This is a genomic window from Brachybacterium sp. AOP43-C2-M15, from assembly GCF_052446295.1.
In the GTDB taxonomy this organism is placed as follows: Bacteria; Actinomycetota; Actinomycetes; order Actinomycetales; family Dermabacteraceae; genus Brachybacterium.
The window spans coordinates 1-55,767 of the sequence record NZ_JBQSWB010000010.1 but is presented as its reverse complement, the minus strand read 5'-3'; the positions used below and the strand labels follow the sequence as shown (position 1 = coordinate 55,767).

General features: G+C 72.8%; 53 protein-coding genes (1 of these 53 only partly in view). 32 read left to right on the top strand and 21 right to left on the bottom strand.

Translation table 11 applies throughout. The features are described 5' to 3' along the window. Nucleotides 1-477: the 5' portion of a mismatch-specific DNA-glycosylase gene (locus tag ACT3SP_RS12375; protein WP_444587598.1), read on the bottom strand. Its footprint begins 174 nt before the window's first position; only the first 477 of its 651 coding nucleotides appear in the window; the start codon lies at nucleotides 475-477; its stop codon lies beyond the left edge, outside the window. 45 nt (nucleotides 478-522) lie between these two features. On the opposite strand from ACT3SP_RS12375, the gene ACT3SP_RS12370 reads away from it, so the two are divergent. After that, nucleotides 523-1,125: a thymidine kinase gene (locus tag ACT3SP_RS12370; protein WP_444587597.1), complete on the top strand. Its 603-nt coding sequence runs from the start codon at nucleotides 523-525 to the stop codon at nucleotides 1,123-1,125. Here the strand turns inward: ACT3SP_RS12370 and ACT3SP_RS12365 are convergent. Next, entirely contained in the window at nucleotides 1,118-1,585 is a 468-nt protein-coding gene (locus tag ACT3SP_RS12365; protein WP_444587596.1) for a hypothetical protein, read from the bottom strand. The genes ACT3SP_RS12370 and ACT3SP_RS12365 overlap by 8 nt on opposite strands. A gap of 180 nt (nucleotides 1,586-1,765) precedes the next feature. Here ACT3SP_RS12365 and ACT3SP_RS12360 point away from each other — a divergent pair, with 180 nt between their 5' ends. Then, on the top strand, nucleotides 1,766-5,002 hold the full coding sequence (locus tag ACT3SP_RS12360) for a GH92 family glycosyl hydrolase (protein WP_444587595.1): 3,237 nt from the start codon (nucleotides 1,766-1,768) through the stop codon (nucleotides 5,000-5,002). On the opposite strand, the gene ACT3SP_RS12355 is transcribed toward ACT3SP_RS12360, so the two are convergent. From ACT3SP_RS12355 to ACT3SP_RS12340, 4 genes are all read right to left on the bottom strand, one after another. Then, nucleotides 4,936-5,796, bottom strand: a complete 861-nt coding sequence (locus ACT3SP_RS12355; RefSeq protein ID WP_444587594.1) for a YwaF family protein — start codon at nucleotides 5,794-5,796, stop codon at nucleotides 4,936-4,938. The genes ACT3SP_RS12360 and ACT3SP_RS12355 overlap by 67 nt on opposite strands. Nucleotides 5,797-5,914: 118 nt before the next feature. After that, nucleotides 5,915-8,017, bottom strand: a complete 2,103-nt coding sequence (locus ACT3SP_RS12350; protein ID WP_444587593.1) for a PTS fructose transporter subunit IIABC — start codon at nucleotides 8,015-8,017, stop codon at nucleotides 5,915-5,917. A gap of 58 nt (nucleotides 8,018-8,075) precedes the next feature. Further along, the gene (locus tag ACT3SP_RS12345) at nucleotides 8,076-9,032 is read right to left on the bottom strand and encodes a 1-phosphofructokinase family hexose kinase (protein WP_444587592.1); all 957 of its coding nucleotides are present in this window, start codon (nucleotides 9,030-9,032) and stop codon (nucleotides 8,076-8,078) included. After that, nucleotides 9,029-9,790, bottom strand: coding sequence for a DeoR/GlpR family DNA-binding transcription regulator (locus tag ACT3SP_RS12340; RefSeq protein WP_444587591.1), 762 nt, complete (start codon nucleotides 9,788-9,790; stop codon nucleotides 9,029-9,031). The genes ACT3SP_RS12345 and ACT3SP_RS12340 overlap by 4 nt, the downstream gene beginning before the upstream one ends. A 351-nt stretch (nucleotides 9,791-10,141) precedes the next feature. On the opposite strand from ACT3SP_RS12340, the gene ACT3SP_RS12335 reads away from it, so the two are divergent. Further along, entirely contained in the window at nucleotides 10,142-10,663 is a 522-nt protein-coding gene (locus ACT3SP_RS12335) for a phosphoribosyltransferase (RefSeq protein ID WP_444587590.1), read from the top strand. 12 nt (nucleotides 10,664-10,675) lie between these two features. Here ACT3SP_RS12335 and ACT3SP_RS12330 read toward each other — a convergent pair whose 3' ends face one another. Together ACT3SP_RS12330 and ACT3SP_RS12325 are read right to left on the bottom strand one after the other, a co-directional pair. Next, nucleotides 10,676-12,247 carry a glycoside hydrolase family 10 protein gene (locus ACT3SP_RS12330; RefSeq protein ID WP_444587589.1) on the bottom strand — a complete coding sequence of 524 codons (1,572 nt, stop codon included), beginning with the start codon at nucleotides 12,245-12,247 and terminating at the stop codon, nucleotides 10,676-10,678. A gap of 128 nt (nucleotides 12,248-12,375) precedes the next feature. Continuing rightward, nucleotides 12,376-13,389 carry a DUF808 domain-containing protein gene (locus ACT3SP_RS12325; protein ID WP_444587588.1) on the bottom strand — a complete coding sequence of 338 codons (1,014 nt, stop codon included), beginning with the start codon at nucleotides 13,387-13,389 and terminating at the stop codon, nucleotides 12,376-12,378. A 184-nt stretch (nucleotides 13,390-13,573) separates the two neighbouring features. Here ACT3SP_RS12325 and ACT3SP_RS12320 point away from each other — a divergent pair, with 184 nt between their 5' ends. Both ACT3SP_RS12320 and ACT3SP_RS12315 read left to right on the top strand, forming a co-directional pair. After that, on the top strand, nucleotides 13,574-14,221 hold the full coding sequence (locus ACT3SP_RS12320) for an SDR family oxidoreductase (protein ID WP_444587587.1): 648 nt from the start codon (nucleotides 13,574-13,576) through the stop codon (nucleotides 14,219-14,221). A 199-nt stretch (nucleotides 14,222-14,420) separates the two neighbouring features. After that, nucleotides 14,421-15,578: an MFS transporter gene (locus ACT3SP_RS12315; RefSeq protein ID WP_444587586.1), complete on the top strand. Its 1,158-nt coding sequence runs from the start codon at nucleotides 14,421-14,423 to the stop codon at nucleotides 15,576-15,578. Nucleotides 15,579-15,684: 106 nt separating this feature from the next. Here the strand turns inward: ACT3SP_RS12315 and ACT3SP_RS12310 are convergent, their stop codons facing one another. Beyond that, complete coding sequence (locus ACT3SP_RS12310; protein WP_444587585.1) at nucleotides 15,685-15,996, bottom strand: acylphosphatase; 312 nt, start codon at nucleotides 15,994-15,996, stop codon at nucleotides 15,685-15,687. A gap of 98 nt (nucleotides 15,997-16,094) precedes the next feature. On the opposite strand from ACT3SP_RS12310, the gene ACT3SP_RS12305 reads away from it, so the two are divergent. Next, entirely contained in the window at nucleotides 16,095-16,988 is an 894-nt protein-coding gene (locus tag ACT3SP_RS12305; protein ID WP_444587584.1) for a GNAT family N-acetyltransferase, read from the top strand. Between the two features lie 34 nt (nucleotides 16,989-17,022). Here ACT3SP_RS12305 and ACT3SP_RS12300 read toward each other — a convergent pair whose 3' ends face one another. Continuing rightward, nucleotides 17,023-19,494, bottom strand: a complete 2,472-nt coding sequence (locus ACT3SP_RS12300) for a phosphoketolase family protein (RefSeq protein WP_444587583.1) — start codon at nucleotides 19,492-19,494, stop codon at nucleotides 17,023-17,025. A 334-nt stretch (nucleotides 19,495-19,828) separates the two neighbouring features. On the opposite strand from ACT3SP_RS12300, the gene ACT3SP_RS12295 reads away from it, so the two are divergent. Further along, nucleotides 19,829-20,545: a PepSY domain-containing protein gene (locus ACT3SP_RS12295; RefSeq protein ID WP_444587582.1), complete on the top strand. Its 717-nt coding sequence runs from the start codon at nucleotides 19,829-19,831 to the stop codon at nucleotides 20,543-20,545. A gap of 22 nt (nucleotides 20,546-20,567) precedes the next feature. Here the strand turns inward: ACT3SP_RS12295 and ACT3SP_RS12290 are convergent, their stop codons facing one another. Continuing rightward, nucleotides 20,568-21,740, bottom strand: a complete 1,173-nt coding sequence (locus ACT3SP_RS12290) for an amidohydrolase (RefSeq protein WP_444587581.1) — start codon at nucleotides 21,738-21,740, stop codon at nucleotides 20,568-20,570. A gap of 71 nt (nucleotides 21,741-21,811) precedes the next feature. Next, nucleotides 21,812-21,943, bottom strand: a complete 132-nt coding sequence (locus ACT3SP_RS12285; protein WP_444587580.1) for a hypothetical protein — start codon at nucleotides 21,941-21,943, stop codon at nucleotides 21,812-21,814. Nucleotides 21,944-21,950: 7 nt separating this feature from the next. Between ACT3SP_RS12285 and ACT3SP_RS12280 the strand changes: the two genes are divergently transcribed. The 4 genes from ACT3SP_RS12280 (at nucleotide 21,951) to ACT3SP_RS12265 (ending at nucleotide 24,866) form a co-directional block, all read left to right on the top strand. Then, nucleotides 21,951-22,826 carry a polyphosphate kinase 2 family protein gene (locus ACT3SP_RS12280; protein WP_444587579.1) on the top strand — a complete coding sequence of 292 codons (876 nt, stop codon included), beginning with the start codon at nucleotides 21,951-21,953 and terminating at the stop codon, nucleotides 22,824-22,826. Nucleotides 22,827-22,920: 94 nt separating this feature from the next. Further along, nucleotides 22,921-23,418 carry a thiol peroxidase gene (gene tpx, locus ACT3SP_RS12275; RefSeq protein ID WP_444587578.1) on the top strand — a complete coding sequence of 166 codons (498 nt, stop codon included), beginning with the start codon at nucleotides 22,921-22,923 and terminating at the stop codon, nucleotides 23,416-23,418. A 117-nt stretch (nucleotides 23,419-23,535) separates the two neighbouring features. Further along, nucleotides 23,536-23,913, top strand: a complete 378-nt coding sequence (locus ACT3SP_RS12270) for a DUF488 domain-containing protein (protein ID WP_444587577.1) — start codon at nucleotides 23,536-23,538, stop codon at nucleotides 23,911-23,913. Between the two features lie 113 nt (nucleotides 23,914-24,026). Continuing rightward, entirely contained in the window at nucleotides 24,027-24,866 is an 840-nt protein-coding gene (locus ACT3SP_RS12265) for a sulfite exporter TauE/SafE family protein (RefSeq protein ID WP_444587576.1), read from the top strand. Nucleotides 24,867-24,891: 25 nt separating this feature from the next. Here ACT3SP_RS12265 and ACT3SP_RS12260 read toward each other — a convergent pair whose 3' ends face one another. From ACT3SP_RS12260 to zupT, 4 genes are all read right to left on the bottom strand, one after another. Continuing rightward, a complete protein-coding gene (locus ACT3SP_RS12260; RefSeq protein ID WP_444587575.1) occupies nucleotides 24,892-25,680 on the bottom strand; it encodes an alpha/beta fold hydrolase in 789 nt (262 codons plus the stop codon). A 176-nt stretch (nucleotides 25,681-25,856) separates the two neighbouring features. Then, nucleotides 25,857-28,097, bottom strand: a complete 2,241-nt coding sequence (locus ACT3SP_RS12255; protein WP_444587574.1) for an NADP-dependent isocitrate dehydrogenase — start codon at nucleotides 28,095-28,097, stop codon at nucleotides 25,857-25,859. Between the two features lie 145 nt (nucleotides 28,098-28,242). Beyond that, nucleotides 28,243-29,406: a hypothetical protein gene (locus ACT3SP_RS12250; protein WP_444587573.1), complete on the bottom strand. Its 1,164-nt coding sequence runs from the start codon at nucleotides 29,404-29,406 to the stop codon at nucleotides 28,243-28,245. Between the two features lie 169 nt (nucleotides 29,407-29,575). Further along, entirely contained in the window at nucleotides 29,576-30,406 is an 831-nt protein-coding gene (zupT, locus tag ACT3SP_RS12245; protein ID WP_444587572.1) for a zinc transporter ZupT, read from the bottom strand. A 102-nt stretch (nucleotides 30,407-30,508) separates the two neighbouring features. On the opposite strand from zupT, the gene hisD reads away from it, so the two are divergent. The 7 genes from hisD (at nucleotide 30,509) to ACT3SP_RS12210 (ending at nucleotide 39,525) form a co-directional block, all read left to right on the top strand. Continuing rightward, nucleotides 30,509-31,846: a histidinol dehydrogenase gene (gene hisD / locus ACT3SP_RS12240; protein WP_444587571.1), complete on the top strand. Its 1,338-nt coding sequence runs from the start codon at nucleotides 30,509-30,511 to the stop codon at nucleotides 31,844-31,846. 53 nt (nucleotides 31,847-31,899) lie between these two features. After that, entirely contained in the window at nucleotides 31,900-32,544 is a 645-nt protein-coding gene (locus ACT3SP_RS12235; protein ID WP_444587570.1) for a hypothetical protein, read from the top strand. Nucleotides 32,545-32,869: 325 nt separating this feature from the next. Continuing rightward, on the top strand, nucleotides 32,870-34,153 hold the full coding sequence (locus ACT3SP_RS12230) for a sugar ABC transporter substrate-binding protein (RefSeq protein ID WP_444587569.1): 1,284 nt from the start codon (nucleotides 32,870-32,872) through the stop codon (nucleotides 34,151-34,153). A 1-nt stretch (nucleotide 34,154) separates the two neighbouring features. After that, the gene (locus tag ACT3SP_RS12225) at nucleotides 34,155-35,105 is read left to right on the top strand and encodes a carbohydrate ABC transporter permease (RefSeq protein ID WP_444587568.1); all 951 of its coding nucleotides are present in this window, start codon (nucleotides 34,155-34,157) and stop codon (nucleotides 35,103-35,105) included. Beyond that, nucleotides 35,105-35,923 (top strand): carbohydrate ABC transporter permease, encoded by an 819-nt coding sequence (locus ACT3SP_RS12220; protein WP_444587567.1) that lies wholly within the window; start codon nucleotides 35,105-35,107, stop codon nucleotides 35,921-35,923. The genes ACT3SP_RS12225 and ACT3SP_RS12220 overlap by 1 nt, the downstream gene beginning before the upstream one ends. Nucleotides 35,924-36,038: 115 nt before the next feature. After that, complete coding sequence (locus ACT3SP_RS12215) at nucleotides 36,039-37,661, top strand: glucoamylase family protein (protein ID WP_444587566.1); 1,623 nt, start codon at nucleotides 36,039-36,041, stop codon at nucleotides 37,659-37,661. Then, nucleotides 37,648-39,525: a glycoside hydrolase family 3 protein gene (locus tag ACT3SP_RS12210; RefSeq protein ID WP_444587565.1), complete on the top strand. Its 1,878-nt coding sequence runs from the start codon at nucleotides 37,648-37,650 to the stop codon at nucleotides 39,523-39,525. Before ACT3SP_RS12215 ends, ACT3SP_RS12210 begins: the two co-directional genes overlap by 14 nt. Nucleotides 39,526-39,603: 78 nt before the next feature. Here the strand turns inward: ACT3SP_RS12210 and ACT3SP_RS12205 are convergent, their stop codons facing one another. After that, entirely contained in the window at nucleotides 39,604-40,044 is a 441-nt protein-coding gene (locus ACT3SP_RS12205) for a DUF3054 domain-containing protein (RefSeq protein WP_444587564.1), read from the bottom strand. Between the two features lie 151 nt (nucleotides 40,045-40,195). On the opposite strand from ACT3SP_RS12205, the gene ACT3SP_RS12200 reads away from it, so the two are divergent. The 7 genes from ACT3SP_RS12200 to ACT3SP_RS12170 all read left to right on the top strand — a co-directional run bounded on the left by ACT3SP_RS12200 (nucleotide 40,196) and on the right by ACT3SP_RS12170 (nucleotide 45,161). Beyond that, nucleotides 40,196-41,329: a histidinol-phosphate transaminase gene (locus tag ACT3SP_RS12200; RefSeq protein WP_444587563.1), complete on the top strand. Its 1,134-nt coding sequence runs from the start codon at nucleotides 40,196-40,198 to the stop codon at nucleotides 41,327-41,329. After that, nucleotides 41,326-41,946, top strand: coding sequence for an imidazoleglycerol-phosphate dehydratase HisB (hisB, locus tag ACT3SP_RS12195; RefSeq protein WP_444587562.1), 621 nt, complete (start codon nucleotides 41,326-41,328; stop codon nucleotides 41,944-41,946). The genes ACT3SP_RS12200 and hisB overlap by 4 nt, the downstream gene beginning before the upstream one ends. Beyond that, the gene (locus ACT3SP_RS12190) at nucleotides 41,943-42,602 is read left to right on the top strand and encodes a hypothetical protein (RefSeq protein WP_444587561.1); all 660 of its coding nucleotides are present in this window, start codon (nucleotides 41,943-41,945) and stop codon (nucleotides 42,600-42,602) included. Before hisB ends, ACT3SP_RS12190 begins: the two co-directional genes overlap by 4 nt. Before the next feature lie 35 nt (nucleotides 42,603-42,637). Next, nucleotides 42,638-43,342: an imidazole glycerol phosphate synthase subunit HisH gene (gene hisH, locus ACT3SP_RS12185; protein ID WP_444587712.1), complete on the top strand. Its 705-nt coding sequence runs from the start codon at nucleotides 42,638-42,640 to the stop codon at nucleotides 43,340-43,342. Continuing rightward, the gene (locus ACT3SP_RS12180; protein ID WP_444587560.1) at nucleotides 43,339-43,497 is read left to right on the top strand and encodes a hypothetical protein; all 159 of its coding nucleotides are present in this window, start codon (nucleotides 43,339-43,341) and stop codon (nucleotides 43,495-43,497) included. Before hisH ends, ACT3SP_RS12180 begins: the two co-directional genes overlap by 4 nt. Before the next feature lie 81 nt (nucleotides 43,498-43,578). After that, entirely contained in the window at nucleotides 43,579-44,313 is a 735-nt protein-coding gene (gene priA, locus ACT3SP_RS12175; RefSeq protein ID WP_444587559.1) for a bifunctional 1-(5-phosphoribosyl)-5-((5-phosphoribosylamino)methylideneamino)imidazole-4-carboxamide isomerase/phosphoribosylanthranilate isomerase PriA, read from the top strand. Continuing rightward, nucleotides 44,310-45,161 carry an SseB family protein gene (locus ACT3SP_RS12170; protein ID WP_444587558.1) on the top strand — a complete coding sequence of 284 codons (852 nt, stop codon included), beginning with the start codon at nucleotides 44,310-44,312 and terminating at the stop codon, nucleotides 45,159-45,161. Before priA ends, ACT3SP_RS12170 begins: the two co-directional genes overlap by 4 nt. A 139-nt stretch (nucleotides 45,162-45,300) precedes the next feature. On the opposite strand, the gene ACT3SP_RS12165 is transcribed toward ACT3SP_RS12170, so the two are convergent. Further along, the gene (locus ACT3SP_RS12165) at nucleotides 45,301-45,618 is read right to left on the bottom strand and encodes a DUF1844 domain-containing protein (RefSeq protein ID WP_444587711.1); all 318 of its coding nucleotides are present in this window, start codon (nucleotides 45,616-45,618) and stop codon (nucleotides 45,301-45,303) included. A gap of 239 nt (nucleotides 45,619-45,857) precedes the next feature. Then, complete coding sequence (locus tag ACT3SP_RS12160; protein ID WP_444587557.1) at nucleotides 45,858-46,736, bottom strand: DUF4352 domain-containing protein; 879 nt, start codon at nucleotides 46,734-46,736, stop codon at nucleotides 45,858-45,860. Nucleotides 46,737-47,033: 297 nt separating this feature from the next. Here ACT3SP_RS12160 and infC point away from each other — a divergent pair, with 297 nt between their 5' ends. From infC to ACT3SP_RS12125, 7 genes are all read left to right on the top strand, one after another. Then, nucleotides 47,034-47,660: a translation initiation factor IF-3 gene (infC, locus tag ACT3SP_RS12155; protein ID WP_444587710.1), complete on the top strand. Its 627-nt coding sequence runs from the start codon at nucleotides 47,034-47,036 to the stop codon at nucleotides 47,658-47,660. Between the two features lie 25 nt (nucleotides 47,661-47,685). Then, a complete protein-coding gene (rpmI, locus tag ACT3SP_RS12150; protein WP_444587556.1) occupies nucleotides 47,686-47,880 on the top strand; it encodes a 50S ribosomal protein L35 in 195 nt (64 codons plus the stop codon). Between the two features lie 58 nt (nucleotides 47,881-47,938). Continuing rightward, entirely contained in the window at nucleotides 47,939-48,319 is a 381-nt protein-coding gene (gene rplT / locus ACT3SP_RS12145) for a 50S ribosomal protein L20 (protein ID WP_096798794.1), read from the top strand. 19 nt (nucleotides 48,320-48,338) lie between these two features. Then, nucleotides 48,339-49,253: a TrmH family RNA methyltransferase gene (locus ACT3SP_RS12140; protein WP_444587555.1), complete on the top strand. Its 915-nt coding sequence runs from the start codon at nucleotides 48,339-48,341 to the stop codon at nucleotides 49,251-49,253. Continuing rightward, nucleotides 49,250-51,394, top strand: a complete 2,145-nt coding sequence (locus tag ACT3SP_RS12135) for a cytochrome c oxidase assembly protein (protein WP_444587554.1) — start codon at nucleotides 49,250-49,252, stop codon at nucleotides 51,392-51,394. The genes ACT3SP_RS12140 and ACT3SP_RS12135 overlap by 4 nt, the downstream gene beginning before the upstream one ends. Nucleotides 51,395-51,499: 105 nt before the next feature. Then, nucleotides 51,500-52,333 (top strand): methyltransferase, encoded by an 834-nt coding sequence (locus ACT3SP_RS12130; protein ID WP_444587553.1) that lies wholly within the window; start codon nucleotides 51,500-51,502, stop codon nucleotides 52,331-52,333. A 233-nt stretch (nucleotides 52,334-52,566) separates the two neighbouring features. Beyond that, nucleotides 52,567-53,268, top strand: a complete 702-nt coding sequence (locus tag ACT3SP_RS12125) for a MerR family transcriptional regulator (protein ID WP_444587552.1) — start codon at nucleotides 52,567-52,569, stop codon at nucleotides 53,266-53,268. Between the two features lie 8 nt (nucleotides 53,269-53,276). Here ACT3SP_RS12125 and ACT3SP_RS12120 read toward each other — a convergent pair whose 3' ends face one another. Both ACT3SP_RS12120 and ACT3SP_RS12115 read right to left on the bottom strand, forming a co-directional pair. Further along, the gene (locus ACT3SP_RS12120) at nucleotides 53,277-55,148 is read right to left on the bottom strand and encodes a S9 family peptidase (RefSeq protein ID WP_444587551.1); all 1,872 of its coding nucleotides are present in this window, start codon (nucleotides 55,146-55,148) and stop codon (nucleotides 53,277-53,279) included. Next, nucleotides 55,148-55,767 (bottom strand): DUF3159 domain-containing protein (locus tag ACT3SP_RS12115; RefSeq protein WP_444587550.1); only part of this gene is annotated, 620 nt, incomplete at its 5' end. The genes ACT3SP_RS12115 and ACT3SP_RS12120, both read right to left, overlap by 1 nt.

Genomic DNA, 55,767 nt, shown 5'->3' with positions numbered 1-55,767 from the left:
CCGGGGCTGCGCATAGGCGGTGCGGAACGCGGTGATCCCGGCGATCGCGACCGCCCGTGGCCGCAGAGCGTCCAGCCGGGGGACCAGGTCAGCGCCGCCGCGTCGGAGCTCCTCGCGTCCCAGCTCGTCGGCGCGCGCGGTGGCGCGACCTATCAGATTGGTGATGCCGATGCCGCGGCGGTGGAGGTCCTCCTCGTCCTCGGGATCCAGGCCCCGTGAGGCGTCGACCGGGCGCGAGGTCAGGCCCGCCCGGTGCAGAGAGGGCCAGAAGCGGTTCCCGGGACGGGCGAAGGGGGCGTTGACCGCCGCGGTCCACAGGCCCGGGTTGATCCCCACGATGAGCAGCCGCAGCGACGCGCCGTGCTCCGGGCCGGGCAGCACGTCGTCGATCGCGTCCGGATCGGGGGTCGCGAAGGCGGCGAGATCCTGCCGGGTGGGCTTCCGGCCGGCCAGCGGGGAGGGGCGCCGAGTGCTCATCCCGGCACTGTACCGACGGGCCCACGGCGCGCGTAGCCTGAGCCCATGCGCGCCATGGAGGCAGGACGACTGCACGTGATCGCCGGCCCGATGTTCGCCGGCAAGAGCGAGGAGCTCCTGCGCCGGGTCCACCGCGCCCGGCTGGCGGGCCTGCACGTCGAGGTCGTCGGCCACGCGCTGGACGATCGCGGCGGCGCGGACCGCCTGAGCACTCACGTCGGGCGCAGCGCCCCGGCGCGGATGCTCCAGGTCGCGCAGGAGCTGCTGCCCCTGGCCGATGCGGAGCACCCGGACATCCTCGCGATCGACGAGGCCCAGTTCTTCGGCCCCGACCTGGTGCCGATCCTGGAGCGCCTGCTGGACGCCGGGATCCAGCTCGAGGTCGCCGGGCTCTGCCTCACCTACGACGGCGGGCCGTTCGAGCCGCTGCCCACCCTGATGGCGATGGCCGAGGAGGTCGTGAAGCTGACGGCGGTGTGCACCGTCTGCGGCGCAGACGCCGCCTTCCACGTCCGCCTCGTCGAGGACGGCTCCGACGCGCTGCGCGCGACCGCGGCACAGGTGGGTGGGGTGGAGTCCTATCAGGCGCGGTGCCGCAGCCACCGGATCGACGCGGCACCCGCGCCCGGGCAGGAGCCGATCAGGTGATCGGCTCCGTGCCCTCCGAGACGACCTCGATGCCGTCGAGGTCCCACTGCCCGTCGATGCGGCGCACGTAGTAGCGCATCTGCACCTCGACCGACTCCCCGCCGTCCGAGTAGCTCTCGGTGACCTCGAAGATCGCGTATCCCTGACGGTTGATGCGGTCGTCGACCTCGTAGTCGATCCCGCGGACACCGCCCACCTGCTCCTCGAAGACGGGGCAGCTCGAGAGCCCGGTCGCGTCGCGGAAGTCCTCCGTGGTGGAGTCCATGAACAGCTCGCAGTCCGTGGTCGCCAGCGAGGTGTAGAAGTCCTCGAGCGTCGACTGCGGATCGCCGCGCGTGAGCAGCTGGAATGCGATGATCGCCGCGAGAACGGCCACCACGAGCAGCCCGGCGGCGGCCGCTCCTCCCAGCAGCAGCCAGTGCCAGAGCGGCCGGCCGGTCCGCCCCGAGGGCGCGGGCATCGGGCGCCCCTGCGGTGCCTGTGCGTGGACCATGTGTTCCCCCGGGACTCCGTGCGAGCTCTGAGGGCAGTATCCCGCATGCCCCGTCCCCGGGGCGCGGGGAGGGCTCCGCCGCCTCCGCGCCGGGTGTCGGGGCTCGCCTCGCACGGCGCGGGCACCTCAGTCGCTAGCCTGGCGCGCATGATCGCCTCAGCAGACCAGGGCCCGTTCGGATCGCCGACCAGCAGGGACGGCGCCGGGTTCCTCGCGCCGTCGGCCGTGCGCTACGAGGGCGCCGCCGGCGAGCGGGACGAGACGCCGCTGCCGGTGCTTCCGGGCGTGGAGGAGGTGCGCGGCCGCACCATCGCCGAGCACGAGGTGCTGCGCTGGTTCGTGCACCCGGTGCTGGACGCGGCGCAGACCTGGGGCGCGACCCACGTCGCCCTCGACCTCGTGCTCGAGGACGGCAGCCGCCTGTCCGACCACTCGCCGCGCGACCAGTACGGGACCGAGGCCACCGCGCGCGGGCTCGGCGAGGGCAGGATCCTGCTCGCCGCGCAGTGGAACGACGTGCAGGTGGATCTCTCCGCCGTCGTGGGCCGCACCATCTCCGAGGTGCTGGTGGTGCTGGAGGCGCCGGAGGATCCCGAGGCAGGTCTCCTCGACGCGGCCGACGGCGAGGACCCCGGCGAGGACGCGCAGGCGCGGCTCAGCGGCTGGATCGACGGGCCGTACCTGGGGCCGCCGCCCGCCGACCCGCCGCTCGCGGACCCGGTCGCCTGGGTCGACACCCGGCGCGGCACCAACGCCTCCGGCGACTTCTCGCGCGGGAACACCCTGCCGCTGACCGCGCTGCCGAACGGCTTCGCGCTGTTCACCCCCGCGACCGACGCCCGCACCCGACGGTGGGTGTACGAGTACCACCGCGCGAACGGGGAGGACAACCGGCCGCGCCTTCAGGGCATGGCGCTGTCCCATCAGCCGAGCCCCTGGATGGGGGACCGCCACCAGTTCATGATGATGCCGCTGCTGGGCCGGGATCCCGATGCCACTCCGGCGGCGCGGTCCCGCGGCTTCGACCACGCCGCCGAGACCGCCGGGCCGGACCTGTACGAGGTCGCACTCGACGGCGGCATCGGTCTGCGGCTCGCTCCGACCGACCACGGAGCGGTCTGCGAGATCGCGCTGCCCCCGCAGGCCGAGGGCCGCCATCTGCTGCTCGAGGGCGTCGACGACCATGCCCGGCTCGACGCCGCCGGCGCCGTGTTCGACGGGCAGGTGCGCGCCTGGATCGACTCCGGCCCCGAGCAGGGGTACGGCCTCGCCGACGGGGCGACCCGCATGTACCTGCTGGCCGAGGTCGAGCCGGCACCGATCTCCGTCCGCGCCGCGCGCGGCGAGTCGGGCGGCAGCGTGCTCACCTTCGCGCCCGGCACCGAACGGGTGACGGTGCGCCTGGCGACCAGCCTGCTGGGGACCGAGCAGGCACGGCGCACCTTCGACCAGGAGCTCGCGGGCCGCGACATCGAGCAGGTGCGCGAGGCCGCTCACGCCGCGTGGGCCGAGAGGCTGCAGGTGATCGAGGCGCCCGACGCCACTCCTGCCCAGCGCCGCACCCTGTACGGGAACCTCTACCGCCTGAACCTGTATCCCAGCTCCCACTGGGAGAACGCGGGCACCTGCGAGCGGCCCGAGCCCGTGCACGCGAGCCCGGTGCTCCCGGTGCGCGGCGCCGCCACCGACACCCGCACCAACGCCCAGGTGATCCCGGGGAAGCTCCATGTCAACCACGGCTTCTGGGACACCTACCGCACCGCCTGGCCGGCGTACGCGCTGCTGTACCCGCAGCTCGCCGCCGAGCTCGCCGACGGCTTCGTCCAGCAGCACCGCGAGGGCGGCTGGATCGCCCGCTGGTCCTCGCCCGGGTACGCGGACCTGATGACCGGCACCAGCAGCGACATCGCCTTCGCCGATCTGCAGGTCAAGGGCGTGCCGCTGCCCGATCCGCACGCCGCCTACGAGTCGGGGCTGCGCAACGCGACCGTCGCCCCGGTGTCTCCTCAGGTGGGTCGCAAGGGCAACGAGCGCGCGGTCTTCACCGGCTACGTCGACACGGACACCCGAGAGTCCGTGTCCTGGGCCCTCGAGGCGCACATCAACGACGCCGGGCTCGCCGCGCAGGCCCTGCTGCTCGCCGACCGCGCCGAGGAGGAGGGGGAGGCGGACGCCGCCGCCCGACTGCGCGAGGAGTCGCACTACCTGCGCGCCCGCAGCCTGAACTATGCGCTGCTGTTCGATCCGGAGATCGAGTTCTTCCAGGGGCGCCGGCCGGACGGCTCCTTCGCGCTCGGCCCCGAGGAGTACGACCCGCGCGTCTGGGGCGGGGACTACACCGAGACCGACGGCTGGAACTTCGCCTTCCACGTCCCGCACGACGGCGAGGGACTGGCCGCCCTGTACGGCGGGCGGGACATGCTGCGCGGCCGGCTGGAGGAGTTCTTCGCGACCCCCGAGCGGGCCGATCTGCCGGGCACCTACCGCACGGTGATCCACGAGATGGTCGAGGCGCGGGAGGTGCGGATGGGCCAGTTCGGCATGTCCAACCAGCCCTCGCACCACATCCCCTTCCTGTTCCATCACACCGGCGCGCCGGAGGAGGCCTCGCGGATCGTGCGCGAGGTGCACCGGCGCCTGTTCGTCGGTGAGCGGATCGGCCAGGGCTATCCGGGGGACGAGGACAACGGCGAGATGAGCGCCTGGTGGCTGCTCACGGCGCTGGGCCTGTACCCGCTCCAGCTGGGCACCGGCCGGTACCACCTGGTGGCGCCGCTGTTCCCGCGGGCGACCGTCCACCCCCTCGGCGGGGAGGCCTTCACCGTGACCACCGAGTCGTCCTCCCCGGAGGATGCCTGCATCGTCGCGATGACCGTCGAGGGCGAGGAGCACCGTGGGGCCTGGATCGACCACGCGGCCCTGCGCGGACGCCTCCACCTCACCCTCGCGGCGGAGCCCGCCGACTGGGGCGAGGTCCCGCCCTCGCTCAGCGCCCCGGGGGAGCGCCCGCAGCCGCTGCGGGACCTGTTCGCGACCACGGCGGAGAACCCGCTGCTGGATGACGACTCCCGCACCGAGCAGGCCTTCGACTCCGCGAGCGCGGTCATCGACCTGCCGGTGCTCGGCGAGCCGCTGCAGGCTCGCTTCCTCACCCTGACCTCCTCCGCCGAGAGCGACGGGGACCCGATCGCCTGGCGTCTCGAGGGATCGACCGACGGACGGGACTGGGAGCTGCTCGACGCCCGCAGCGCCCAGCAGTTCCGCTGGCGCCGCCAGACCAGGCCCTTCGAGATCGGCGCTCCGCGGCCCTGCACGCATCACCGGCTCGTGGTCACGACATCCCAGGGTCCGCTGCGACTCGCGGAGATCGAGCTGCTCGCCTGAGCCTCGGCGGGGCGGCGCACCAGGCCGCCCCGCCCGCTGAGCGGGGTGCCCGCGCGGCGGTCCCGCAGCACCCACGGCAGGGTCATCAGCGACCACACCACCGCGATCAGCACCGCCTCCAGCAGCAGGTACTGCGGCCACGGGCCCAGCAGGTCCAGGATCGAAGGGCCGGCGGGAGCGCGGTTGAGGTAGCCGTAGTTCGCGCCGGTCAGGGCGTTGCCGGTCACCGCGATCAGCGCCCACCCCACGGTCACCGCGAGGGCGACGGCGCAGCCGCGCCAGGTGGGCCGGTATCCGAGTCCCCACACCAGCACCACCGGGGCGAGCACTCCCGCGCCGTGCGCGATCCAGTACTGCGCGAACTCCAGCGGGATCCACACGAAGTAGTTCACGTCGGGGGTGAGCACGGACTGCAGGTTCAGGGTCAGTCCCCAGAAGTAGGCGACGACGATCGCCCAGCGCGCCTGCAGGATCAGGGCGATCGGGACGATGAAGCGCAGCGCGTCGGAGTAGTGCAGGGGCAGCGACTCGTGGAGGTTCCAGGCCCACGGCATGAACCCCCACAGCGTCCAGAGCGCGGAGTTCACCAGCAGCACCCAGCCGACGAGCCGCAGCGCGCGGTCCACCCGCTCCACAGCGCTGCGCCGCGCCCGACGGACCAGCAGGACCGCGACGAGCACGAGCAGGGCGAGCACGGCCAGGTGCGTGCCGCCGTAGGCGGGCATGTGCCCCAGCGAACCCTCCGCCACCAGCTCGTGCGGGAACGCGGTCGCGCGCACGGAGTCCCCCGCCATCACCCGCACCTCCGCCCACCCGCTCCCGCGACACGGCCGAGCATAGGCGAGCGCCCCGCCGGAGCGGGGCGCTCGCCGCGAGCTGCGCGATCAGGGCCGGGGCCTCGGCGGCGCCGGATCAGGCGGCGGCGGAGCTGCGTCGCAGACCGAGCTCCTTGAGCCCTGTCACCAGCGCCGCGGAGATCAGCGTCCCCACCAGGATCGCGAGCACGAAGCCCCACACCGGGGAGATCGCGAAGGCGACGAAGATGCCGCCGTGCGGGGCCTGGGAGCCGACGCCGAGGGCCATCACCAGCGCCCCGGTGACGGCGCCGCCGGCCATCGAGGAGGGGATCACGCGCAGCGGATCGGCGGCGGCGAAGGGGATCGCGCCCTCGGAGATGAAGGCCGCGCCGAGCAGCCAGGCGGTGGTGCCGTTCTCCCGCTCGACGGGGGAGTAGAGCTTCCGTCGCACCACGGTGGACAGCGCCATCGCGAGCGGCGGCACCATGCCGGCGGCCATCACGGCGGCCATGATCTGGAACGCGGCCTCGGTGCCCTGGGACAGTCCCGCCGTGGCGAAGAGGTACGCGGCCTTGTTGACCGGTCCGCCCAGGTCGAAGCACATCATCAGCCCGATGATCACGCCGAGCAGGATCGCCGACGAGCCGGACATCCCCGTCAGACCGTCCTGCAGCGCGGTCATCAGCGAGGCCAGGGGACGGCCCAGGAACACGAGCATGAGCCCGCCGACCACGAGGGTGGTCACCAGCGGGATGATCACCACCGGCATCAGACCGGCGAGCCAGCGCGGCGGGGTGAGGGTCGTGAACCACAGCGCCACCAGACCGGCCAGCAGGCCGGTGATCAGACCGCCGAGGAAGCCGGCGCCGACGGCGACGGACACGGCACCGCCGATGAAGCCGGGGGCGATGCCGGGCCGGCCGGCGAGGCCGAAGGCGATGTAGCCCGAGAGCGCGGCGACCAGGAAGCCCATGCCGAGGTTGCCGAGGGTGAACAGCACGGCGCCGAGGTAGAGCGCGAGTCCCGCCTTCTCCGTCTGCATCTCCCCGGTCGGACCCTCGTAGGTCAGGTGGTCGGGCAGCGAGCCGAGGGAGAAGGCGGTCGCGACGTCCTCGGCGACGAAGGCGACGTCGAAGCCCGCGATGAGGAAGCCGAGCGCCATCAGCAGACCGCCGGCGGCGACGAAGGGGATCATGTAGGACACGCCGGTCATGACGGCGCCCTGGATCCGGCGCGGCCAGGACTGCCTGCTGCCGGAGTCGGCACCCGCGTCCGAGGACTCGCCGGAGGTCGGGACGCGGCGGGCCGCGGGGTCCGCGGCCGCGGAGACGGCCTCGTCGATCATCTGCGGACCGTGGGAGATGGCGCGCTTGACCGGGTGCTCCACGAGCGGGAGCCCGGCGAAGCGCTCGCGCCCGGAGATGTTCACGTCGGCGGCGACGATGAGTGCGCTCGCCGCGGCGATCTGCTCCTGGGTGAACGGGGTGATGCCGCCGGAGCCCTGGGTCTCCACGTGCAGCTCGATCCCCTTGTCCTTCGCAGCGTTCTCGAGCGACTCGGCGGCCATGTAGGTGTGGGCGATGCCGGTGGGGCAGGAGGTGATCGCCAGCAGCACGGGGGTCCCGTCCTCGGACGTCGAGGTCCCGGCGGCCGCGGCCCCGGCGGCCGCGGTGCTCGCGGTCGCCCCCGCGGCGGCGGCCCCGTCGCCGGAGGCGCCCTCCGGCGCGGCGGGTTCGCCGCTCGCGGGGGCCGCGGCCTTCTCGGGTTCCGGCTCGACGACGCCCATCACCAGGTCCGAGACCTCCTCCGGCGTCGTCGCCGCGCGCAGGTCCGCGAGGAACTCGGGTCGGATCAGGGCGCGGGAGAGCTGGGCGAGGAGCTGGAGGTGCTGGTCGTCGGTGCCGGCGGGCGCGGCGATCCCGATGACGAGGTCCGCAGGGCCGTCGGCGGAGCCGAAGTCGACGGGCTCGGCCAGCCGCAGGAAGCCCAGCGCCGCCTCGTGGACCGCGTCGGTGCGGCAGTGGGGGATCGCGAAGCCGCCCGGCATGCCGGTGGCGAAGGATTCCTCGCGCTTCAGCAGCCCGGCTTCCAGGCCGTCGCGCTCGGCCCGGCCGGTGGCGGAGATGAGATCCGCCATCAGACCGATCACGGCGTGCTTGTCCCCGGGAGGCGTCACCTCCAGGCGGACCAGATCGGGGGTCATCAGGGGTCCGGACATGGGGTTCTCCTTCGAACGGTCCCGCGCACGGCGGGACGGGGGTGGTGGGAGCGGGAGGTCAGAGGCGGACCACGGCGGACGGATCCGGTCGCACCTGGTCGGGACGGGGGATGGTGGTGCCGGGGAGGCCCACGGCGGCGGTCCCGTAGGCGAGGGCGCGCGCGAGCCGCTGCCCGGGCCGCTCCTCGAGGGCGAGGGCGATGAGGTAGCCGGCGGTCGCGGAGTCCCCGGCGCCGACGGTGGAGACGACCGGGCCGGCGGGGGAGGGGCCGTACCAGACGGTGTCGTCGGTGACGAGGAGTCCGCCGGCCCCGCCGAGCGTCACCAGGACGGTGCCCACTCCGCGGTGGTGGAGGTCCAGCGCGGCCTCGCGCACCCCGTCGAGCTGTCCGGCCCCGGCCTGGTGCTCGAGGGTCTCGCCGTCGGCCCCGACGATCTGCCCGAGCTCCTCCGCATTGGGCTTGAGGAAGTCCGGGGCGCTGCCCGGCAGGGCCGCGGCGAGGGCTGCGAGCGGGGAGTCCGAGGTGTCGACGCCGACGCGGGCACCGCGCTCGTGCAGCGCGTCGACCAGGCGCACGTACTCGTCCACGGGCAGGCCGGGTGCGAGCGAGCCCGAGAGCATCACGAGGTCCCCGGCCGAGACGGCGTCCAGCAGCAGACCTTCGAGCGTGCTGACCTCCGCCGCTCCCAGCGGTGCGCCGGGCTCGTTGAGCTTGGTGGTCGTCCGCGGGGCGGAGAGCACGGTGAGGTTCGTGCGCACCTGGCCGGCCACGGGGCTGCTGCGGTGGGGGAGGCCCTCGGCGGCGAGGAGTGCGAGGAGGGGGTCGGAGTCCGCGGCGGGGAGCACCGCCGTGACGGGGAGCCCGGCCCGGTGGACGCCGAGCGCGACGTTGATGCCCTTGCCCCCGGGCTGGGTGGTGTCGGCGGCGATGCGGTGCACGCCGCCGGGGGTCAGGGCGCTCTCGAGCTGAACGGTGCGGTCCAGCGAGGGGTTCGCGGTGAAGGTGACGATCATGCCGTCACCACCTCGACGCCGGCCTCGCCGAGGGCGGCGCGCAGGGGCTCGGGCGGTTCGGCGTCGGTGACGAGGACGTCGACGTCGGCGAGGTCCGCGAAGGTGACCAGGTGCGTGCGGCCGAGCTTCGAGGAGTCGGCGAGCACCACCCGCCGATGTGCCGAGCGGGCCATGGCCGTCTTCACGGCCGCCTCGTCGGGGTCGGGGGTGGAGAAGCCCTCTGGTCCCAGCCCGTTGCATCCCAGGAAGGCGACCTCGGGGTGGAGGAGGCGGATCGCGTCGACGGTCGTGGAGCCGACGGCCGCCTCCGTGGCGGGGCGCACCCGCCCCGGCAGCACGTGCACCGCGAGGTCCGTGTGGCGCAGGGCCCCCTGCGCGATCGCGGGGGCGTTGGTGATCACGGGGCCGCGCCGCCCGGCCAGGTGGGGGAGCAGCTCGCCGATGGAGCTGCCGGCGTCCAGCAGCACGGCGGCCTGGGGGTCGGCCGGCAGCAGGCTCGCGGCGGCCAGCGCGATGCGCCGCTTCGCCTCGATGTTGGTGATCCGGCGGGACTCGAGGTCGGGCTCGACCTCTGGGCTGTGCCGGGTCACGGCCCCGCCGTGCACACGGTCGAGCAGGTCGTGCTCGGCGAGCTGGTCCAGGTCGCGCCGGATGGTCTCGGCGGCCACCTCGTACTGCGCGGCGAGATCGGTGACGGCGACCCGGCCGGTGTCGGCCAGGACATCCAGGATCTGGCGACGGCGCTCTCTGGCGTACATGGGATCCACCTGCTTCATCGACGGGGCGGGGGCGGCCGACGGGAGGCGTCGCGCTGCGATGGACGAGACTCTACGCGCATAAGTCACATAAAACAACAGTGTGGGCATGTTGGAATATGTGGGTAGGTGCCCACTGGTCCGCGAGGTCGCCGCCCAGCGGCGCGGTCGAGCGCGTCGACGAGACGGGGAGCACCTCGAAGCCCCCGCGGACGGCGAGGCTCCGACGCGGGCCGACCCCGCCGGGGCGGATGAGGCACGGGGCACCCGGGGCCGGCTCGACGCCCGGTGCGGACCGCCGGGCCGCTACCATCGATCCACGCCGCGCCGCCCGCACCCGAGGAGAATCCACCGATGTCCCAGGCCTTCCACGCCGATTCCTCCGACCTCGTCGTCAAGGAGGTGCTGAGCTGGGAGCTGTTCGGCACCGCGTCCCGCGAGCTCGCGCAGAGCATCGCGGACTCGGACTTCGATCCCGAGATCGTCATCGCCGTCGCGCGCGGCGGGCTGCTGCCGGCCGGGTCCCTCTCCTATGCGCTCGGTCTCAAGCTCGCCGATGCGATCAACGTCGAGTTCTACACGGACGTCCACGAGACCCTGCCCGATCCGGTCCTGCTCGCCCCGATGCTCGACACGGAGTCGATCCAGGGCAAGCGGCTGCTGGTGGTCGACGACGTCGCGGACTCCGGGCGGACCCTCGCCCTCGTGCTCGACCTGCTGCGCGAGATGGGCGCCGACGCCCGCAGCGCCGTGCTCTACGCGAAGTCCGCCTCGGTCATCGCGCCCGACTTCGTCTGGCGCCGCACCGACGAATGGATCGTCTTCCCCTGGTCCGCCGAGCCGCCGGTCACCGCGGCTCCGGCCGCCGACGCCTGAGGGTCGCCCCCGTCAGCCGCGGACGGCGCGCGCCGTGGACGGGGCGCTCTGCCGCCAGGTGCGGTCGTACGCGGTGACGGCGTAGTGCCCGCCGCCGTCGGCCCCCTCGTGCACCAGGAGCCCTGAGGCCCGGTCGGCCCGCACCACCGCCACCAGGTGCCGTCCGTCGGCGAGCTGGTCCTCGCCCGTCTCCGCCGTGGGGAGATGCCACAGCGCGACGGAGGTCGCCCCGCGGGAGCGCCAGCGCACCTGCACCCCCTCGTCGACCGTGCGCACCGACACCACGCTCGGCGCCTCGGGGGCCTCGCCGGGCACCGACCCGAGGGCGGGCACCACGGCCGGGTGCGCGTAGTGCCGTCGCACGAGGTCGTCGACGGCGCCCACGGCGTCGTCGCGCAGGCTCGCGGCGCTGAAGAGCACGTTGCCGTCCACCTGCGGCAGCGAGCGGGTGAGCTCGAGGTGGTCGCCCAGCTCGGTGACCTCCTCGAACGTTCCGTCGATCGCCTTGTACGCGGCCTCGCCGATGAACAGCCCCACTCCGGTGCCCTCGACCTTCTCGGCCCACCAGAGCACGAGGGTCTCGTAGTCCGCGGCCTCGTGCCCGACCTCCCAGTAGATCTGAGGGTTGATGTAGTCGACCCAGCCCTCGCGCACCCAGCGCAGCGAGTCCGCGGAGATGATGTCGTAGGACTCCGAGCCGCTGGTGTCCGAGCCCTCCGGATCGCTGCTCGCGTTGCGCCAGATCCCGAAGGGGCTGATCCCGAAGCGCACCCAGGGCTTCTCCGCGCGGATCCGTTCGTGCATCTCGCGCACCAGCAGGTCGATGTTCTCCCGACGCCAGTCCTCGATCGACATGCTCCCGTCCGAGTGGTCGGCGTAGGTCGCCTCGTCGGGGTACGTCTCCCCCTCGACGGGATAGGGGTAGAAGTAGTCGTCGAAGTGGGCGCCGTCCACGTCGTACCGCGAGATCGCGTCCATCATGGCGTCCTGCACGAAGGCGCGCACCTCGGGAAGGCCGGGGTCGTAGTAGAGCTTCCCGCCGAAGGGCCACACCCACTCGGGGTGGAGCCGGGCCGGGTGGTCCTCGACCAGCTCGGGCTCCTCGGTCATCGCCACCCGGTAGGGGTTGAACCAGGCGTGGTGCTCGAGCCCTCGTGCATGGGCCTCCTCGATCTGGAAGGCCAGCGGATCGTAGCCCGGGTCCCCGCCCTGGGCACCGGTGAGGTACATCGACCAGGGCTCGAGGCGCGAGGGCCAGAAGGCATCCGCCGTGGGACGCACCTGCGCGATCACAGCGTTCAGACCGAGCTCCTGGGCGAGGTCGAGCCAGCCCAGGTACTCCTCCTGCTGCTCCTCGGCGCTGAGCCCGGTCCTCGAGGGCCAGTCGATGTTCTCCACCGAGGAGAGCCACATCGCGCGGAACTCTCGCGCGGGCGGGACCGCGGCACCGGCACCGGGACGAGGGCTCTCCGCAGCGGCGTCGGCGCCGGTGAGGGCCGCGCCGACGGCGGCGGCGCCGAGGGCGGCCGAGGTGCCGGCGGTGGTGGACAGGCGCAGGAAGGATCGACGATCGACGGGATGCACGGCGCTGTGGCTCCTCGCTCGGGGATGAGGGGGATCCACGGTGGCACAGGGGCCCTGCCCCGGCAAGCGGACCGGAAGGGCCCCGGCACGCGGACCGGACGGCCCTGGTGACCGCACCGCGCGCCGGGTCAGCCGCCCTGACGCCCCTGGGGGGACGCGGTGCCGGAGCCGCTGTCGGCGGCCGGCGCTCCGGCGCCCGCACCCGACCCGTCCCCGTGGTGCCCGAACGGCAGGACGTGCACCACCGCGGTGGCCACGGCGCCCACGAGCAGCCCGAGCACGAGGGAGAAGAAGGTGTCGACCAGCCAGGCCAGCACCGCTCCGACGCCGGCGACGCCGGCGACCAGGCCCTCGAGGTGGTGGACCACGCCGTAGGGCTGGGCGAGGCCGAGCTCGTGGGTGCCCTCGAGCAGGATGTGACCGCCCACCCACAGCATCGCGATCATGCCCACGTAGCTGATGACGTCCATGACCCGGGGCATCGCCCGCACCAGGCCGGTGCCGAACCTCTGCCTGGCCTCGGAGGCGTCCTCGTCCGCCGCCATCGACAGGCCGATGTCGTCCATCTTCACCAGCAGGCCCACCGCGCCGTAGACCAGGGCGGTGATGCCGATCGCGATCACCACCAGCACGGCGGCACGGATCCACAGGCTGTCGGCATCCACCGAGTTCATGGAGATCACCATGATCTCGGCGGAGAGGATGAGATCGGTGCGGACCGCCCCGGAGACGACCCTGTCCTCGGCGTCCGCGCCCTTCGAGGAGGCGGGCGCCTGCTTGGGCTTCCCGCGCACCAGCTCCCAGATCTTCTCCGCGCCCTCGAAGCACAGGTACAGACCGCCGAGCATGAGGATCGGGGTGAGCAGCCAGGGCGCGATCACGCTCAGCAGCAGCAGGACCGGAAGGATGAACACGAGCTTGTTGCGCAACGAGCCCTTGGTGATCCGCCAGATGATGGGCAGCTCCCGCTGGGGCTTGATCCCCTGCACGTACTGCGGGGTCACGGCGGCGTCGTCGATCACCACCCCGAGTGCCTTGGAGCCGGCCTTGGCGGAGGCGGCGGCCACGTCGTCGGCGCTCGCGGCGGCCAGGCGCGCGATCGCGGCGACGTCGTCGAGGAGTGCGGCGAGCCCACCGGCCATGCTGAGGTCCCTTCCGGAGGAGACGGCCGCCGGGGCGGCGACCCGGCTCAGGATAGCGGCGCACGGGGCATCCGACGGCGACGGGAGCGCGCACGCCGCGCACGCGGCCGTTCACGGCTCCACCCTCTGCGAACAGAGCCGTCAGGGCCTCGACCTGCGGAGCGTGCGGTGACAGAGTGAGGGTATGGATATCGCACTCATCGGAGGACATGGCAAGGTCGCGCTGCTCGCGGCGCCGCTGCTCGTGGAGGCGGGGCACACGGTGCATTCCGTGATCCGCAATCCCGAGCATGCGGGCGACGTCGAGGCGACGGGCGCTCAGGCGGTGCTCAGCGACATCGAGACCCTCGACGCCGGCGGCTGGGACGATCTGCTGCGGGGCAGGGACGCGGTGGTCTGGGCCGCCGGAGCCGGCGGCGGGAACCCGGAGCGGACCGTGGCCGTGGACCAGGACGCGGCGATCGCGTCGATGGATGCCGCGCAGCGCGTGGGCGCCGAGCGCTACCTGATGGTCAGCTACTTCGGTGCCTCGCTGGATCACGGCGTGCCCGAGGACAACCCCTTCCACGCCTATGCCGAGGCGAAGGCCCGTGCCGACGAGCACCTGCGCGGCTCCGAGCTGACCTGGACGATCCTCGGCCCCTCGGGGCTCACGCTCGAGGAGCCGACGGGACGGATCGACCTCACCGCGGTCGAGAGCGGCACCGTCTCCCGCGGGAACGTGGCCCGCACGATCGTGGCCGCTCTCGCGCGTCCCGCCACGGCCGGGAAGTTCCTCACCTACAACGACGGCGAGCAGGAGATCGGCGAGGCCTTCGACGCCGTGCGCTGATCTCCCGACGACGACGGTCCCGGCGGCGCGAGCGGCCGGGGCCGTCGACTGCGTCGTGCGCCGCAGCTCGTGGGCCCCAGCTCGTGCGCCCCGTCCGCGGGCCGCCGGGCGCGGGATGCGCGATGCCCTGAGAACCGAGAGAGCCGAGAGAGCCGAGAGAACCGCGGGGATCTGAGATCCGCGAGGACGAGGAGCAGCAGTGGACAGCGCACGCCGATGGGCCGGGGTGGTGGCCCTCGCGGTGGGGATCTTCGTGCTCATCACGATCGAGGAGCTGCCGATCGGCGTGCTCAGCGTGATGGCACCGGATCTCGGGGTCAGCGAGGGCGTGGCCGGGCTGGCCGTCACCGTGCCCGGTCTCCTCGCGGGCGCGGTGGCGCTGTGCACCCCCGTGATCGTGCGCGGCATGGATCGGCGCCTGGTCCTGGTGCTCGCCCTGGTCTCGGTGGTGATCTCGTGCGCGCTGAGCATGGTCGCGCCGAACTTCGCGGTGCTGCTCCTCGCGCGTCTGTTCGCCGGGATCTCGATCGGTCTGTACTGGGCGGTGATGGCGATCGTCGCCATCGGCCAGGTGCCTCGCGAGCACACCGCCCGTGCGCTGACCATCGCCTTCAGCGGGGCCGGGGGCGCGCTCGTGCTGGGGGTGCCGGTCGCGGCGTGGATCGGCGCCCACGTGGGCTGGCGCGCGGCCTTCGCCGTGGTCGGGATCCTCGCCGCCGTGGTCGCCGTGCTGCTGCTGGTGCTCGTCGAGCCCGTCCGCTCCCCGGTCAAGGTCACCGGGAGCATGATGCTCGCCGCCGCCCGCACCCGGGGCGTGCGCTACGTGCTGGCGCTGACCGCACTGGTCGTGGTGGGACAGTTCATCACCTACAGCTTCGTCAGCCCCGTCCTCGTCGAACGCGGCGGGGTGGGACTGACCGACATCGGGCTGATGCTCCTGCTCTACGGGATCGCCGGCCTCGCCGGGAACTTCGCCGTCGGCCCGCTGCTGCGCCGCAGCCCGCCGACGGGCGTCGCGGTGGTCGTCGTCGGCACCACCGCCGCTCTGCTCGCCGTGCTGCTGGTGATGGACTCCCCGCCGCTCGCCCTGCTCGTGATGCCGCTGTGGGGGCTGTTCGTGGGAGCGATCTCGGTGGCGCTGCAGGCCTTCATCGCCTCGGAGGCCACCGCGGTGCTCGAGGAGGGCACCGCCCTGAACAGCGCGGCGTTCAACACGGCGATCGCGGTCGGCGCGCTGATCGGCGGGCTGATCCTGGACGCCGCGGGCCAGACCCCGATGATCCTCACCTCGGCGATCATGGTCGGCGCCGGCGCGCTGCTGGCCGTGCACTATCTGCGCACTCGCGTGATCAGCTGACGCGCTGGTGATCGGCTGGTGATCCGCTGATGCCCGGTGAGCGAGCAGGCCAGGGCGGGGCAGGGGACGCGTCCGATCGCGAGGCGGGATCCCGGGTCTCCCGGGGTCAGCCGGCGACGCGGAAGGAGGCCGCCCCGCGCGGGGGCTCCCGCCGCACGTCGATCCCCTCGACACTCGCGCTGCCGGGCCCCTCCCGCAGGTGCTCGATCATCGCCCCGACGGCCTCCGCCGGGCCCTCCACATCGGCCTCCACGGACCCGTCCAGGAGGTTCCTCACCGTCCCGGCGACGCCGCACCGCTCCGCCGCCGCGGCGGCGTCCATCCGGTAGCCGACGCCCTGGACCCTGCCACGCACCCGCACGACCCGTCGGACGGTCCCGTGCGCGACGTCCGTGCTCTCCGTGCCCTGAGTCTCCATGCTCCGAGGGTAGCGGCCGGCACCTCCCGGCGGCAGGGGAGCGCATGCGGCGCAGAACTGCGTGGACACGGCGACGAGGGCGATGATGGGATCCGCACATGACCTCGATCTCCCTGACGGTCCCGTCCCCGGACGAGCTCGCACCGGTGCTCGCCGTGCTGAGCGCCTGGCAGAAGGACGCGGGCCCGCTCCAGCTGCACCCCGGCGACGTCGGCTGGCACCACCTCCGGGGAGCCGAGCGCGCCGCCGCGGACCTGCGGCTGTGGCGCCGGGGCGGCCGTCCCGTCGCCCTCGGGATGCTCGACGGGCGCGATCTGCTCCGCACGGCGCTGGATCCCGCCCTCGTCGAGGACCGGGAGATCGCCCGGGCGATGGCCGCGGATCTCCTCGATCCCGGGCGCGGTGCGCTGCCCGACGGGCGCGTCTTCCTCGAGGCGCGCGGCGCGACCGCCCTGCGCGAGGAGCTGATGGCGCGCGGCTGGGTCGTGGGCGACCCGTGGGTGCCGCTGCAGCGGGATCTCGGCGCACCCGACGACGACCTCGACCTGGCCGCGGAGGAGCCGGCCCTGACTGTCGAGGAGGTCACGGCCTCGAGCGTCGCGGAGTACACCGCCGTGCACCGTGCGGCCTTCGACAGCGAGGGAGTGACCGACGAGCGCTTCCGGGAGTTAGCCGGCTCCCGCGCCGCCCGGGAGTCGGTCTCGCTGCTCGGCCGCGACGGCGCGAGCGCCGCCGCGATCATCACCGTGTGGTCGGCCGGCGCCGGCAGGCCCGGGCTGATCGAGCCGCTCGGCGTGCATCCGGCCCACCGCGGTCGCGGGCACGGACGGGCGATGTGCCTCGCCGCCGCCGCACGGCTGCGGACGATGGGCTCCTCGAGCGCCGTCGTCTGCACACCGCGGTCCCTCACCGGGGCGGTCGCGACCTACGTCGCCGCCGGGTTCCGGCGCCTGCCCGACGTGCCCGACCTGGCGCGGGGCGCCGCGGGCTGACCGCAGGCACGGCTGGTGCCACGGCGCCCCCGGCTCACCCGTTGTCGCCGCCGGTGTCCTCGAGCGCCCTCGCGGTCGCGTCGTCCCCGCCGTCGCCCCACTGCCACTGGGCGATCTCCGGGACGTCCTCGCCGTGGGTGTGGGCGTGGGCGCGGGCACGGATCCGCTCGTCCTCCATCCGCTGGCGCAGCAAGGCGTATCGCGTCCCCATGCCCTCGACGCGGTCGATCACGTCCATCACCAGGTGGAAGCGGTCGGTGTCGTTGAGCATCAGCATGTCGAAGGGGGTCGTGGTGGTGCCCTCCTCCTTGTAGCCGCGCACATGGATGCGGGAGCGGCGGTCGTGGCGGTAGGCCAGGCGATGGATCAGCCACGGGTAGCCGTGGTAGGCGAAGACCACGGGGACGTCCTCCCCGAAGTACCCGTCGAAGTCCCGCTGGGACAGGCCGTGCGGATGCTCGCTGTCGTCCTGCAGGCGCATCAGGTCCACCACGTTCACCACTCGCACCGCCAGGTCCGGGACCTCCTCGCGGAGGATCTTCGCCGCGGCGAGAACCTCGATCGTGGGGATGTCGCCCGCGCAGGCGAGCACGACGTCGGGGTTCTCGCCGGGCCGCTCCGTGCCTGCCCACTCCCAGACCCCGAGGCCGCGCGTGCAGTGCACGATCGCCTCGTCCATGTCCAGCCAGTTCGGGTTCGGCTGCTTCCCGGCGACCACCACGTTCACGTACTGCTTCGAGCGCAGGCAGTGGTCGAAGGTGGACAGCAGCGTGTTCGCGTCCGGTGGCAGGTACACCCTCACGATCTCGGCCTTCTTGTTGACCATGTGGTCGATGAACCCCGGATCCTGGTGGGAGAAGCCGTTGTGGTCCTGGCGCCACACGTGCGAGCTCAGCAGGTAGTTCAGCGAGGCGATGGGCCGGCGCCACTCGAGCTCGTTCGTCACCTTCAACCACTTGGCGTGCTGGTTCACCATCGAGTCGACGATGTGGATGAACGCCTCGTAGGAGGAGAACAGGCCGTGCCTGCCGGTGAGCAGGTAGCCCTCGAGCCAGCCCTGGCACTGGTGCTCGGAGAGCATCTCCATCACACGCCCGGCGCGGCCGAGGTGCTCGGAGCGGTCGTGCTCCTCGAGCTCCGCGCTCCACTGCTTGTCGGTGACCTCGTAGACCGCCTGCAGCCGGTTGGAGGCGGTCTCGTCGGGGCCGAAGATCCGGAAGTTCTCCGGGTTGTCGCGCACGACGTCGCGCAGCCAGGTGCCCAGCACCTTCGTCGCCTCCGCGACGGAGGCACCGGGGAGGGTGACCTCCTGGGCGTAGTCGCGGAAGTCCGGCAGGCGCAGCGGCGTCAGCACCGAGCCGCCGTTGGTCGACGGGTTCGCGGACATCCGCAGCTCGCCCGACGGCGCGGCCCCGGCGATCTCCTCCAGGAGCGTCCCGTCCTCGTCGAACAGCTCCTCGGGGCGGTAGGAGCGCAGCCAGCGATCGAGGTCCGCGAGATGCTCGTCGGTGTCGCGGGCGCTCGCCAGCGGCACCTGATGGGAGCGCCACGAGCCCTCGGTCCGCTGACCGTCGATCTCCTCGGGGCCGGTCCATCCCTTCGGCGTGCGGAACACGATCATCGGCCAGGCCGGGCGCTCGCTCTCGCGCCCTGCCGCCGCGTCCTCCGCGGCGCGGGCCTTGATCTGCGCGATCTGGTCCAGCGCCTCGTCGAGCACCTCCGCGAAGCGCTCGTGGGTCTCCAGCGGGTCCTCGTCGTCGAACCCGCCGGTGAAGAACAGCGGGGCGTGCCCGTAGCCGCGCAGCAGCGCCCCGAGCTCCTCCTCGCCGATCCGGGCGAGCACCGTGGGGTTGGCGATCTTGTAGCCGTTCAGGTGCAGGATCGGCAGCACCGCCCCGTCCCGCTGCGGATTGGCGAACTTGTTCGAGTGCCACGAGGTGGCCAGCGGGCCGGACTCCGCCTCGCCGTCCCCGATGACGGTGAAGGCGATCTGGTCGGGATTGTCGAACATCGCGCCGTAGGCGTGGGAGAGGGAGTATCCGAGCTCGCCGCCCTCGTGGATCGAGCCGGGGGTCTCCGGCGCCACGTGGGAGGGGATCCCGCCCGGGAAGGAGAACTGCGTGAACAGTCGCTTCATCCCGGGCTCGTCCTCGCTGACGGCGGGGTACACCTCGGAGTACGTGCCCTCGAGATAGGTCGAGGCGACCAGTCCCGGGCCGCCGTGCCCGGGACCCGTGATGTACATGGCACGCAGCCCGCGCTGGAGGATCGCCCGGTTCGCGTGGGCGTACAGGAAGGTCAGGCCCGGGGTGGTGCCCCAGTGCCCGAGGAGGCGGGGCTTGACGTCCTCGCGCTGCAGCGGCCGGCGCAGCAGCGGGTTGTCCATGAGGTAGATCTGCCCGACCGAGAGGTAGTTCGCGGCCCGCCACCAGGCGTGGAGCTGCTCGAGATCACGTCGTGTCGGGGTGGTGGAGGGGGAGTTCGGCCAACGAGGAACAGTGGTCATGGCGCCTTCCTGGGTCCGGTTCCCTGCGGGAGGCCCCGCAGGGACGACAGGTTCACCGTAGGTCCCCTCGCGATGGCGCGGAAGGGACCTTCCTCCCGTGCTCCCGGGCTCCAGGTGCGGGGACGGCATCGGCCGGTGAGGCCTCCCGTGAGGCCTCCGAACCCGCTCTGATGAACCCCGGATGAGGTCCCGATGAGAGAGTTCTCAGAGAGGTGATGATCGCTCTGACCAGCGCTAGCCTGGGCACATCCGAAGCACGCCGGGAGCACCGGCGTCAGATCAGCGGAGTCCGCCGCCCCGGGCGGCGCGGCTCCTCGAGGACAGCGAGGACCCCATGACGCGCACCACCACCCGACTCCGCACCACGACCCGCGCCGCCGCGCTCGGCGCGCTCGTGCTCGCCCTCGCCGCGGGCTGCGGCGGGGCCGACGACGAGGGGGACGCCGGCGCGCCGCCGGCCGACGACCCCGGCACGGCGCAGGACGAGCAGGACCAGGACGAGCAGGACCAGGACGGCGACGACGCCTCGGACAGGAGCGGCTCCGACGGCGCCGCGAGCGACCAGGGCGGCGCCGAGCAGGGCGAGGACACCGCAGGGTCGACCGAGGCCCTGCCGCGGGACGCCGACCTCGCCACGGAGGAGCTGCCGATCACGGCGGAGCGCGCCATCGAGATCGCGACCGAGGAGGTGGGCGGCGGCGACCTCACCCAGATCGAGATCGACCACGACGACGACGTCTGGGAGTGGGAGCTCGAGCTGGTCCTGGACGGCACGCAGCACGAGCTCGACATCGACGCCACCACCGGCGAGGTGACCGAGCACGAGACGGACGACGACGACCGGGACCCGGTCGTCGACGTCACCTCCCCGCTCTCCTACGACGAGGCGATCGAGATCGCGCTGGGGGAGGAGCCCGGCCGGGTCAGCGGCTGGGAGCTCGACTCCGACGACGGCGCCATCCGCTACCAGATCGACATCGACCGCAGCGAGGGCGGCGACGTCGAGGTCGAGATCGACGTGGAGACCCGCGAGGTCCGCGTCGACGACTGAGCCCTCCCGGCCCGCGGGGAGGTCAGCGGGGTGCGATCACGGGCTCGCCCTCGGCGTCGCGACGCATGACCTCTCGGCCTCCCTGCCAGACCCGCAGGGTCCGGTTCCGCACGTCCAGCGGGTCTCCCTCCCACAGCACCAGGTCCGCGTCCTTCCCGGCGGCGAGCGAGCCGATGCGGTCGGCGAGCCCGAGCACCTCGGCCGGATTCACGGTCAGCGCGCGCAGCGCATCGGCCGGGTCCATCCCGTGCTTGACGGCGAGCGCCGCCTGGTGCACCAGGAACTCGATCGGCACCACCGGATGATCGGTGATGATCGAGACCTTCACCCCGGCCTCCGTGAGGATGCCCGGCGCCTTCGGGGTGCGGTGGCGCACCTCCACCTTGGAGCGGGAGACGATCAGCGGGCCGTAGAGCACCGGCACCCCGGCGGCCGCGACCCGGTCCGCGATCAGATAGGCCTCGGTGCCGTGGTCCAGCACCAGCTCGTAGCCGAACTCCTCGGCGATCCGCAGCGCGGTGGCGATGTCGTCGGCCCGATGCGAGTGCTGACGCCACGGGATCTCCCGCTCGAGCACCCGGCTGAGCGCCTCCGAGACGAGGTCCGCGTCCCGCTCGTCGACGGGCTTCGCGGCCCAGGCACGAGCGGTCGCGAAGGCCTTGCGGATGGTCAGCGCGACGCCGAGCCGGGTCGACGGGGTCTGGGAGCGCTCGCCGTAGACCCGCTTGGGGTTCTCCCCGAGGGCGGCCTTCAGCCCGGACGGGCTGCGCAGCACCATCTCGTCGACCACCCGGCCGTGGGTGCGGATCGCGACGGCCAGGCCGCCGATGGGGTTGCCCGAGCCGGGATTGACGTTCACCGCGGTCACTCCGCCGATGATCGCGTCGTCGAAGCCGACCTCGACGGGATTGATCGCGTCGATCGCGCGAGCGGCCGCCATGACCGGGTCCGTCATCTCGTTGGTGTCCTGACCGGCCCAGCCCTCCCCCTCCTCGTCGACCCCGAGGTGGACGTGGGCGTCGATGAAGCCCGGCAGCAGCCAGCCCCCGGCGGCGTCGACGACCTCGGCATCCGCAGGGAGCTCGAGGTCGGGGCCGAGGGCCGTGATCCGGCCGTCCTCGAGCAGCAGGGTCCCGTCGAAGGGCTCCCCGTCGATCGGGACGACATGGGCGTGAGTGATGGCGGTGATCGTCATGGCACGACATTCCGCCGGGGGAGCGCCGGAGTCAAGTTCACGCAGGGCCGCGCCGGGGTGCGTGCCCCGGGCTACCCTGCGTGCATGTCGAAGAAGACGAAGCCGAAGAAGCCGAAGAAGTCGAAGAAGAAGACGTCGAAGACGTCGGAGACGCCGAGCACGGTGCGGAAGTCTCCGACGCGTCCGAGGACGGCGACGAGCACGAAGCCCGTGCCAGGGGCCGACGTCGGACCGCAGGCGGCTCAGCGCCCCGCGGGCTTCCCGATCGCCTCGGGCTGGACCGGGGAGGTCGCCGACCTCGATCCCCGCGCCACCCCCGGCTTCGAGGGGAGGAAGGCCGACGGCAGGGCCCTGCTCGCCCGGCGCGACGCCACCCTCGGCGAGCTCCAGGAGCGGCTCTACGCAGCCCACCACGGCCGTGAGGGCGGACGCTCGGTGCTGCTGATCGTCCAGGGCATGGACACCTCCGGCAAGGGAGGGATCATGCGCCACGTGGTGGGGGGCGTCGACCCGCAGGGCGTCGACATCGCCGCCTTCAAAGCCCCCACCCCGGCGGAGAAGCGCCACGACTTCCTGTGGCGCATCCGCAGGCGCACTCCGGCGCCGGGGATCATCGGCGTCTTCGACCGCTCGCACTACGAGGACGTGCTCATCCACCGTGTGCACGGCTGGGCCGATGCGAAGGAGATCCGCAGCCGGTACACCGCGATCAACGCCTTCGAGCGGGAGCTGAGCGAGGCCGGCACGGTGATCGTCAAGGTCATGCTGCACATCTCCCGCCAGGAGCAGGGGGAGCGGCTGATGGAGCGCCTCGAGCGCCCGGACAAGCACTGGAAGTTCAGTCCCGGGGACGTCGACGAGCGTGAGCACTGGGACGCCTACATGGACGCCTACACGAGGGCGCTGCGGGCCACCTCGACCGTCGGCGCGCCGTGGACGGTGATCCCCGCGGACCGCAAGTGGTACGCGCGCATCGCCGTCCAGCAGCTGCTGCTCGACGCGCTCGAGGGCATCGACCCGCAGTGGCCCGCCGCGGACTTCGACGTCGAGGAGCAGATCGACCGCCTGCGCGCGACGATGGACTGACGCGGCGCACCCCCGGCGGGCGGCGCACCAGGGAGGCGGGCGCGCGCCCAGGGAACGCCTTGTGCCGTTCAGGTGCGGGGACGATGATGGGGCCATGGCTTCCATCACCTTCAAGAACGATCCCGTCACCACCGCCGGGGAGCTGCCCGCGAAGGGCTCCTCGCTCCCGGACTTCGACCTCGTCGGCCAGGACCTCGGCCCCGTCGCCGGCGCCGATCTCGCCGGCAGGCGCGTGGTGCTGAACATCTTCCCGTCCCTGGACACCGGCACCTGCGCCATGTCCGTGCGGAAGTTCAACGAGCTCGCGGCGGGCCTGGAGAACACCGTCGTCGTGTGCGTCTCGAAGGATCTCCCCTTCGCCCAGGCGCGGTTCTGCGGCGCCGAGGGTCTGGAGAACGTCGTCACCGGCTCCGCCTTCCGCTCCTCCTTCGGCGAGGACTTCGGCGTGACCATGAACGACGGTCCGCTGGCCGGGCTGCTCTCGCGTGCGGTGGTCATCGCCGACGAGAACGGCGAGGTCGTCTACACCGAGCAGGTTCCCGAGGTCACCGAGGAGCCCGACTACGACGCCGCGCAGGCCGCCCTCGCCTGAGGGGCCCGCCCCACCCCGTCGGACCGTCCCCCGGACGGCACCGTCGCACCTCTCCGGACCCGGTCCGCGCTCATGGCGTCGGCCGGGTCCGTCCGTCCCGTCTCCGGAGGAGCAGTGATGAGCACCCTGAGGATCGACCTCGCCCGTGTCCACGACGTGCTGGACGACGGCGGCGCCGGCGCGCAGGAGCACCGCGTGCTGGTGGACCGTCTCTGGCCGCGCGGGGTGGCGAAGGAGCGACTGGACCACGACGAGTGGGACAAGGACGTCGCGCCCAGCTCGGATCTGCGCCGTGCCTTCCACGAGGGGGAGCTGGCGTTCGCGGAGTTCGCGGCGCGCTATCGCCACGAGCTCGAGGGATCCGGTGCCGCCGAGGCGCTGCGCGACCGGTCCCTGGGTGCCGGGGCGGAGCGACTGGTGCTGCTCTACGCCGCGAAGGACGCCGAGCACAACCACGCCCTCGTGCTGCAGGACGTGCTGCGCGAGCTGGTCTGAGCGCACCGGCACCGCGAGTGCCGGTCCCGCACGGGCGGGCATCGCCGTCGGGGCCGGGAGCGTCTGCGAACGCTGTCCGCCCCGCCCCCTGATCGTGGGTACAGTCGACGCTCGTGGAACCCCTCTCGCTGATCGTCCTGCTCGTCATGGGCACCCTCGCCGGTGCCATCAACGCCGCGGTCGGCTCGGGCTCCCTCCTCACCCTTCCGGTGCTGCTCGCCCTCGGCATGCCGCCGGGCGTGGCGGTGCGCACCAACACCGTCGGGATCCTCTTCTCGACCATCGGCTCGACCTACGGGTACCGGCGCGAGATCGCCCGGGAGAAGGGGAACCTCGGCCCCCTGGTCACGGTCACGGTGGTGGGCGCCACCCTCGGCGCGCTGCTGCTGCTGGTCTCGCCCTCGGGTGCGCTCGACCTGGTGGTGCCGATCCTCATCGTCGTCGCCCTGGTGATGGTCGTGTTCCAGAAGCGGTTCACGGCGGCCCTCCGCGCCGGGCGGGACCGGCGCGCGGCGCGTCGCGAGACCTCCGCGCGGGCCGACGAGGAGGAGGCGGCCCCGCAGGACCGGGTCGTCTCCCGCAGCCCGTACCGCTCCCCGGCGCTGGTGGGATCGATCGGCGCCGCCTCCGTCTACGGCGGCTACTTCACCGCGGCGCAGGGTGTGCTCTACCTCGGGATCCTGGGCACCTTCACCGGCCGCACCATGGGCTCGGTCAACAGCGTCAAGAATCTGCTCAGCCTGGTGGTGAACCTCGCCGCCGCCACCGTCTACGTCATCGCGCACTTCGTGCTGGGCGTCGAGATCGTCTGGCTCGCGACCGCCGCGATCGCCGTCGGAGCACTGCTGGGCGGCTACTTCGGGGCGCACCTGGCCAAGAGGATGCCCGAGTGGCTGCTGCGCGGCATCATCGTCGTGGTCGCGCTCGTGGCGCTGGTCAGGCAGGTCGTCTGAGAACGGTGGCGCGGCCGCCCGCATCTCACCGGAGGAACGGGAGCACCCGGTCGAGGACCTCCTCGGGCGGGAACAGGGTGCCCCCGTGGTCGCGACCGGGCAGCGGCACGAACTCCGCGTCGGGCATCTGCGCCGCCGCCCGTCGGGACTCCTCGCAGCGAGGGTGGTCCTCGGTGCCCGCCATCCACAGCGCCGGCACCCGGCAGTCGGCGAGGGCCTCGGCGGGCACCCCCGCCGTCGCGTCGGTCGCGGTGAGCAGGGCGGCGACCGCGAGCGGATCGGCGGCGAGGAAGGCCGCGCGGGTGGCGCGTGCGCGGCGCGAGGTCGCCCGGGGGCCGAGCCCCTGCCCGGCGCAGAACGCCTCCATGCCGTCCTCGCGCACGGTGTCGATCACCCCGGGGAAGAACACCGAGTCCACGGCGCCGTGCTGCGGTGCGGCCGAGCCGCCGAGGCTCACCAGGCGCGTCACCCGCCCGGGATGCTCGAGCGCCGTGCTCAGCGCGATGCGGGCACCGAGCGAGTAGCCCAGGAGAGCGGTGCGACCGATGCCCTCGGCCTCGAGCACCGCGAGCAGATCCGCGACGAACACCTGCTGGGTGTATGCGGCGGGGTCGTGCGGGGCGCCCGAGCGTCCGTGGCCGCGCAGGTCCATCCGCAGCACCGTGTGCTCGGCCGTCAGCGGTCCCAGGTACCCCAGTCCGCGCCAGATCGCCCGGGAGAGCACGGAGCCGTGCAGCAGCACCAGCGGCGGTCCGGAACCTGTCACGTCATAGCGCAGGTCGGTGCCGTCCACGGGGGAGGGGATGACGGGCACGACGGGCCTTTCCTGCGGTCGCAGCGGACCGCGGGCTGCGGGGAGCGGGGAGCGGGGGATCGGGCGGCGGGATCCGGGAGGCCCGGTCCCGGGGAGCCGCCCGGACGCCGATGCCGGTCCGGTCCGCACGGGCGGTCCGGACCGGCATCGGGGCGGTCCTCACGGGGCGGCGGGCGTCACAGCGCCGCCGAGATCTCCTCGAGGATGCGGTTGAAGGTCGTCGACGGGCGCATGACCGCGGAGATCTTCTCGAGGTCAGGGCGGTAGTAGCCGCCGATGTCCGCGGGCTTGCCCTGCACCGCCAGCAGCTCCTCGGCGATGGTCGCCTCGCTCTCGGTGAGCTCCTTCGCGATGGGGCCGAAGGCCGTGGCGAGCTCGACGTCCGCGCCCTGCTGGGCGAGCTCCTGGGCCCAGTGCATCGCGAGGTAGAAGTGGCTGCCGCGGTTGTCGATCGAGCCGAGCTTGCGCTGCGGGGACTTCCCCTCGTGCAGCAGCGTCTCGGTCGCCCGGTCCAGGGCATCGGCCAGCACCGCAGCGCGGGGATTGTCCGCAGTGCGGGCGAGGTGACGCAGGGACTCGGCCAGCGCCAGGAACTCGCCGAGGCTGTCCCAGCGCAGGTAGTCCTCCTCGACGAGCTGCTGGACGTGCTTGGGGGCGGAGCCGCCGGCGCCGGTCTCGAACAGTCCGCCGCCGTTCATCAGCGGCACCACGGAGAGCATCTTGGCGCTGGTGCCCAGCTCCATGATCGGGAACAGGTCGGTGAGGTAGTCGCGCAGCACGTTGCCGGTCACCGAGATGGTGTCCTCGCCGCGGCGCACGCGCGCCAGGGTGTGCTCGGTGGCCTCCACCGGGTTCAGGATGCGGATGTCGAGGCCGTCGGTGCTCTCTCCGTCGACCGGCTCGGCGAGGTGGGTGCGCACCTTCTCGATGAGGTTGCGGTCGTGGGCGCGGGACTCGTCCAGCCAGAAGACGGCCGGCATCCCGGACTCGCGCGAGCGGCGCACCGCCAGCTGCACCCAGTCGCGGATGGGGGCGTCCTTGGCCTGGCAGGCACGGAAGATGTCCCCGGCGGCGACCTCATGGCTCATCAGCACGGCACCGGAGGCGTCGCGCACCTCGACCCGCCCGTCGGCCTCGATCTCGAAGGTCTTGTCGTGGGAGCCGTACTCCTCGGCCTTCTGCGCCATCAGGCCGACGTTCGGGACCGTGCCCATGGTGGTCGGGTCGAAGGCGCCGTTGCGCTGGCAGTCCTCGATGGTCGCCGCGTAGACGCCCGCGTACGACGAATCCGGGATCACCGCGAGGGTGTCCTGCTCGGCGTCGTCCTTGTTCCACATGTGACCGGAGGTGCGGATCATCGCCGGCATCGAGGCGTCGACGATGACGTCGGAGGGCACGTGCAGGTTGGTGATGCCCTTGTGGGAGTTGACCATGGCGAGGTCGGGACCGTCGGCCAGGTCCTGCTCGATGGCGGCCCGCACGCCGGCGCGCACGGTCTCGTCGAGGTCCTCGACCCCGGCGAGGATGCCGCCGAGGCCGTTGTTGGGGGACAGGCCCGCCGCGGCGAGCTGGTCGCCGAACTGGGTGAACAGAGTGGGGAAGAAGGCGCGCACGGCGTGCCCGAAGAGGATCGGGTCCGACACCTTCATCATGGTGGCCTTGAGGTGCAGGGAGAACAGCACGCCCTGCTCCTTCGCGACGGCGATCTGCTCGCGCAGGAAGGCGTCGAGCGCCTCCGCGCGCATCACGGTGGAGTCGACGACCTCCCCGGCGAGCACCGGCAGGGACCCCTTGAGCACGGTCTCGGCACCGTCGGGCGCGACGTGCACGATCGACAGGGTGTCCTCGCCGTCGAGGATCACCGACTGCTCGTTGTCGCGGAAGTCGTCCTGGCCCATGGTGGCCACCGAGGTCTTCGAGTCCTTGCTCCACTCGCCCATGCGGTGGGGGTGGGCCTTGGCGAAGTTCTTCACCGCGGCGGGGGCGCGGCGGTCGGAGTTGCCCTCACGCAGCACGGGGTTCACGGCCGAGCCCTTGACGGAGTCGTAGCGGGCACGGATGTCCTTCTCCTCCTCGGTGGAGGGGGACTCGGGATAGTCCGGCAGCGCGATGCCCTGGCCCTGCAGCTCGGCGATCGCGGCCTTGAGCTGGGGCACCGAGGCGGAGATGTTGGGGAGCTTGATGATGTTGGCCTCGGGGGTCCTGGCCAGCTCTCCCAGCTCTGCCAGGGCGTCCGCCTCCCGCTGGTCCTCGGGCAGGAGGTCCGAGAACGTCGCCACGATGCGACCGGCCAGGGAGATGTCACGGGTGGTGACGTCGATCCCGGCGGTGTCGGAGAAGGCGTCGAGGATCGGCAGGAACGATGCGGTCGCCAGCATCGGCGCCTCGTCGGTGTGGGTGTAGATGATGCGCGCCATGTGTCGCGGAGCTCCCTCGGGTCGGTGCGGCATTTGTCTTGAGGTCAAGACTCATCGTCTCATGACGGATCGAGGGCGGGCGCGGTCCCGCCGCGTCGATCCGGACGGCACCACGGTACGGGAGAAGCGCCTCCTGCGTCCCGGCTCAGTCGACGACCTCCTCGTCGACGACCTCCACCTCCCATGCCTCGGAGAGGATCACGTGGGTGTCGCCGTCCGCATCGACCGTCACGGCGACGCCGTGCGCCCGGTAGTCGCCGGGGGCCAGTGCGTCGGCGCCGCACGCGCCCTGGGTGGTCCAGGCCCTCTCGGTGCGGGTCGCGCCGTCCTCGCCCATCCACTGCAGGGGGATCTCGGCGGCATTGCGCGCCCCGGCCACCACGGTGCCCGTCGTGGGATGGACGACCACGACGGCCTGCAGGAGCGCGCGGGTGCCGCGGTCCGCGCCGGTGACGGTCACCGCGGCGGAGACGCCCGCCCCCGCGCCATCCTCCGGGACGGCGGTGGAGACGCTCGTGGTGGGATCCTCGACTGCCACCTCGAGGCCGTCCCCGTCCCCGACCGGCTCCAGCGGAGCCCGGCAGGCGAGGGCGGAGAGGTCCGCGGGGGTCTCGCCCGACGGGGCGTCGACGACGCCCGGAACGGCGCGCAGCTCACCGTCGACCACGTCGACCAGCACGTCCTCGCTCGCGCTCCAGCCGGCGTCGTCCCGCCCGCGGCCCGGACCGTCGATCCCGCCGCCGCTCAGGCGCAGCAGGAACTGTCCCTCGGGAAGCGGGGCGTCGTCGCAGGTCCCCACCGTCAGCTGCGCCGTGGCGGCCGACGGCGCCGCGCCCTCTCCTGCGACCTCGACCCGTTCGCGGACCACCATCGGCGGAGCGGGGGCGTCCGCGACGCCCAGCTGCCCGTCGAATCCGGCGGCCGGGGCGCCGCGGTTCTCGGGGTCGGCGGGCAGCAGCACGCCCTCGGGCACGAAGCCCCCGTAGGTGTGGTCCGGCTCGAGCCGGAAGGGACCGGAGACCGAGACGCGGTGGCCCTCGGCGCGCACCGTCTCCGGGACCAGGGTGCCGCCGTCGGTCGCGTCCACCGGCGGATCCTCCTCCCCGGGCCGGCACAGCCAGGACGGGTCCACCGGAGTGGTCCCGGCGCCCTCGACCGCGCCGGGGTCCATCGGCGCGGCGGCGCTCGGCGGGTCGGTGGACTCGTCCTCGGAGGGCAGGGGGAGGGCGTCGCAGCCGCCGAGAGCGAGGGCCAGCAGCGCGGTCGCCGCAGCCGCCGCGGTCCGGGGCCGACGACGCCGAGCAGGCACGGAGCGGCCCCTCGGCTGTCCGCTCACGACCCCCGGCATCCGATCCCACTCCTGTCCCCGTGCGTCCCTGCCCGCGCTCGACCGCTCCCGGTCCGTCGAGGGGCCCGGCCGCGCGCAGCGCTGGGAAGGAACCTACCGGAGCCCGACCGTTCCGCGGGACCGGGGCGCCTCACAGCACGAGCAGCGTGAGGGCCATGACCGCCATCCCGGCGATCAGAGAGTAGATGACGGTGTGGTGCTCGCCGGTCTCCTCGGCCGCGGGCAGCAGCTCGTCGAGGGAGACGAAGACCATCACCCCGGCCACCGCGGCGAGGATCGCCCCCATCGCATCCCCGCTGAGCAGAGGCGCGAGCAGCAGGAAGCCGATCACCGCGCCGACCGGCTCCGCGAGGCCGGTCATGGTCGCGAGCCAGAACGCCTTCGTGCGGGAGCCGGTGGCGCGTCGGATGGGGACGGCGACCGCGAGACCCTCGGGGATGTTGTGCAGCGCGATCGCGGCGACCACCGGGATCGCGATCTCGGGTGCCTGCAGCGCGGCGACGAAGGTCGCGAAGCCCTCGGGCACGTTGTGCAGGGCGAGGGCGATCGCGGTGATCGTGCCGGTGCGCAGCAGGCGGGCCCGCAGGGCGAGGTCGGCGGCCCGTTCCTCGGGGGCGCGGACCTCGTCGTGGCCGCCGCTGCCGGTCATGCGTCCGGTGAACTCGTGCGGGCTGACGGCGGTGGGGACGAGCCGGTCGATCACGGCGATGACGGTGATGCCGACGAAGAACGAGAGCACGGCCAGGGCGGTGCCGCGAGGGTCGGCGGGCCCGCCCCCGGAGAGGACCTGCGCCCCCTCCGGGAGCAGCTCGACGAAGGAGATGTAGAGCATCACGCCGGCGGAGAGGCCGAGCCCGCCGGCCAGCAGCCTCGGGCTGGTTCCCCGCCCCATCACGCCGAGAGCGGCGCCGATGCTCGTCGCCGCGCCGGCGACGAGGGTGGCGAGGAAGGCGACGAGCACGTGGACGACCCTAGCCCCTCTCCGCCGGCCTCCCGCGCATCGTGTCCCGCGCGCCGGTGGTCCCGCCGCGCCGCTCGCTGCGCCCTCTCCTAGACTGGACGCATGGCCGATCCCGCCCCCTTCCTCTCCGTCACCGATCTGCGCTCGCGCACGCTCAGCGTCGCCGAGCTCACCGCGGCGCTGCCGCGCGCCGAGCTCGATGTCGAGGCCGCCGCGCAGGCCGTCCGTCCCGTGGTCGAGGACGTCGCCGCGCGCGGCGCCGCCGCGGTGCTCGACGCCTCCGAGCGCTTCGACGGGGTGCGTCCGGAGCATCTTCGGGTCCCGTCCTCCGCGATCGAGCGGGCCCTGGCCGAGCTCGATCCCGGGATCCGCGCCGCCCTGGAGGAGTCCATCGCCCGGGTGCGCGCGGTCGACGCCGCCCAGCGCCGGCCCGCGGAGAGCGTGGAGGTCGTGCCCGGCGGCACCGTCACGCAGCGCTGGGTCCCCGTGCGCCGTGTGGGGCTGTACGTGCCCGGCGGACGCGCGGTGCTGCCCAGCTCCGTGGTGATGAACGTCGTGCCCGCCCAGGCGGCCGGCGTGCAGCAGATCGTGCTGGCCTCCCCGCCGCAGAAGGAGTTCGGCGGGCTGCCGCACCCCACGATCCTCGCCGCGTGCGCCCTGCTGGGCGTGACCGAGGTGCTCGCCGCCGGAGGCGCCCAGGCCGTCGCCCTGCTCGCCCACGGCGCGGAGGACCTCGGCGACGGGACCGCCCTGGACCCGGTGGACCTGGTGACGGGCCCCGGCAACGTCTACGTCGTCGCCGCGAAGCGCCTCGTGCGGGGCCGGGTGGGGATCGATGCCGAGGCCGGCCCCACCGAGATCGCGATCCTCGCCGATGCCGAGGCGGATCCCGCCTACGTCGCCGCGGACCTCGTCTCCCAGGCCGAGCATGATCCCCTCGCCGCGAGCGTCCTGGTCACCGACTCCCCGGAGCTCGTCGACGCGGTCGAGGCGCAGCTCGCCGAGCAGGTCCCCGCCTCCGCCCACCGCGAGCGCATCGAGGAGGCCCTGCGCGGACGGCAGAGCGGTGCGGTGCTGGTCTCCGACCTCGATCAGGGACTCACAGTCGTCGACGCCTACGGTGCGGAGCACCTCGAGATCCAGACCGTCGACGCGGCCGACGTCGCCGCCCGGGTCACCAACGCCGGGGCCGTCTTCGTGGGCCCGCACAGCCCTGTGAGCCTCGGGGACTACGCCGCGGGGTCGAACCACGTGCTGCCCACCGGCGGCAGCTCGCGCTTCAGCGGCGGCCTCGGGGTGCAGACCTTCCTGCGCGGCATCCATGTCGTGGACTACGACGAGGTCGCGCTGAAGTCTGCGCGCGAGGCCGCGACCGCGCTCGCCGCGGCCGAGGGTCTGCCCGCGCACGGCCGCGCCATCGACATCCGCTTCGAGCGCTGAGGATCGGGCGGCGCCCACGATGACGGGGACGGGCGCCGCAGGAGGAGGGGGAGATGGAGCAGGACCGCGGTCGGAGCGGAGATCCGGGGAGCGAACCGGCGGAGGAGAGGACGCGTGAGCTCGAGGAGCGGGTGCGCCGCCTCGAGGAGCGGCAGCGCCGGATCGGGCCGCGGCTGGACCAGGTCGAATCCGCCGTCCGGCTCGCGATCTGCCTGTCGGTGGTCCTCGTGCTCGCGGTCGGCTCGTTGCTGCCGTGGCTGGGCGACGGTCCCGAGGATGAGCGTCGCACGTATCGCCTGGGGCTCGTCCCGGTGCAGATCCTCCTCGGGGCGGCCCGGTCGGCCGACCCGGCGGAGCCGGCGGGAACGGCAGGTCCATCGGGCCCGGACCTCCTGCTGGTCGTCGCGATGACGGTCTTCGCCGTGACCACCCTCGGGGCCGTGCTCGCACTGGTGGCCGTCGCACGACAGGCCACCGTCCACCCGGTGATGGGCAGCGTGCTCGTGGCTGTGCTGATCTGCTGCGGAGCCGGTGCGCTGCTGCTCACGGGTCTCGCCGCCGGGAGGGTCGCGGAGCGCCCCTCCCTGGGAGAGGTGCACTGGGCCCCGATCCTCCTGTGGTGCACGGGCGCGACGCTCACCGGAGCGGTGCTCCGCGCGGCGCGCTCGCCGTTCGGCTCGATCCTCGGCCGATTCTGAGGGGCGGCCCGGACCGCTCCTCGCCCCAGCACGCCATCACCGCATCGCCCCTTCATCGCCTCGCCCCATCACCGCACCAGCTCCGCCCGTGACCGGCGCTGAGGGTCATCACGCCGGCCCGGGGCGACCCTGGGCCGACGCGCGCACCTGCGGAGGGCGCCGAGGCGCAGGGCGGGGCGTCGGAGGGCGCTGCGAGGACGGGGCGAGCGGACAGGAGTTGTGGCCTCGCTCGGCCTGGGTTACCGTTGTTCGCGATGTAAGCGCTTCCATACGTGAGGCGTCGGCGCCCTGCCCCGTCCCGGGCGCCTCGGACGAAGGAGTCACCATGGACCGCATCTCCCGCCGCCTGTTCACCGGCCTCGGCCTCACCGCCGGCGCCGCGCTCGCCGCCTCCTGCGGCCGCCCCGACGAGGAGGAGTCCGGCCCCGCCGCGCCCGCCGAGCCGATCGCCGAGGGACCCGCCACCGGCTCCCTCACCGTCTGGGCGATGGGCGCCGAGGGCGAGGCCCTGCCCGAGCTGCTCGCGGGGTTCGAGGAGGAGAACCCGGACGTCACCCTCGAGGTCTCCCCGGTGCCCTGGGACTCCGCCCATGACAAGTTCACCTCCGCGATCGCCGCCGGCACGGCGCCGGACGTCGCCCAGGTGGGCTCGACCTGGATGGCCGAGTTCGTGAGCCTCGACGCGCTCGAGCCCACCCCGGACTCGATCGCGACCGACGACTACTTCCCCGGCGCGCTCGAGAGCGTCACCGTGGACGACACCGTCTACGGCGTGCCGTGGTACGTCGAGACCCGCCTGGTCTTCTACCGCAAGGACATCGCCGAGTCCCTCGGCATCACCGAGCCGCCCACCGACTGGGAGGGCCTGTTCGAGATGGCGCGCACGATGCAGGGCGGGCCCGACGGGACGTGGGGCATCGCCCTGCAGCCCGGCGGTCAGGGTTCCTGGCAGACGGTGCTCCCGCTGATCTGGTCCAACGGCGGGGACGTCGTCTCCGAGGACAGCGACGAGTTCACCTTCGTCGCCGCCGCGAACGAGGAGGCGCTGGCCTACTACCAGTCCTTCTTCACCGAGGGGATCTCCGACCCGGCGCCCGCCGAGGGCACCACCGAGCAGGACTTCGTCTCCGGCGCGGTCCCGATGTTCATCTCGGGGCCCTGGATGATGGCCGGCGTCGAGGCCGTGGGCGGCGAGGGCTTCGCCGAGAAGTACGGCGTGTTCGTGATGCCCGAGAAGGAGTCCGGCGCCAGCTTCCTGGGCGGCGCGAACGTGGGCGTCTTCCAGGGCGGCGAGAACCGTGACAGCGCCTGGAAGCTCGTCGAGTACCTCGCGCGTCCCGAGGTGCAGGTGCAGTGGTTCGAGATCGTGACCGCCATGCCGAGCCTGCAGGCGGCCTGGGAGGACGAGACCGTCTCGGCGAACGAGAAGTTCGAGGCCTTCCACACCCAGCTGCAGACGGCCTTCGCTCCGCCCACCATCGCCACCTGGGAGCAGGTCGCCGCGAGGTTCGACGCCCAGGTCGAGCAGGTCTGCAAGCAGGATCTCGCCCCGGCCGACGCCCTGGAGACCGTCCAGGGCGAGGCGCAGGGCATCGGGACCGGCGCCTGAGATGACCGCAGCGCCCCTGCGGGACACCGCCGCGTCGCAGCCCGACGGCGCGATCTCCCCGCCTCGCCGCCGCGGCCGGCGCGGGGCGGGGGAGGCCCGTGCCGGGATCCTCCTGTCCCTGCCCTTCGTGCTCCTCTTCGCGGTCTTCATCGCCTGGCCGGTGCTGCAGTCGATGTTCATGTCCTTCACCGACATGCGCATCAGCGACATCCGCTCGCCCTTCGCGGTGAACTTCGTGGGGCTGGACAACTACCTCACCGCCTTCGAGGACCCCGTGTTCCGCCGGGCCGCCGCGAACACCGGCATGTTCGTGCTGGTCGGAGTGCCGTTGACGATCACCGCCGGCCTCGCCGCCGCTCTCGCCCTGGACAGGGGCGTCACCCGACTTCGCGGGGTGTTCCGGATGGGCTTCTACACGCCCGTGATCACCTCCATCGTCGCGGTCGCGGTGGTGTGGAGGTTCCTGCTGCAGCCCGGGACAGGGCTGGTCAACACCGTGATCGGCTGGTTCGGGCTGGAGGGCCCCAACTGGCTCGGCGATCAGCGCACCGCGCTGCTGTCCCTGGTGGTGATGGCCGTCTGGCGCAACTTCGGCACCTCGATGGTCATCTTCCTGGCCGGCCTGCAGGCCGTGGACAGGGGCCTGCACGAGGCCGCCGCCCTCGACGGCGCGAGCCGCTGGCAGCGGTTCGTCAACGTCACGCTTCCCGCCATCCGCCCGACGATGCTCTTCGTGCTGGTCACCACCTCCATCGGTTACCTGCAGTTCTTCGAGGAGCCCTTCGTGATGACCAGCGGCGGCCCGCTGAACGCCACCATCTCCGCCTCGATGTACACCTACAACCAGTTCGGCTTCGGGAACTACGGCGTGGCCGGGGCGATGGCCTACCTGACCTTCCTCGTGATCGGCGTGGTCACCCTCGTCCAGTTCCGCCTGATGAGGGAGAAGTGATGATCGAGCGCCGCAATCCCGTGCTGACCTACATCGTGCTCACGGTCTTCGTGCTGCTGGTGATCACGCCCTTCGTGTGGATGATCCTGGGCAGCCTGAAGACCCAGGGCGAGCTGCTGCGGGTCCCCCCGACCTGGCTGCCCGAGGAGCCGACCTGGGACAACTTCCGCCGCCTGTTCGAGCGGCCCTTCGGGCGCTACTTCCGCAACTCCACCGTCGTCGCGCTCGCCGTGACGGCCGGGAACCTCCTGTTCAGCTCGATGTTCGGCTATGCGCTCGCGCACCTGCGCTTCCCCTTCAAGCGGGCGCTGTTCGTCCTGGTGCTGGTGTGCCTGATGATCCCGGGGCTGGTCACCTTCATCCCGCAGTACGTGCTGGTGGTGAACATGGGCCTGGCCAACACCATCCCCGCCCTGATCCTTCCCTTCCTCGTCCAGCCCTTCAGCGTGTTCCTCATGCGTCAGTTCTTCCTGGGGCTGCCGCGCGAGCTGCTCGAGGCCGGTCGGATCGACGGCGTGGGGGAGATCGCGATCTTCTTCCGGATCTTCCTGCCGCTGGCAGGGCCGGCCTTCGCGACCCTCGGGATCCTCACCTTCCTCGGTTCCTGGAACAACTTCCTGTGGCCCCTGGTCGTCTCCTCCAGCGAGGCGACCTACACCCTGCCCGTCGCGCTGGCCCTGATCTCCACCGGGCAGAACCAGACCGACTACGGCCTGCTCCTGGCCGGTGCCACGCTCATCGTGACGCCGGTGCTGGTGGTCTTCCTGATCTTCCAGCGCCACTTCATCCAGGGCATCGCCACCACCGGCATCAAGTGAGCCCGCCCTCCACCTGCCCGACCTCCACCAGCCCGCCCCGCGAGGCCGAACCCCGGAGCGCACCCCGAATCGCACGAGCCCACGGTCCGACACCCCACCGCCTCGAGGAGGCATCGTGAATCCCATCGACCGACGCACACTGCTCACCGTCCCCCTGCTCGGCGCCGGCGCCCTCACCGGCACCGCCGCCCTCACCGCAGCGGGCACGCCGCACGGGGCCGCCGGAGGCGCGGCGAGCTCCGGCCGGGCCGGAGCGCTCGGCGGGCCCGGAGCCCCCGGCTCCGCCGGGCCCCGCTCCGTCGGTGCCCCACCCGCCCGAGGCAGCGGGGAGGACGCACTCCTGCGGCGCTGGGCGTCGGACACCTGGCGCAGCCTCGACGCGATGACGGTGCCCTCGACCGGCCTGATCTCCGACAGCATCTCCGCGGATCTTCGCGGCCACTCCCGCCACACCTCGCCCACCAACATCGGCGGCGGCCTGTGGTCCACCCTCATCGCCCGCGAGCTGGGACTGCTGTCCCCGGGCCGGGCCCGCACCCGCATCGCCACCGCCCTGCGCAGCCTCGAGCGGATGGAGCACCACGAGCCCTCGGGCATGTACGTGAACTGGTACGACGAGACCGACCGCTCGATCCTGCGCGCGTGGCCCGGCACCGGCGCCCCGGTGGTCCCCTTCGTCTCGAGCGTGGACATGGGCTGGCTCGGCGCGGCCCTGCACGTGGTGGCCGAGGCGGATCCGTCCAACCGGCGCCTGGCCCGGACGCTCTTCGACCGCATGCGCTGGGACGTGTTCTTCGACGAGGAGGTCGAGGCGCAGCCCGGGCTGACCGTCGGCGGCTTCTGGCTCGAGGACCCGAGCCGCGAGGACGCCGAGCTGCGTCCGCTCTACCACGACATCCCCGGAGCGGACGTCTGGTACCACTCCGGACACCACTACGACACCGCGATCTCCGAGGCCCGCATGGTCACCTACCTCGGGATCATGACGGGGCAGATCCCGGCAGGGGCCTACTTCTCCACCTTCCGCACCTTCCCGCCGGACTGGGACTGGGCCGAGATGCCTCCGGTCGGGGAGTGGGGGGAGTACGAGGGCGTGCCCGTCTTCGAGGGCGCCCACACCTACCGCGGTATGCAGATCGTGCCCGGGTGGGGAGGATCCATGTTCGAGGAGCTGATGCCCGACCTGTTCGTGCCCGAGGCGAGCTGGGCCCCGGACAGCTGGGGTCGGAACCACCCGCTGCACGTGCGCGCCCAGCGCGAGCACGGGCTGGACGAGGCCGGATACGGATACTGGGGATTCTCCCCCTGCTCCGACCCGCACGGCGGCTACCGCGAGTACGGCGTCGACGCGCTGGGGCTGAACCCCACCGGCTACTTCTCCGACGCGGCGGAGACGGACTGGCACGTGGACGAGCCCTATCCGCAGGGCCTCGACGGGGTGGTCACACCGCACGCCGCCGCCCTCGCGCTGCAGTACGAGCGCGAGGCCGCGACCGAGAACCTCTCCCGGATCGAGCAGGACCTCGGCGCCTACGGGAGCGGCGGCTTCCACGACGCGATCGCCGTGCGCACCGGCACGCGGGCCGAGCGGCACCTGTCCCTGGACCAGTCGATGGTGCTGGGGGCGCTGGGCAACGTCCTGCTGGACGGGCAGCTGCAGGCCTGGTTCGGCTCCGACGAGGCCGAGGCCGCGCTGCGCCCCGTCATCGCTCAGGAGGTGTTCCGTGCCCACGGCTGACTCCTCCCTGCCCCGCCTCGAGCGCGCTGCGGACGGCACCGCCTACCGGGACCTGAACGGCAACGGTGTGATGGATCCCTACGAGGATCCGCGCCGCAGCGCTGAGGAGCGCACCGAGGACCTGCTGGGGCGCCTCTCGCTCGAGGAGAAGGTCGGGCTGCTGTTCCACACGGTCATCGAGACGGGCGCCGACGGCACTCTGCTCGAGGAGCCGGGGGCGATCTCGAAGTCCGCCACCTCCGAGGTCGTGCTCGACAAGCACATGAGCCACTTCAACGTGCACGGGCTGGAGAGCGCCGAGGCCGCCGCGCGCTGGCACAATCGCCTCCAGCACCTCGCCGAGCGCACCCCGCACGGGATCCCGGTGACCGTCTCCACCGATCCCCGCCACGGCGGTGCCCAGAACGCCGGCACCTCCTGGGTGACCTCGTTCTTCTCCCTGTGGCCCGAGCCGCTCGGTCTCGGAGCACTGGAGGACCCCGCCCTGGTGCGCGAGTGGGCCGACTGCGTGCGTCGCGAGTACACGGCCGTCGGCATCCGTGCAGCCCTCCACCCGGTCGCCGATCTCGCCACCGAGCCCCGCTGGGCCCGGCAGCGCGAGTGCTTCGGACAGGACCCGCAGCGGGTGGCCGAGTCGCTGGAGGCGGCGCTCGAGGGTCTGCGCGGCCCCGAGGGCGAGTCCGCGGTCCAGTCCACCGTCAAGCACTTCCCGGGCGCCGGCCCGCAGAAGGACGGCGAGGACGCCCACTTCCCGTACGGACGGGACCAGGTCTACCCGGGAGGGCGGTTCGAGGACCACCTCCTGCCCTTCCGGGTGGCCGTCGAGCAGGGCGCCGACGCGATCATGCCGTACTACGGCCGGCCCGTCGGCCTCGAGCGGGGCGGGGAGCGGATCGAGGAGGTCGGCTTCGGCTTCAACCGCCAGATGCTCACCGGGCTGCTGCGCGGCGAGCTCGGCTTCGACGGCGTGATCGTCAGCGACTGGGAGCTCGTCAACGACAACCATGTCGGCGAGCAGGTGCTCCCGGCCCGCGCCTGGGGTGTGGAGGAGCTCACGCCCTCGCAGCGGATGGCGCGGATCCTCGAGGCCGGCGCGGACCAGTTCGGCGGCGAGGAGTGCACCGCTCTGCTGCTGGCTCTCGTGCGCGAGGAGGCCGTCACCGAGGAGCGGATCACCGACTCCGCCCGCCGACTGCTGCGGGTGAAGTTCCGCCTGGGCCTGTTCGACGACCCCTACGTCGACGAGTCGGCGGCCGCTCGCCGGGTGGGCACCGCGGAGGACCGCCGCCGCGGCCATGAGGCCCAGGCCCGCAGCGTGGTGGTGCTCCACGACGACGGCGACGTGCTGCCTCTGCTCAGCTCTCGGGGAGCGACCCGCATCTACGCCGAGGGGCTGCCCGACGACGTGGTCGCCGCACTCGGCGTGCGCGTCGGGACCCCGGCGGAGGCGGAGGCGGCGCTGCTGCGCATCGGTGCCCCGTTCCAGCCCCGGGACGACCTTTTCCTCGAGTCCTGGTTCCACCAGGGGGACCTCGCGCACCCGCCGGGCCTCGCGCACCGCCTGGCCCGGATCCGGGCCCTCTGCCCGCTGATCCTCGACGTGGATCTCGACCGCGCCGCGGTGCTCACCGACATCGCGCCCGTCTGCGACGCGCTCACGGGCAGCTTCGGGGTCTCGGGCGCCGCCTGGGCCGACGCCATCACAGGAGTGCTCCCCGCGGAGGGGCGCCTGCCGATCGAGCTGCCGCGCTCGATGGCGGCGGTGCGCGCCGCGGCCGAGGACGCCCCCGGCGGCACCGAGCAGCCGCTCTATCCGCGCGGGCACGGACTCGAGATCGACCAGGTGCTCCGCAGCGGGCGGTGATGACGCAGGCGGTGCTCACGCGGGCGGAGATCACGCGGGCGGTGATGACGCAGTCGGCGCTCCTGCAGGTCGGGACGGTCAGGAGACGGTCTCGTCCGCGGGATCCGTCGTCCCGGTGCCCGTCGTCCCCGTGCCGGTCGCCGGTCGGTCCGTCGGCGCGTCCCGCTCGCCGCGGGTGAGGAACAGCGCGAGCGCGCGCCAGCCGAGCATCAGCACACCGGTCACGATCGCGGTGGTGATGACGAAGGACACCTCGGTGCCCGCCGAGAACAGGGTGCGCAGCGCCATCGCGGTCGCGAGCGTGATCGCCCACACGAACACCCCGTGCGGCCAGATCCGGAAGGGCGCGCGCCAGGCGCGGATCGCGAGATGGCCCAGCAGCACGCCGACGGCGAACGGCCAGCCGACGATGAAGAGGTTCTCCGTGGTCAGCGGCGTGCCGTGCTGCACGAAGCCGATCGCGACGAAGAGGATGACGACCAGCAGGTCGCCGACCAGGGCACCCAGGGAGCGGAACATCCTTCCAGGGTACTGACACCCGTCGGTGCGGCGGTCGTCGCGGCGGCCGGCTGTGAAGGGCGCCACGGCGGCGGCGGACCGTGCTGCGGAGCACCTCGCCGACGGACGGACGGAGAGGTCGCGGCGGCGTGACGGCACTTACCATGGAGCCATGCCAGCGAACCCAGCTCCGACCCTCGGGACCTCCGCGCTGCCCGCCCCGCGCGAGGGCATCGCGGGCGCCGCCCCCTACGGCGCGCCCCAGCTCGCGGTCGAGCATGCGCTGAACGTCAACGAGAACCCCTACGGTCCCTCCGCGGAGCTCGCCGCCGCCATCGGACGCGCCGCGGCGGACGCCGCCGTCGGCCTGAACCGGTACCCGGACCGCGAGGCGCTGGACCTGCGCCGTGAGCTCGGGGAGTACCTCGCCGCCGAGTCCGGGATCCCGGCGCCCGCCGCCGAATCGGTCTGGGCGGCGAACGGCTCGAACGAGGTCATGCACCAGCTGCTGCTCGCCTACGGCGGCCCCGGACGCACGGCGCTCGGCTTCACGCCGCACTACTCGATGTATCCCGAGTACGCGCGCGACACCTACACCTCCTGGGTCACGGCCGAGCGGGGCCCCGCCCCCGACTTCGCCCTGGGCGTCGAGGCCGTCACCGCGGCGATCGCCGCGCACCGCCCGGACATCGTGGTGCTCACCAGCCCGAACAACCCCACCGGCACGGCGCTGGACCTCGAGGTCGTCGAGGCGGCCGCCGAGCAGCTCGCCGGGCACCGCGGCCTGCTGGTCGTCGACGAGGCCTACGGCGAGTTCCGCCGCGACGGCGTGCCCAGCGCCCTCACCCTGCTGCCCGCTCACCGCAACCTCGTCGTGGCCCGCACCATGTCCAAGGCCTTCGCGCTCGCCGGCGCACGGCTCGGCTACCTGGTCGCCGATCCGGCGATCGTCGACACCGTCCGCGTGGTGCGCCTGCCCTACCACCTCTCGGCCGTCACCCAGGCCGTGGCCCGCACCGCGCTGGCCCACCGCGAGGAGCTGCTGGGGAAGGTGGCGCTGCTGCGCACCGAGCGCGACGCCCTCGCCGCGCACCTCGCCGACCGCGGCCACGACGTGGCCCCGTCCGATGCGAACTTCGTCCTCTTCCGTGCCTTCTCCGACCGCGACGTCGTCTTCCGGGCGCTGCTGGAGCGCGGCGTGCTGATCCGCGCCGTCGGTCCCGCCGGCTGGCTGCGCGTGAGCGTCGGCACCTCCGAGGACAACACCGCTTTCCGCACCGCCCTCGAGGAGGCCGACCCCCGATGACCCCCACCGACGCCCGACCGTCGCGCACCGCGACCCTCCGCCGCACCACCCGTGAGTCCTCGATCGAGCTCAGCCTCGACATCGACGGCACCGGACAGGTCGACGTCTCCACCTCCGTGCCCTTCTTCGACCACATGCTCACGGCGCTGGGCACCCACGCCCGCTTCGACCTGAAGGTGTCGGCGACAGGCGATACCCACATCGACGCCCACCACACCGTCGAGGACACCGCGATCGTGCTCGGGCAGGCGCTGCGCGAGGCGCTCGGGGACAAGAAGGGCATCGCCCGCTTCGGCGACGCGCTGGTGCCCCTGGACGAGTCCCTCGCCCAGGCCGTCGTGGACCTCTCGGGCCGGCCCTACTGCGTGCACACCGGCGAGAGCGAGGCCCAGGCCCTGCACCTCATCGGCGGGCACTTCACCGGTTCGCTGACCCGTCACGTCTTCGAGTCCCTCGCCCACCACGCCGCGATCTGCCTGCACATCCGGCTGATCGACGGCCGCGACCCCCACCACGTCGTCGAGGCCCAGTTCAAGGCGCTCGCCCGCGCGCTGCGTGCGGCCTGTGCCTACGATGACCGCGTCCTCGACGTCCCCTCGACCAAGGGAGCACTATGAGCACCGTCGACCCCGAGGACCCGCGTCGCGACGGGTCCGGTGACCAGCCCGACGGGCCCGGAGACCAGCAGGAGGGCTCCGGCCGCCCCGCCGACGACATCGACGCGGAGTTCGCCCGCCTCACCGAGAGCCTCTCCCTCGACGACGCCCCGCTGACCGTCGAGGACGTGCTCTCCGACGCCGACGCCGCCGCGGAGGAGGACGAGGTGCCCACCATCGCGGTGATCGCCACCTCGGTCGCCTCCGCGAAGGCGCTGGCCGGCGTGATCCGGCTGGGCCGCGAGGCCCGCACCGACGATCTCGACATCCCCGTCGGCACCCGCACCCTGGACTCCAGCACAGGTGCGATCGCCGTCGGGCCGCTCGCCGAGGCCGCCGCGCACGATCTGGCCGCGATCGCGTCCACCGCCCTGCAGCGCAACGGGATCGTGCTGTTCTGGCGTCGCGGCGACCGCATGACCGCCACCCGCTACAAGAACGGGGAGCGGGGCGAGGACATCTCTCCCGCCATCGTGCTCGGGGCGGTGGACGACGTCGTCGAGGCGCTGCTGCTGGGCGCCACGGATCTCGGCGATCTCGGCGAGGGCCTGGACCCGGCCGCGCTCAGCCGCGCCGAGGCGCTGGAGTGGATCGCCTCGGGGAAGAAGCGCAAGTGACCGCCGAGCAGGCCCGGATGACCGAGCAGGCCCGGATGACCGAGCAGGCGCAGCGGCCCGGCACCTCTCCCGCCCCGCGTCCCGCCCCGCGCGTGGTCGTCCTCGACCACGGCTCCGGCAACGTCCGCTCGGTGGTCCGCGCTCTCGAGGCGGCCGGTGCGGAGGTCGAGCTCACCGCGGACCGCGACCGCGCCCTCACGGCCGACGGGCTGGTGGTGCCCGGCGTCGGCGCCTTCGCGGCCACGGCCGAGCAGATCCGGGCGGTGGGCGGGGACCGCATCGTCGAGCGTCGCCTCGCCGGCGGGCGCCCCGTGCTCGGCATCTGCGTGGGTCTGCAGGTCATGTTCGAGACCGGCGACGAGCACGGCGAACGGGCCGCGGGCCTGGGCCAGTGGCCCGGCGAGGTGACCCGCCTGCAGGCGGCCGTGGTCCCCCACATGGGCTGGAACACCGTGGACGCCCCCACCGGGAGCACCCTGTTCTCGGGCATCGAGCACGAGCGCTTCTACTTCGTCCACTCCTACGCCGCGCGCCGCTGGGAGATGGAGCAGATCGGCTCGATCACGCCGCCGCAGGTCACCTGGGCCGAGCACGGCGGCGACCGCTTCATCGCCGCGGTCGAGAACGGTGCGCTGACCGCGACCCAGTTCCACCCGGAGAAGTCCGGGGACGCCGGGGCCGCCCTGCTGGCCAACTGGCTGCGCACCCTGCCGCGCCGCAGCGCGGAGGGCTCCGCATGATCCTCGCCTTCCTGGTGCTCTTCGCCGGCGGCATGATGATCGGCGGCGCCTGGTCCTTCCACCGCTCGAAGAAGCCCTGGTGGTCCGTCGTCGGCCTCGCGCTGCTGGGCCTGCTCTGCTTCGGCATCGCGATCTGGCGGATCCAGACGGGCTGATCCGCTCCGGGCGCCCGCGCCCTCCCACACCCCCACACCGTCCGGGCCCGGCCCGCACCACCGCTTCCAGGAGGCACCCCCATGACCGCTCCCGTGCTCGAGCTGCTCCCCGCCGTCGACGTCCAGGGCGGCCAGGCCGTCCGCCTCGTCCAGGGCGAGGCCGGCTCCGAGACCGCCTACGGCGCCCCGCTGGACGCCGCTCTCGCCTTCCAGGAGGGGGGTGCGAGCTGGCTGCACCTGGTGGACCTCGACGCCGCCTTCGGCCGCGGCTCGAACTCGTCGCTGCTGGCCGAGGTGGTCGCCGCCGTCGACATGAACGTCGAGCTGTCCGGCGGCATCCGGGACGACGACTCGCTGGCCGCAGCGCTCGCGACCGGCTGCCGACGGGTCAACCTCGGCACCGCCGCCCTCGAGAACCCCGAGTGGACCGCGGAGATCATCGCCGAGCACGGCGACCGCATCGCCGTCGGCCTCGACGTGCGCGGCACCACCCTCGCCGCCCGCGGCTGGACCCGTGAGGGCGGGGACCTGTGGGAGACCCTGGAGCGGCTCGACGAGGCCGGCTGCCAGCGCTACGTCGTCACCGACGTCACGAAGGACGGCACCCTGCGCGGTCCCAACCTCGATCTGCTGCGGGACGTCTGCGATCGCACCGAGGCCAAGGTCGTCGCCTCCGGAGGCATCTCCTCCCTCGATGACCTGAGGGCGCTGCGCTCGCTGGTCCCGCTCGGGGTCGAGGGCACGATCGTCGGCAAGGCCCTGTACGCGCAGGCGTTCACGATGGGCGAGGCGCTCGACGTCGCGGGGCGCCCATGACCTCGGGGCAGGGCAGCGGCGCCGGCCCGGGGCGGGCCGGTGACGCGTCGGCCGGCGAGCAGGCCCGCAGGGCCCTCCCCGCCCACTTCCAGGAGAAGTCCCCCCTCACCGACACCGCCGGCGTGACCTGGGAGGGGCGCGACTACACCGTCAGCCCTTTCCCGGGCGATGACGGCACGACGCCCGACGGGGTCGCCGCGGCGCTCGCCGCACACCGCGCCGGCGAGGATCCCCATCGCCGCGATCTCGTCGCAGCGCTGGCCGAATCCCGCGTGCTGGTGCCGATCATGGCGGTCGCCTCCTCGACGGGCACCACTGCCCACGGACTGACCGGGGACAACGGTGCCGACATGGCCATGGTCTCGATCACCGCGCCTGACGGCACCACGGTGCTGCCGCTGTTCACCTCGGTGGAGACGCTCGGCGCCTGGCGCTCCGACGCGCGACCCGTGCCCGTCGTCGCCCCGCAGGCGGCGCAGGCCGCGGTCCAGGAGGGATGCACGGCGCTGGTGCTGGACCCGGCGACCCCCGCCGAGGAGGGAGGGGCCGTCCTGCTGCCCCGCTCGGTGCTGTGGGCGCTCGCCCAGGGCCGGGCATGGATCCCTCCCCATCAGGACGGCGAGCTCGCCGCGGCCCTCGCCCGGGTGGGCGCGGAGGCTTCGGACGAGGTGGTCGGGCTGGAGGCCCGCGCCGGGGAGCGCGCCGAGGTGGATCTCCACCTCCGACTGCGTCCCGGGCTCACGGCCCCGCAGGTCCGCGAGGTCGTCGACGCGGTCACCGCGGCGCTCGGGGCCGAGCAGATCGTCGCCGAGCGCATCAGCTCCTTGAGGCTCGTGCTGGGCTCCTGAGCCGCCCGTGGCCTGCAGCGCCCGTGGCCTGCAGCGCCCGTGGCCCGCAGCGCCGGTGCCCTGCGCGGCCGGCGTCCTGCGGGCCGGCGTCCTGCGGGCCGGCGTGCTGCGGGGCCGGGCCCCGGAAGGGGCCGGTGGGTCAGGAGACCCGGCCGGTGTACTTCTCGCCGGGGGCCTCGCCGGGGGCGTCCGGGAAGGGCAGCGCCTCCGCGAAGGCCAGCTGCAGGGAGCGCAGTCCGTCGCGCAGCGAGCGGGCGTGCTCGTTGCCGATCTCGGGAGCGGCCGCCGTCACGAGCCCCGCCAGGGCGTTGATCAGCTTCCTCGCCTCGGCGAGATCCTGGTACCGCCCCGACTCCTCGTCCTCGGCCAGCCCCACCTTGACCGCCGCGGCGCTCATCAGGTGCACGCAGGCGGAGGTGATGATCTCGACCGAGGAGACCTCGGCGATGTCCCGCAGCTCCTGGGCCTCGGCGGCGTGCTCGTGCGCCGCGTGCGCGTCCGACCCGTGCTCGTGCGCCGCGTGCGCGTCCGCCCCGTGCTCGTGCGCCGCGTGCTCGGCGGGGGTGGGTGCGGTGCTGTCGTGAAGCTGTTCGTCGGTCACTGCCTGTTCCTTCGTGAGGGGTGCGCGCCCCGGTCGGGGAGCGCGATGGTCGTGGAGCCGGACGGCGCCCGCGGTGCGGGACCGCCGCGGCGAGGTCAGCCGTCGAGGGGGAGCTCCCCGGACTCGCCGATCGCGGAGAGGTCGAGCTGCAGCCCGGTGGGCTCGGTGCCGATGGGAACGTCGTAGACCATGTGGAAGGTCGCGGTGCCGTCGGGCTCGACCACGCCGAAGTGGCTGCTGTCGGCCACGTGGGCCTGCCCGGCCTCCCGGTCCGCCCGGACGCTCTCCCCGTCGGCGGTCAGGAGCGTGACGTTGTCCAGGACCTCGACGCCCGCCGAGGACCGGTTGTCGATCGCGAAGGTGACCACGACGTACTCGCCCTCGGGCTCGACCGCGGTCCCGTCCGTGCCCACCGACCGCAGCCCGACCTCGGTGCTCACCTCGGTGACGGCCACCTCGCCGATCTGCACCTGGCCGGCACCGGACGGCGCTGCCGGCTCCTCCGTGCCGGAGGCGGCGGGAGGATCCTGCGGTCCGTCGGCGCTGAGGGCGCGGACGGCGAGGATCCCGCCGCCGACGGCGATCGCGAGCACCAGCACGGCGACGAGGGACGCCGCGGCGATGAGCAGGCCGCGTCGCGGTCGGGGGGACGCGGAGGGCTCGGACCTCGGAGCAGGACGCCGATTCGGCAGGGCAGGGCGCGGGGGAGGGGTGGGGAACCCCTCCGGGACCGGGCGGAGCACGGCGCGCGGCGCGGTGGCGGGGTGCAGTCCCGTCGCGGGCGCGCCGTCGTAGTCGTAGTCCTGACCGTCGTCGTGATGCGGGGACGCGCTGGTCTCCGGGGCGTCCCCGGTCACCGGGTCCGCGCCGTTCCCCGGAGCGGGAGCGGGGCTGTGCGAGGTGCCTGTCTCCGACGGGAGATCGTGCCCGTCGGGCCGGTCGCCCTCGGCGCGCGCGTCGCGGTCGGTCTCCACCAATACTCCTCGCTGGTCGCAGCATGCGAGCGCGACGCACATCACCTGGACGGCGGGCGCACTCCTGCTAGGATAGACGACTGGAACAGGTCGAGTCCCTCGTCATCCGTTCCTCAAGTGGAGTCCCTTCCCACCTCGTGGCGACCAGCCGCCGGGTCAGTATCGCAGCCGGGCAGCAATGCGCGGTGGTCGGGCAGCAGTGTCCGTCCGGCGCTGTGGCGCGTGCACCTTGGGGCCTCCGCATGACATGCGGGGGCCTTCGTCGTCTTCCGACTCGAATCAAGGTGAGGAGCCAACATCAGCGAACAGCGCATCAATGGTCAGATCAGGGTCCCCAAGGTCCTCCTGGTCGGGCCCGCCGGCGAGCAGGTCGGCGAGGTCCGGGTCGAGGACGCCCTGCGTCTCGCCCAGGAAGCAGATCTCGACCTGGTCGAGGTCGCGCCCGGCGCGAACCCGCCGGTCGCTCGTCTCATGGATTACGGCAAGTACAAGTACGAAGCCAACCTGAAGGCCCGTGAGGCGCGCAAGAACCAGGCGAACACGGTCCAGAAGGAAATCCGGATGGGCCTCAAGATCGACAAGCACGACTACGAGACCAAGCGCCGCAACGTTGAGAAGTTCCTGTCCGGCGGCGACAAGTGCAAGGTCATCATCCGGTTCCGCGGCCGCGAGCAGTCGCGTCCCGAGATGGGCGTCCGGCTCCTCAGCCGCCTGGCCGAGGACGTCTCCGAGTACGGCTTCGTCGAGTCCCACCCGCGGCAGGACGGCCGCAACATGGTGATGGTCTTCGGACCGCACAAGAAGAAGGCCCAGGCCATGGCCGAGGCACGCAAGCGCAAGACCGATGCCGAGAAGGCTGCGGCCCGGGGCCAGGACGAGACGTCCGCTCCCGAGGCCGAGGCCGAGACCGGCTCCGAGTCCTGAGAACGTACGAAGGAGAACAGGCAACATGCCGAAGAACAAGACCCATTCGGGGACCAAGAAGCGCATCCGCGTGACCGGCTCGGGCAAGCTCATGCGGGAGAAGGCGAACGCTCGCCACCTGCTCGAGCACAAGTCCTCCAGCCGCAAGCGCCGCCTGGGCAACGACACCACCGTCGCCAAGGCCGACGTCAAGCGCATGAAGAAGCTGCTGGGCCGCTGATCGCCCACGCGGGAGCACGGCTCCCGCGCCCCTGAACGAACGATCGAAGGAGTATCACGTGGCACGCGTGAAGCGGGCGGTCAACGCCCAGAAGAAGCGTCGGGAGATCCTCGAGCAGGCCAGCGGCTACCGCGGTCAGCGCTCGCGTCTGTACCGCAAGGCGAAGGAGCAGGTGCTGCACTCGCAGACCTACAACTTCCGCGACCGCAAGAAGCGCAAGGGCAACTTCCGCCAGCTGTGGATCCAGCGCATCAATGCGGCGTCCCGCGCCAACGGCCTGACCTACAACCGCCTCATCCAGGGACTCGGCCTGGCCGGCGTCGAGGTCGATCGCCGCATGCTCGCCGAGCTCGCGGTGAACGACGCCCCGGCCTTCGCCGCCCTGGTCGAGGTCGCGAAGAACGCCCTCCCCGAGGACGTCAACGCCCCGGCAGCCTGACATCGCGCCTCACGACGCGATGACCGAGCGCCCGGATCAGTCCCCGATCACCTCCCCCCGCTCCGAGCGGGTGCGGAAGGTGGCGGCACTGGCCGGGCGCTCTGCACGTCGCAAACAGGGACGGTTCCGCGCCGAGGGGCCCCAGGCCGTGCGCTCCCTGCTCGCGCACCGGCCCGAGCTCGCGCTCGAGGTGCACCTCACCGAGCGCGCCGCCGACGCCCATCCGGAGCTCGAGCGCCTCGCCCGCGAGGCAGAGGTCCCGGCGCGCACCGTCGACGAGCAGATCCTGCGCGCCATGGTGCGCGAGAGCGGACCGGCCGACAGGACCGCCGACGCGCGCAGCGACGGGACGGGCGGGTCCGATGCCGGGGGCGCGCTGGTCTCCCCGCAGGGCGTGGTCGCCGTCGGCGCACTGCCTGCCGAGGACCCCGACGCCGCGACCGCCTCGCTGCAGGCGCTGCCCGCCGCCGGCCCCCTCACCGTCGTCGTGCTCCACGAGGTGCGCGACCCCGGCAACGTCGGCACCCTGATCCGCACCGCGGACGCCGCGGGAGCCGATCTCGTGCTGCTGACCCGCACCAGCGCCGACCCGTACTCCCCGAAGGCCGTCCGCGCGAGCGTCGGCAGCCTCTTCCACCTCCCCGTCCTCACCGGCGCCGAGGCCGGCCCGCTCCTCGAGACCCTCGCCGCACGCGACATCACCGCGGCCGCGACCAGCGGTCACGCGGACAGCGAGCTCTTCGACGTCGAGCTGCCCGGGCGTCTGGCCTGGATCCTCGGCAACGAAGCCCGCGGACTGGACGAGGAGACCCTCGCCGCCGCGCCGCTGACCGTGCGGATCCCCCTGTCCGGGCACGCGGAGTCCCTGAACGTGCACACCGCCGCGACCGTGTGCCTGTTCGAGACGCTGCGCCGTCGGCGGGCAGGAGCATGACCGCGCCCACCCGCCTCGAAGGCCCCGCGACCGGTCCGTCCCGTCCCGCCCGCGCCCTCGGCGCCGCGGTCGTGCCGCTGCTGCTCCTGCTCGCCCTGCTCGCGGCGGGGATCGGGATGCTCGCCACCGGGGCGCTGTCCCCGGCGACGCTGGTTCCCGCCTCGCCGCTGGTCACCTTTGGCCTGCCCGTCGTCCGGGTGCTGCACCACCTCGGCCTGCTGCTCGCCGTCGGCGCGGGCGCCACCGCTGTGCTCCTGCTGCCCGGCCCCGCACGGCGCGAGGTCACCGTGCTGGATCCCACCCGCCGCCGCGCCGTGCGCCTGGCCGCCGCCGGAGCGCTGCTGTGGACCCTCGGCGCCTTCGCCCAGATCCCGCTCGGCGGGCTCGAGGCGACCGGCGCCGGCACCGACCTGAACATCTGGGACGTGGCGATGGGCGGCGCCCTCGGCCGGCTGCAGATGCTGGTCGCCGTGCTCGCCGCACTCGCGACCCTCGCCTACGCGCTGGCCCGCTCCACGGTCCTGGCCTGCTGGGGACTGGCCTTCGCCGGCCTCGGCACACTGTCGCTGGGTCTCGTGGGCCACGCCGGGGCGAGCCTGGACCACGTCAACGCCGTCAACGCCATGGCGGTCCACCTCGTCGCGGTCACCGTATGGGCGGGCGGGCTGCTCGCCATCGCCCTGCTCGCACCGCGGCTGGACGATGCGGTGCTGGACACCGTGGTGCGCCGCTACTCGCCCTGGGCGCTGGCCGCCGTGATCGCGCTGGCGCTCAGCGGTCTGATCAGCGCCGGGATCCGACTGTCGGGCTGGGGGGACCTGATCACCACCGGCTACGGCCGCGTGGTGCTGGCCAAGACGATCGGTCTGCTCGCCCTCGCGCTGCTCGGCGCGCAGCAGCGCCGCCGCCTGGGGGAGAGGCTCCGCTTCCGCCACCTCGCCCTCACCGAGGGCGTGCTCATGGCCGCGGTGATCGGTGCGTCGATCGCGCTGGGCCGCTCCGCCCCGCCCGTGCCCCAGTCCGTCCCCGAGATCGGCGAGCTGCGGGTCATGGCGCTGGTCGGCTTCCTCCCGCCGTCCCGTGAGTTCTCGCCCACGACGATGTTCACCGTGATCCAACCGGACTGGATCGCCCTCGCCCTCGCCGCGACCATGGCCGGGCTCTACCTCACCGGAGCGGTGCGCCTGGCCCGACGGGGCGATGCCTGGCCCTGGCATCGCACGCTCGCCTTCGTCGCCGGCTGCGTGGCCTTCGCCTGGGTGCTCTCCGGCGGCGCGGCGGCCTGGGGGAGGTTCCGCTTCGACGCTCACATGGTCCAGCACATGGCCATGATGATGATCGTCCCGCCCCTGTGGGTCCTCGGAGCGCCCGTGACGATGCTGTCGCGGGCGACCGCGCCGCGCACCGACGGCTCCCGCGGGGTGCGCGAGTGGGTGCTGGCCGCCCTCCACTCGGGCTACTCACGGGTGATCTCCTCGCCGCCGCTGGCAGGCCTGATCTTCGCCGGCTCGCTGGTGCTCTTCTACTTCACGCCGCTGTTCGAGCTGGCGATGTACGACCACCTCGGACACGTGCTGATGACCGTGCACTTCCTCGCCTCGGGCTACCTCTTCGCCTGGGTGCTGATCGGCATCGACCCCTCGCAGAAGCCGATCAACCCGGTGCTGAAGCTGCTCACCCTGCTCATCACCCTCGCATTCCACGCGTTCTTCGGGGTGGCGCTGTACTCGGCGACCTGGCTGGTCGCGGAGAGGTGGTACACGGAGCTGGGGATGTACGACCCCGACCGCCTGATGCTGATCCAGGAGCGCGGCGCCTCGATCATGTGGGCGATCTCCGAGGTGCCGACGGTCGGCTACGCGATCGTCGTGGTGGTGCTGTGGATGGGCTCCGAGGACCGCCGCGCCCGACAGTACGACCGCAAGGCCGAACGGGACGGCGGGGCGGAGCTCGCCGCGTACAACGCGTATCTCGCGAGCCTGCGGGGGGAGGGCGCGACAGGAGGCACCGCGACTCCTGGAGCGGGCGAGGAGCCGACCAGCTCGGGGACGGACCGGGGCGAGTCTGCGGAGACCGACGGCACGGAGGGGTCCACGGACTCGGAGACGTCACCGCGTCCTTCGGACGGCCAGCAGGGCTGAGCGCCTGGCAGGATGGAGCGCGACGCACACGGAGGTGCGGATCCATGTGCTTCCCGTGCGGTCCTGGCAGCTCGCTCTGCCTGCTTCTGCTGAACGGAGAGATTCGTGCCCTCGATCCCGCCCACCGTCCGCGAACATTTCGAGACCCCCGAGATCATCCTCGCTTCGGAGAGCACCGCGGCGTCGGGGCTGTGGGACGTCGAGCTGAGCGCGCTGGGAGCGCAGGTGCACATCGGTCGCGACGATGCTGCCGGCGTCGGCGCGGAGACGGGCGACGTCAGTGACGTCGCGGCACGGGGAACAGTGCTGGTCGATCTCGGCTGCGGAGCGGGCCGGTCGAGCATCGCGCTCGGACCGTTCTTCGAGGAGGTCGTCCTGATGGATCTCTCCCCTCGGATGCTCGAGACGGCGGCCGACGGGGTGGCTGCAGTGCGCGGCGGACCCGAAGACGTCACCGCTCATCACCTCGACCTGTACGCGGAACTCGGCACTCGACCCGAACGACCTTCCCCCACGGCTCGGCAGGACGGCTGGGAGCGTGCCCTGAGCCGCGCGGACCTCGCCACCGCAGGGAACGTCCTCTGCTATGTGCGCGGCCGCGACGCCAGGGTGCGAGTGCTCCGCGCTGTCCTGGCGCGCCTCGGACCCGACGCCCGCCTGCTGGTCACGAACCACGTGGTGCCGCCGGAAGGCGTCCAGGAGCTGCGGGACATGGCGCGGAGTGCGGGCGAGGACCCGGAAGCGCTGGGGGAGGACGCCCTGCTGGACACCACTTCTCAGGACGGCTCCTTCGTCCACTGGTTCACACCCGAGTCGCTCGCCGAGGAACTCGGTGCAGCCACCGACGGACCAGTGGATCTGAAGGTCTCGGAGGACGGACTGCGGGCCGCCGCGCTGCTGAGCAGTACCGCGTCCGCAGCCGTCGGCGGGACGGGCTGACCTCCGCAGGCAGCGCGCCGATGTGCGCGAGACCTTGCGCGCCGGGTCCCCGCGGTCGTCACCAGGTCGGCGGAGCGCATCGCGGTTGCAGGACGCCGTCGTGCCCGCCTCACCGGAGCGGAGCCACTGATGCCGTGACGGCGCAGCGGCCGGGTCGCCTGAGAACTGTCACCGTGGCGCATGGCGTAGGTTCGGGGCGAGCGGAGAGGGACCCGACCGGGAGGATGTGACCGATGGCGTGGAGCACGCGGGAGCTCGCCGAGCTCGCGGGGACGTCGCTGCGAGCGGTGCGGCATTACCACGACGAGGGTCTGCTGCCCGAGCCGCCCCGCTCGTCGAACGGGTACAAGCACTACGGGGTGCGGCATCTGATCCAGCTGATGCACATCAGGCGGCTGGTCGACCTCGGCGTGCCGCTGGCGGAGATCCCCACCCTGGAGCCCTCCACCGACAGCTACCGGGAGGTCCTGGAGGCCCTGGCCTCGGAGACCACCGCCGAGATCGACCGCCTGGTCGTGGTCAGGGGTGAGATCGCCCAGCTGCTCGAGGAGCCCCAGGTGTGGGAGATGTCCAGCGGGACGACGGGCAGCACGGACGGTGACTTCCTCACGGTCCTCTCCCGTGTGCTCGACGAGGACTCGCTCCAGGCCTGGCAGCGCGTGGGCGAGTCCATCCCCGACGCACAGGTCCTGGCCGACTTCGAGGCCCTGCCCGAGGAGGCGCCGGCCGAGCTGTGCGAGGACGTCGCGGCACGGATGGCGGTGGCGGTGCGCGGTGCCCTCGCCGCCACCCCCGAGCTGCACGATCCCGGGTTCGGCGAGGGCACCTCGCGTGCCCTGGGGACACGGAGCATCGGCGAGGCCCTGGCCGAGCTGTACTCACCGGCGCAGCTGCGAGTGCTGGTCAGGTGCCACGAGCTGCTGTCCGCCGGATGACGGGTCCTTCATGGGGTCGGGGCGGGCTTCTTCGCCAGATGACGCGCGAGGAACCGATCGGCTGCGTGGTACAGCGCCAGCACGTTCTCAGGATTGAGGATGAAGTGCCCCTCGTCGTCGAAGACCAGGTACTCCACCTCGTTCCCCTGCTCCCGCAGGCCGGCGACGATCCGATCGGAGTTCTCCCGTCGCACCCGCACATCGTTGGCACCCTGCACCACCATCAGCGGGGACCGGATGTCCCCGATCCGGGTGATCGGAGAGCGGGCCGTCATGTCGGCGGCCTGCTCCGCGTCCGAGGGGTCGCCCACGTACCGGTACCAGTTGTTCACGAGCCCTGACCTCGCGTACTCCGGCAGGGACCGCAGGTAGTCGACGAGGTCGGAGACCCCGACGTACTCGACCGCCGCCGCGAAGCGCTCCGGAGTGAACGCGACGCACACGAGCGCGGCATAGCCGCCGTAGGATCCGCCGAACACACCGACCCGCTCGGGGTCCGCGATGCCCTGGGCGACCGCCCAGTCGACGGCGTCGAGGAGATCGTCGTGCATGCGCCCGGCGAACTCGCCCACGCCCGCTTCCATGTGCGCGCGTCCGAAGCCGGCGGAGCCGCGGAACTGGGGCTGCAGCACGGCGTAGCCGCGATTCGCCCAGAGCTGGACGATGGAGTCGTATCTCCACCAGTCCCGCGTCCAGGGCCCTCCGTGGGGCATCAGGACCAGGGGCAGATCCCGCGGCTCCTCGTGCGCGGGGAGCGTGAGATAGGCGGGCAGTCGCAGGCCGTCGCGGGCCGTGATCTCGATGCTCTCGACAGGGGAGAGCAGATCGACGTCCAGATGCTCCAGGCTCCGTGCCAGGAGCCGGCTGCGACCGGTCCGGTGGTCGTAGAGCCAGGTCTGGGGATCCCGGTCGTGCAGGAACGAGACCACCCACCGCCGCTGGTCGACATCGCTGGTGAGCGCACCGATGTCACCGTCGCACAGCGTCCCCACCACCTCGAGGACCTCCGCGAAGTGCGGGTCGAGGGGTTCGGTGTGCATCCGCATCCCGTGATAGCGCACCCCGAGCAGCTCGCCGGTCCGTCGGTGGCGGATGAGCGGGGAGGGCAGGTTCGTGAAGACCAGCGGCCGCGTGTCCAGATCGGCCCGGGGATGGTGATGGATCATCGTCTCCTCCCCGGTGGCCAGGTCGAGGCGGGCCGGATGCAGGTGGTCGGTGCCCTGATAGGAGCCGAACCAGATGCTCGATCCGTCCGGAGCGGCTTCGAAGGGGTGGACGTCCATCGGGTAGGCGTCGCCGTCGAAGGCGGCGATGAGCACCTCGTCGCGCCAGAGCTCCCAGGTGCCGTCCGCCCGCATGGTCCTGCGCAGCAGCGTGTCGCCGGCGAGCATCCAGCTGCTCCCTGCCCCGGGGCCGGGGGCGAGTCGGGACAGGGTGCCGGTACCGATCTCGAGGTCGTAGAGATCGAACTCGGCGGCGTTCTCGGCGTTCATCTGCAAGGTGGCGTGGCCGGGCCGACCCCGTCGGAGCTCGAGACCCTGGACCGTGGCGCCGGGGAACGGGGTGAGGTCCACCGCGGGGGCGTCGGGGTCGTCGAGGTCGATGCGGTAGACGTGCCAGTTCTCGTCGCCGCCGCTGTCCTGCTGGTAGAGGAGATGGCGGGAGTCGTCGGCCCAGAGGTATCGGACGATGGAGCGGGAGTCGTCGGCGGTGACGCAGCGGGGCGCCGTGCCGCCGTCGATCTCCTCGACCCAGATGTTGAGCCGTTCGTGCCACATGGACAGGTATGCCAACCGAGTGCCGTCCGGGGAGATCGTGATCCCCGAGCGCTCCGGCGGCCGCAGGAGGCCTTCGATGGTGAGGGTCGAGGTGGCGGACATCAGAGGTTCCTCTCGTCGATCAGGTCGCCGGTGACGGCGTCGTCCTCCCGAGTGCCGGTGGCGGTCTCCTCGAGACGCGCTTCAGCGGCGGTCTCCTCGAGCGACGCCTCGGCGGAGCGGAGCCGCGTCGTGCTGTGGCGGAACGCCCACACCACGACGAGGGCGAGTGCGATGGTCAGCGGTGCTCCCATGACGGTGTCCGCGACTCCCAGAGCGGTGATGTTCCCCGCGACGTACATCCACTGCTGCACGACGAACTTGGCGAGATGCACGACGGCGATGGCCGAGGTCGCGATGACGTGCGCACGGAAGGTGGGACGGTCCTGCCTCCAGGCGTGCGTGCCGCCGTGCACGGCGTTCCAGATGATGCCGGTCAGGGGGCGCCCCGCCACAACGGAGATCGCGGTGGGGATGAAGATCGCCAGGGCGGCCCAGATGCCGATGACGAAGAAGTCCCGCACCGAACCGGTCCAGATCACGATCGCGGCGGCCAGGGCCACGCCGAGCAGGCTGCCGATCGCCGAGGGCACTTTCTCCCCACGGGCCAGACGGATCACGAACAGCACCGCTCCCGCGCCGATCGCGACGGCGAGCGTGGGCATCAGGGAGAGGAAGAGGT

Bases quoted from the DNA above. Each gene is read 5' to 3' on its own strand.
- ACT3SP_RS12370 (WP_444587597.1), top strand. From the start codon at position 523: ATGCGCGCCATGGAGGCAGGACGACTGCACGTGATCGCCGGCCCGATG.
- ACT3SP_RS12365 (WP_444587596.1), bottom strand. From the start codon at position 1,585: ATGCCCGCGCCCTCGGGGCGGACCGGCCGGCCGCTCTGGCACTGGCTG.
- ACT3SP_RS12360 (WP_444587595.1), top strand. From the start codon at position 1,766: ATGATCGCCTCAGCAGACCAGGGCCCGTTCGGATCGCCGACCAGCAGG.
- ACT3SP_RS12355 (WP_444587594.1), bottom strand. From the start codon at position 5,796: ATGGCGGGGGACTCCGTGCGCGCGACCGCGTTCCCGCACGAGCTGGTG.
- ACT3SP_RS12350 (WP_444587593.1), bottom strand. From the start codon at position 8,017: ATGTCCGGACCCCTGATGACCCCCGATCTGGTCCGCCTGGAGGTGACG.
- ACT3SP_RS12345 (WP_444587592.1), bottom strand. From the start codon at position 9,032: ATGATCGTCACCTTCACCGCGAACCCCTCGCTGGACCGCACCGTTCAG.
- ACT3SP_RS12340 (WP_444587591.1), bottom strand. From the start codon at position 9,790: ATGTACGCCAGAGAGCGCCGTCGCCAGATCCTGGATGTCCTGGCCGAC.
- ACT3SP_RS12335 (WP_444587590.1), top strand. From the start codon at position 10,142: ATGTCCCAGGCCTTCCACGCCGATTCCTCCGACCTCGTCGTCAAGGAG.
- ACT3SP_RS12325 (WP_444587588.1), bottom strand. From the start codon at position 13,389: ATGGCCGGTGGGCTCGCCGCACTCCTCGACGACGTCGCCGCGATCGCG.
- ACT3SP_RS12320 (WP_444587587.1), top strand. From the start codon at position 13,574: ATGGATATCGCACTCATCGGAGGACATGGCAAGGTCGCGCTGCTCGCG.
- ACT3SP_RS12310 (WP_444587585.1), bottom strand. From the start codon at position 15,996: ATGGAGACTCAGGGCACGGAGAGCACGGACGTCGCGCACGGGACCGTC.
- ACT3SP_RS12305 (WP_444587584.1), top strand. From the start codon at position 16,095: ATGACCTCGATCTCCCTGACGGTCCCGTCCCCGGACGAGCTCGCACCG.
- ACT3SP_RS12300 (WP_444587583.1), bottom strand. From the start codon at position 19,494: ATGACCACTGTTCCTCGTTGGCCGAACTCCCCCTCCACCACCCCGACA.
- ACT3SP_RS12295 (WP_444587582.1), top strand. From the start codon at position 19,829: ATGACGCGCACCACCACCCGACTCCGCACCACGACCCGCGCCGCCGCG.
- ACT3SP_RS12290 (WP_444587581.1), bottom strand. From the start codon at position 21,740: ATGACGATCACCGCCATCACTCACGCCCATGTCGTCCCGATCGACGGG.
- tpx (WP_444587578.1), top strand. From the start codon at position 22,921: ATGGCTTCCATCACCTTCAAGAACGATCCCGTCACCACCGCCGGGGAG.
- ACT3SP_RS12270 (WP_444587577.1), top strand. From the start codon at position 23,536: ATGAGCACCCTGAGGATCGACCTCGCCCGTGTCCACGACGTGCTGGAC.
- ACT3SP_RS12255 (WP_444587574.1), bottom strand. From the start codon at position 28,097: ATGGCGCGCATCATCTACACCCACACCGACGAGGCGCCGATGCTGGCG.
- hisD (WP_444587571.1), top strand. From the start codon at position 30,509: ATGGCCGATCCCGCCCCCTTCCTCTCCGTCACCGATCTGCGCTCGCGC.
- ACT3SP_RS12235 (WP_444587570.1), top strand. From the start codon at position 31,900: ATGGAGCAGGACCGCGGTCGGAGCGGAGATCCGGGGAGCGAACCGGCG.
- ACT3SP_RS12230 (WP_444587569.1), top strand. From the start codon at position 32,870: ATGGACCGCATCTCCCGCCGCCTGTTCACCGGCCTCGGCCTCACCGCC.
- ACT3SP_RS12225 (WP_444587568.1), top strand. From the start codon at position 34,155: ATGACCGCAGCGCCCCTGCGGGACACCGCCGCGTCGCAGCCCGACGGC.
- ACT3SP_RS12220 (WP_444587567.1), top strand. From the start codon at position 35,105: ATGATCGAGCGCCGCAATCCCGTGCTGACCTACATCGTGCTCACGGTC.
- ACT3SP_RS12205 (WP_444587564.1), bottom strand. From the start codon at position 40,044: ATGTTCCGCTCCCTGGGTGCCCTGGTCGGCGACCTGCTGGTCGTCATC.
- ACT3SP_RS12200 (WP_444587563.1), top strand. From the start codon at position 40,196: ATGCCAGCGAACCCAGCTCCGACCCTCGGGACCTCCGCGCTGCCCGCC.
- hisB (WP_444587562.1), top strand. From the start codon at position 41,326: ATGACCCCCACCGACGCCCGACCGTCGCGCACCGCGACCCTCCGCCGC.
- ACT3SP_RS12190 (WP_444587561.1), top strand. From the start codon at position 41,943: ATGAGCACCGTCGACCCCGAGGACCCGCGTCGCGACGGGTCCGGTGAC.
- hisH (WP_444587712.1), top strand. From the start codon at position 42,638: ATGACCGAGCAGGCGCAGCGGCCCGGCACCTCTCCCGCCCCGCGTCCC.
- ACT3SP_RS12180 (WP_444587560.1), top strand. From the start codon at position 43,339: ATGATCCTCGCCTTCCTGGTGCTCTTCGCCGGCGGCATGATGATCGGC.
- priA (WP_444587559.1), top strand. From the start codon at position 43,579: ATGACCGCTCCCGTGCTCGAGCTGCTCCCCGCCGTCGACGTCCAGGGC.
- ACT3SP_RS12170 (WP_444587558.1), top strand. From the start codon at position 44,310: ATGACCTCGGGGCAGGGCAGCGGCGCCGGCCCGGGGCGGGCCGGTGAC.
- rpmI (WP_444587556.1), top strand. From the start codon at position 47,686: ATGCCGAAGAACAAGACCCATTCGGGGACCAAGAAGCGCATCCGCGTG.
- ACT3SP_RS12140 (WP_444587555.1), top strand. From the start codon at position 48,339: ATGACCGAGCGCCCGGATCAGTCCCCGATCACCTCCCCCCGCTCCGAG.
- ACT3SP_RS12135 (WP_444587554.1), top strand. From the start codon at position 49,250: ATGACCGCGCCCACCCGCCTCGAAGGCCCCGCGACCGGTCCGTCCCGT.
- ACT3SP_RS12125 (WP_444587552.1), top strand. From the start codon at position 52,567: ATGGCGTGGAGCACGCGGGAGCTCGCCGAGCTCGCGGGGACGTCGCTG.
- ACT3SP_RS12120 (WP_444587551.1), bottom strand. From the start codon at position 55,148: ATGTCCGCCACCTCGACCCTCACCATCGAAGGCCTCCTGCGGCCGCCG.